The following is a 56333-nucleotide window of genomic DNA, read 5'->3' as shown; positions in this document are numbered from 1 at the left end:
GGCCGGCGTGTATGTGTTCGGAGGCGGCATCAACGGCGCAGTCGCGCCCGTCAGGGTCGCCCCGGACGGCTCGGTCAGCCATGGAACCTATCCCCAGACCCGGGAGCTTGACGGCGGCTTCTGCGTGCTGGAACTTCCCTCGCGCGAGGACGCCCTGCTGTGGTCTGCGAGGATCGCCGCGGCCTGCCGGTGTGCGCAGGAGCTGCGGGAGTTCGGCGACGACCCGGAGAGCTGAGGGCGCAGGGCGGAAGCCGAGCCGCCGGGGGCCCCCTGGCAGGGGTCAGGTCTTGCTACGATGACGCGCACCCATCTTTCTCCTCAGCGGACACCCGGCCTCCGGGCCGCGCCACGCTGACCTTCGGAGAGACCCTGCCAGCGATGCGCGCCCTCCTCCCTATTTGCCTGCTGCCGCTGTCGCTCCCGCTGCAGGCCGCCGAGGTGAGCCTGAAGATTCATACCGAGATGGATGCCTGGGCCTCCTACGACAAGCCCCTGCCCAAGCCCTCGTGGAACAAGGACGGCACGCTGTCGGCCTGGGCCCTGGGGCATGGCACAGGCTCCGAATCGATCGTCGAGACCGGCGCCCGCGTCGTCAGCAGCAAGCAGGCGCTGCACCTCTGCTATGCGACCCGCCAGAGAACCCACGCGCCGGGCGAGCCGATTCCGGCCATTGCCTTCCCGATGGTCCTCGAGTTCCGTGTGCGGGGGCTGCCGCGCGGGGACTATGTCGTTCGAGAGACGGGGGCCTGCCGATAGGCCACCGCCGGGTCGCCGAAGTTTGCGTTCTGTCGCATCGGATTTGCGCTTCGACCGAGTGCCAGGGAGCATGTGAAGACGCCGCCCCATGCCGGCGGAACCTTTGCAACACGGACCCACCTGGAGCAGCTTTGAAGACTCACACCGCCTTCTCGATACTCGCCCTCCTGAGCATCGCCGCCGGCAGCGCCCTGAGCGCGCCCGCGTCCACCGCGCCGGCGCCGGAGGTTTCGGGCCCGCTCTTCGAGCAGATTGCCAAGCTGGATGCCGAGGTGTTCTCCGCCTTCAACACCTGCGCGGCGCCTGGCCAGCTCGACAGGCATGCCGGGTACTTCTCCGAGACCGTGGAGTTCTATCACGACAACGGCGGCGTGACCTGGAACCGCAAGGACATGATCGCCAACACGCAGAAGCATGTCTGCGGCAACTTCCGCCGCGAACTCGTGCCAGGCAGCCTGCGCGTCTACCCCATCAAGGACTTCGGGGCGATCTCCACGGGTGTCCATCAGTTCTGCCAGCTCCAGTCCGGGGCCTGCGAAGGCGCCGCCGACTTCGTCATCATCTGGCACCAGGAGCAGGACCGATGGGTCATCACCCGCGTGCTCAGCTTCGGCCATCGCAGCCTCTGAGGGGCAGGCACCGGCGGGATGGCGGTCTTCCTCCTGCCCGAGAAGCGCGCCGTGGTCGTGATCGCGACGCGCAATGACAAGCAGTGGCAGGCCCACCTCCTGATCTTCAAGCGGCTCACCCGCGACCTGCTGCTGGCGCTCCAGAAGCCTGAGCCCCGCCACGCTGCCTCAAGGAGGACGCTGAAATTCGCGGCGCTGCGGCGGCGCTTTGCGGCGAGGTGGGCCGTGAGGTGGGCGGTGAGGGAGGGTGATGCCCCATCACCCCATTGAGCGCCACCGCCTCCCTCACCCGACGCCCCACGACGGCGCGTTCAAGCGGGGTGTCTGCGTGCAGTTCCAGCGTGGCCATCTCGTACTTGCCGCCCGGCCTGAGCCGGGGCTCGATGGCGCGCAGGCGCTGGCCTCGCCAGAAGCCGAACAGCACGCGTTGCGGCTCGGCGCGGATCAGCAGCACCGGACCGTTGGAGTGATAGACGAGGTGGCCCCACGTGACGGTCTCGGCCAGGGGCGCCGCGGCCAGCGTCTCGGTGCGCACGGCCTGGACGTAGAGGCGCTGCCAGCCGGCGAGTGAGGCCAGGTAGGCGTCGGGATCAAGGGCGGGCGCGGACTTCTGCAGGGGTCTGCGCTCCTCGGTCATGGCCCCGAACGTCCCTCGCGCCCCCCGGGGATCAGGACAGGGCCGCGACCAGCAACTGGCGGCCAGCAACCGGCGGCCAAGGGGCACATGCAGGGCTCCTGCCGGCCTCAGAAGTGGATCCCCCGCATCATCTGCTGCAGCGCGATGGCCTCCGGCGAGAGCTGCGGCTTGCCGCCCTTCTCGCCCTTGGCCGCATCGCTGTCGGGGAACATGCGGAAGCTCGTGTTCATCACGATCTGCGCCACGCGCGGCACCAGCGCGTGCATCAGCTCGCCCGTGATGCCCAGGCGCGTCGCGATGCGCACGGGCTTGGCGATGCAGGCCTGGGCGATCATGTCGGCGGCCTCTTCGGGCGCCAGGGTCGGCACGTTGTTGTAGATCTTGGTGGGCGCGATCATGGGCGTGCGCACCAGGGGCATGTTGATGGTGGTGAAGGTGATGCCGAGGTCGGCGTACTCGCTCGAGGCGCATCGCGTCCAGGCGTCCAGCGCGGCCTTGGAAGCGACATAGGCCGAGAAGCGCGGCGCGTTGGTCAGCACCCCGATCGACGAGATGTTGACCACATGCCCCTTCTTCTTCGCGACCATGCCCGGCAGCAGGCCCATGGTGACGCGCAGGCAGCCGAAGTAGTTCAGCTGCATGGTGCGCTCGTAGTCGTGGAAGCGGTCGTAGCTGGACTCGATGGCGCGACGGATGGAGCGGCCGGCGTTGTTGATGAGGAAGTCGACGCCGCCGAAGTTCTCGTTGATCCAGGCGATCATGCCGGCGCAGCTCTCCTCGCTGGCGATGTCCGCCGAGTAGCTGTGCACCTGCGCGGCCTTGCCGGCGTGATCGCGGATCTCCTTGACGGCCTCCTCGAGCTTGCCCTCGTCACGGGCGCAGATGATGGTGATGGCACCGGCCTCGGCGAACTTCTTCGCGGCCGCCAGGCCGATGCCCGAGGAGCCGCCCGTCACCAGCACGACCTTGCCGGCAGTCGCGCCGCGCAGGCTGCGGTCGATCATCAGGTCCGGATCGAGGTGGCGCTCCCAGTAGTCCCAAAGCCGCCACGCGTAGTCATGCAGATTGGGGCAGGCAATACCTGACCCCTTGAGCGCCTTCTCGGTCTCGCGGCAGTCGAAGCGCGTGGGGTAGTTGATGAAGGTGAACATGTCCTCGGGCAGCCCGAGGTCCTTCATCACGGCGTGGCGGATGCGGCGCACGGGCGCCAGCGCCATCAGGCCCTTCTTGACGCTCTTGGGGATGAAGCCCAGCAGGGCCGCATTCACGAAGAGGTTCATCTTGGGCGCGTGCGCGGCCTTGGAGAAGATGTCCAGCACGTCGCCCACGCGGTAGCCCACGGGGTCGACGAGGTGGAAGCAGCCGCCGCCGCCCTTCACCTGGTGGCTGATGTGGTCCAGCGCGTTGACCACGTAGTCCACCGGCACGATGTTGACGCGGCCGCCCTCCAGGCCGATGGAGGGCATCCACGGCGGCAGGATCTGGCGCAGCCGCTGGATGGGCTTGAAGAAGTAGTAGGGGCCGTCGACCTTGTCCATCTCGCCGGTCTGCGAGTCCCCCACGACCATGGCGGGGCGGTAGACGGTCCAGGGCTTCCGGCAGTCCTTGCGCACGAGCTTCTCGCTCTCGTGCTTGGTGTTGAAGTAGGGGTGGTCGAGGTTTTCCGCTTCGTCAAACATGTCTTCGCGGAACACGCCCTCGTACAGGCCGGCCGCCGCGATGGAGGAGACATGGTGCACGTGCCCGGCGTCGATCGCCGCGGCAAAGTCGATCATGTTCCGCGTGCCCTCGACATTGGTGCGGATCTGGCTTTCCTCGTCGGCCTTGAGGTCGTAGACGGCGGCCAGGTGGTAGAGATGGTCGATCTGGCCCTTGAGGCTCTTGATGTCCTCGCTGCTCACGCCCAGCTTCTTGCCGGTGAGGTCGCCGTAGACGGGGATCGCCCGCGTCTTGCTCACGCCCCACCAGGCCAGCAGCTCCGGCAGCTTGTCGCGGCTCTCCTCGCGCATCAGGAAGTACACCGTGCTCCCGCGCCGGGCCAGGAGTTTCCTGACCAGCCGTTTGCCGATGAAGCCCGTGGCGCCCGTGACGAAGTACTGCATCGTGTCTCTCCTGTGTTCTTGGTTGGCCTCTGGAGGCGAAGCTGCGCGACGATTCTTGTCCAAACCCCGGGTTTCACCGCTGCGCGCTTTCCCCAGGGCCGACTCTAGAGCATAGAGACCGCACACTAGGATTGGATGAGCGGCACCGTCCCCCCGGGCCTATAGTGGTTCCATCCCTGCTGGAGGGCCTGCGCCGGCGCCACAATGCCGCGTGGAAAAGTTCAGCGACTCTCGCGTAGTTCCACCTCAAGAAAAGGACTCAACAATGGTCAAGAAGCTGCAGAAAATGGCTGCCAAGAACAAGGCCGCCTCCAACAGCGCTTTCGGTGGTGCACTGCCCGCCGGCCTGCTGGACAACCAGGTTGCCCAGACGATCAAGGATTCCGCCCAGCAGATCTGGGCCGCCGGCCTGGGTGCCTTCTCCAAGGCCCAGGGCGAAGGTGGCAAGGTCTTCGAGACCCTGGTGAAGGAAGGCATGAAGCTTCAGAAGAAGACCCAGTCCGCCGCCGAGGAAAAGATCGGTGCCGTGGCCAACAAGATGAGCGGCATGGCCGGTGAAGTCGGTGCCAAGGCCGGCCAGCACTGGGACAAGCTCGAGACCATCTTCGAGGAACGCGTCGCCCGCGCCCTGAACCGCCTGGGCGTGCCCAGCAGCAAGGACGTCGAGCAGCTGATCGCCCGCATCGATGCGCTGAGCGCCGCCGTGGGCATCGCCCCGGCCAAGAAGCCGGCCAAGAAGGCTGCGGCCGCCAAGCCTGCCGCCAAGGCCGCGCCCAAGAAGGCCGTGAAGGCCGTCGCCAAGCCTGCTGCCAAGCCCGCTGCCAAGAAGGCCGCGGCCAAGCCGGCAGCCAAGGCGTCGAAGCCTGCGGCCAAGCCCGCCGCCAAGCCGGCTGCCAAGACGGCCGTGTTCAAGCCCGCTGCGAAGCCCGCCGCCCGCAAGGCCGCCGCCAAGCCGGCCGCTCCGGCGGCTGCAGCCCCGGCCGCCGAAGCCGCGCAGGCCTGAGCCTGACGCACGAGGCCCTGCCTGAGCGGGGCCCGCAAGGCGCCGCCAGAGCGCCCGTGACCTGCCGCCTCGCGCCAGTCCCGTTCCGTCGGGGCGAGGCTCACCGAGGCGGCGTGTCCGTTTCTTGAGCGAGACAAACAGGATCCGCCATCGCATGAACGCCAGCTCCCGCCCCCGCTCCCCGTCGCGCGCCCGGCCCTCGGCCCCGGCCGCCACCGCAGCACCGAGGCGGCGGCGTGCCGACCGGCCCAAGGACGGTCCCCGGATCGGCCTGGCCTTGGCCGGCGGCGGCCCGCTGGGCGCCATCTACGAGATCGGCGCCCTGTGCGCGCTCGAGGAATCCATCGACGGCCTGGACCTGCGCAACTGCAGCAGCTACATCGGCGTCAGCGCCGGCGGCTTCATCGCGGCCGGCCTCATCAACGGCCTCTCGCCGCGCGACCTCTCCGAAGCCTTCATCGAGAACAGCGCCCGCTCGGCCGACAGCTTCGACCCCTCGGTGCTGCTGCACCCCGCCTGGGACGAGTACTGGCGCCGCCTGCGCACCGTGCCCGGCCTCGTCGGGACGGCGCTGTGGCAGACGCTGGTCCAGGGTCGCTCCGTGCTCGGCGCCTTCGAGCGTCTCGGCCGCGCCCTGCCGGCCGGTCTGCTGTCCGGCGAGGCCCTCGCCGAGCAGCTGCACGCGCAGTTCAGCCGCCCGGGCCGCAGCGACGACTTCCGCAAGCTGCGCCACCGCCTCGTGCTGGTCGCGACGGACCTCGACAGCGGCGAGGCCGTGCCCTTCGGCCTGCCCGGCTGGGACCACGTCCCCGTGTCCAAGGCCGTGCAGGCCAGCGCCGCGTTGCCGGGCCTCTTCCCGCCGGTCGAGATCGACGGCCGCTTCTACGTCGACGGCGCGCTGAAGAAGACCATCCACGCCTCCGTGCTGCTGCAGGAAGGGCTGGACCTGCTGCTGTGCCTGAACCCGCTGGTGCCGTACGAAGGCGAGCCCGGCGTGCAGGAGCACGAGCCGCACCGCAGCAGCCGGCCGAAGGGGCAGCGCATCCCGCGCCTGGTCGACGGCGGACTGCCGGTCGTGCTGTCGCAGACCCTGCGCTCGCTGATCCATTCGCGGCTGGAGCTGGGCATGAAGGGCTACGCCCGCAGCCACCCCGACACCGACATCCTGCTGTTCGAGCCGAACAAGCGCGACGCCGAGCTGTTCATGGCCAACACCTTCAGCTATTCACAGCGCCGGCACCTGGCCGAGCATGCCTACCAGGCCACGCGGCGCCAGCTGCTGGAGCGTGCGCAAGACCTGGCCCCCACCCTGGCGCGCCACGGCCTGACGCTGCGTCTGGACCGCCTGTGCGACAGCAAGCGCGAGCTGGTGCCGGGCGCCCTCAAGACGCCAAGCCGTGCCGCCATCGCCATGGCCCGGCTGGATCAGGCCCTGAGCCTGCTCGAGGCGCGCCATGGCGTGCACGCGCCCTGAGCGCGGGCCCGGCGCACCGCCCCTCGGGCGCGCCTTCAGCCTGAAACGCAGGCAAGCGTGACGGGCGTCACACCCCGCAAGGCCTGACCCCACCGCATGAGGGGGTCCCTCCCGCGGGGCCTCCCTGAACAATTCAACCATCGCACCGCCGGTGCATTTTCAGCCGTTCGCATCGTGTCCAAGAAGTTCCTCCTCGCCCTCGGCCTCGGCGCCGCCTCCCTCCTGGCCCAGGCCGCTCCGATCAACCTCGTCAAGAACGGCAGCTTCGAATCCGACGTCCAGGGCGGCAATTCCTGGAGCATCTACGGCAGCCTGACGAACTGGGCCGCCGGCCCCTTCGGCATCGAAGTGCGCAACAACGTGGCGGGCAAGGCCTTCGACGGCCTGAACTTCGTCGAGCTGGACACCACCAAGAACAGCTGGATCTCGCAGAGCTTCACGACCATCGTCGGCGCCACCTACCACCTGAGCTTCGTCTGGGCCAACCGCACGGACAGCCAGGGCGCCAACAGCAACGGCCTGAACTGGTCCGTCGACGCCCTGAGCGGCGTGGTCGGCCAGGACCTCACCACCGCCTGGACCCGCTTCGAGCAGGACTTCGTCGCCACGGGCACCAGCACCACGCTGCGCTTCGGCGGCGTGGGCAAGTCGGACGGCTTCGGCACCTCGCTGGATGCCGTGTCCGTGACGCAGGTGGCGAACGCCGCCGCCAAGAGCACCGTGCCGGAACCCGGCAGCCTGGCCCTGCTGGCCGGCGCCGCCGCGGCCCTGTTCATGGCACGCCGCCGCAAGGCCTGACCCTCACAGGGTCCGCAAGAGACGTCGTTGAAAAAACGGCGCGGGCACGTACCCGCACCGCGCAGCCGCCGAGCTGCTGTTCCAGAAGAAGAAAACGAGAAGAGGCCCCGCGGGGCCTCTTCTTGTTGGTGCAGCCTCCCGCCGTCGCCGGCGGGCCGCGCCCGGGGCCTCAGCCCAGGTAGCGGGCGCGCAGATGGGCCTGGAAGTGCGCCGGGTTCAGCGCCTCGCCGCTGGCGCGGCGCACCAGCTCCGGCGTCTCCCAGCGGCTGCCTTCGTTCCAGATGCGGCTGCGCAGCCAGTCGAACACCGACGCCAGGTCACCGGCCGCGATGCGGGCATCGAGGTCCGGCGTCTCGCGGCGCATGGCGGCGAAGAACTGCGCCGCATACATCGCGCCCAGCGTGTAGCAGGGGAAGTAGCCGAAGAGGCCGGCGCCCCAGTGCACGTCCTGCATCGGGCCGTCGCTGAAGTTGCCGCGGGTGTCCAGGCCCAGCAGCTCCTGCATCTTGGCGTCCCACAGCGCCGGGATGTCCTCCACCTCGATCTGCCCTTCGATCAGCGGCCGCTCGATCTCATAGCGCAGGATCACGTGGGCCGGGTAGGTGACCTCGTCGGCATCGACGCGGATGTAGCCCGGCTTCACGCGGGTCAGCAGGCGGTTCAGATTGCCCACCTCGAAGGCCGGCTGGTCGCCCAGATGGCGGACCACCAGCGGTCGCAGCAGCCCCGCGAAGCCGGGGTGGCTGCCCAGCTGCATCTCGAAGGACAGGCTCTGGCTCTCGTGCAGGCCCATCGAGCGCGCATTGGCGATGGGCAGGCCCAGCCAGTCGCGGCGCAGGTTCTGCTCGTAGCGGCCGTGGCCCGTCTCGTGGATGGTGCCCATGAGGCTCGGCAGGAAGTCGTCCTCGCGGTAGCGCGTGGTCATGCGCACGTCCTCGGGCACGCCGCCGCAGAAGGGATGCGCGCTCTCGTCGAGGCGGCCGGCCTCGAAGTCGAAGCCCATCAGCTGCATGGCGTCATGGCCGAGCGCCTTCTGCGCCGCCTGCGCGAAGGGCGGCACCGGGCGGAGGACCGTCTCGCGCGACTGCTTCTCCAGCACGTCGCGGATCAGCCCCGGCAGCCACTGGCGCAGATCACCGAAGACGCGGTCGACCTCGGCCGAGCGCATGCCGGGCTCGTACTGGTCCATGAGGGCGTCGTAAGGGGCAAGACCTGTCACCGCCGAGAGGCAGCGCGCTTCCTCGCGGGCGAGGCGCACGACCTCGCGCAGGTTCTCGACATAGCCCGACCAGTCGTTGGCCGGACGCTGGCTGCGCCAGGCATGCTCGCAGCGCGAGTTGGCCAGGCTCTTGGCCTCGACCAGCGACTGCGGCAGGGCATTGCTGGCGCGCCAGGCCCGCTGCATCTCGCGCAGGTTGGCGCGCTCAACGTCATCGAGGTCTTCCTGTGCCGCCGCGTCCAGCAGGCCCTTGAGCTCGGCCTCAGTCGCCAGCTGGTGCAGCAGGCCGCCCATCTCGGCGAGGGCCAGCGAGCGCGCCTCGTTGCCCTTGGCGGGCATGTTGGCGGACTGGTCCCAGGACGCGATGGAGTGCAGGTGGGAGAGGCGGTACATGCGCACATGGCGGGCGCACAGCGCGGAGTAGGCGGTCTTGCTCATGGGGATTCTCTTGGCGGTTCGGCCCGTGCCCGGGCCTTTTCATGAAAGGGCGTTTCCTCGACGCCCGGCGTCCGGCAGGCGGGCAGCCCGCGCCGCATGGCAGGGATTGTGGCCGGCTTTGCGCTGGATCAAGCCCCCCACTGGCCCGGGAAAACCCAGAGCAGCAGCGCGGTCATGCAGAGGTAGCGCAGGAATTTGCCGATCAGCATATAGAGCATGCAGGGCCAGAACGGCAGCTTGAGCCAGCCCGCCACGGCACACAGCGGGTCGCCCACGACGGGCAGCCAGCTCAGGAGGCAGGCCTTCGGGCCGAAGCGCTCCAGCCAGCGCAGGGCGCGGTTGCCGGGGCTGTGGTGCGTGCGCCCTTCGTAGACGCGCTCCGCCCCGTAACCCATGGCCCAGGTGATGCCGCCCCCGACCGTGTTGCCTGCCGTGGCCACCAGCACCGCCGGCCAGAACAGCGTCGGCTCCAGCTTGACCAGCGCCAGCACCGCCGGCTCCGAGCCCAGCGGCAGCAGCGTGGCCGAGAAAAGGGCGATCAAGAACAGCGCCGGCAGGCCGACCTGCGGCAGCGAGAAGAAGGCCAGCAGCGTGGCCAGCGCGTCCATCAGCGATTGCTCCATGCGGGCCATTATGCGAGGGACGCCACAGTCCCTTGCGCCGGCGGGTTGCAGCCATGACGGAAGGCATGCACACTCATTGATTCAGGGAACGCACAAGCAGGACCGGCGCGGCACAGAATCCGCAGGCCGGTCCGACCGTCGACAGTGCGCGACGGGGCGCACGGCCAAGAGGTCACTGGCATGCTGAACATCTCAAGAACCGGAGTCGTCTGTCTGGCCTTGCTGGGTCCGGCGCTGGGCTTGGTCCGTCCGGCCTTTGCCGACGAGGCCTGCCGGCACCTGCTGGCCTCCGGCAATCCGCAGTACCCGCCCTATCTCTGGCGCTCGCCGGAGGACGACAACCGCCTCATCGGCGCGAACGCCGAGATGATGCAGTGGCTGTCCAAGGAGATCGGCATTCCGATCGAGGTGCGCTACGTCGGCCCCTGGGGTCGCGTCCAGGAAGAGGTGCGCGCCGGCAAGGTGGACCTCATCGCCGGGGCCTTCTTCACCGTGCCGCGCACCGAGTACATGGACTACTTCCACCCCTCGTTCCGCGACACCCGCTCGGCGGTCTGGACCAAGGAAGGCAGCAAGCTGAAGTACCGCCGCTGGGGCGACCTGCAGGGCCGCCAGGGCGTCACGGTGATCAACAACAGCTTCGGCGAGGACTTCGACCGCTACGCGCGCGAGAACCTCAAGATCACGCAGGTGGCGAGCCTGGAGCAGGCCATCCAGATCCTGCAGAAGGGCCGCGCCGACTACCTGGTCTACGAGGACGGCCCCGGCGATGCCTTCCTGGCCAAGATGGGCATCACGGACGTTCGCCAGCTCGAGGGCGCCGTGGCGAAGGAGCCGCTGCACCTGACGCTGTCCCACAAGTCCGCCTGCAACACGCCGGAGTTGCGCGGCAAGCTGGCCCGCGCGGTCTACAAGCTCGCCAAGACCCCGCTGATGAACGACTGGATCAGCCAGTCGATCCAGCTCTGGCGCAAGCAGACCGTGCAGCCGACCCAGCCCTGACGCCGGACGCCGCATGACCCCCGCGGGCTACTCCGGCACGCCGCTGGCCCGCAAGCTGGGGCTTGAGGACGGGCAGCGACTGCTCCTCCTCGGGGCCCCACCCGGCTACCTCGACACGACGCTCGTCCCGCGGCCGCCGGCGCTGACCTTTGTCGAGACGGCCTCGCCGGCGGTCGACATCGCCCATGCCTTCCTGAGTGACGCCGAGTCGCTCGCCGCCCTGCTGCGGGACTGGCGCCGGACCCTGCGCCCGGACGCCGTCGTCTGGATCTCCTGGCCGAAGAAAGCGTCCCGCGTGCCGACCACGATCACCGAGGACGTCATCCGCGAGCAGGCCCTGCCGCTGGGCTGGGTGGACGTGAAGGTTTGCGCGGTCGACGCCGTCTGGTCGGGCCTGAAGCTGGTCGTGCGCCAGGCCCTGCGCTGAGTGCGGGGGGCGGGGCGGTATAATCTTGCCTCTTTTTTGAGCAGCCGCCCACCCCCTCCCATGTCCTCCCACCTGCCCTCACCGCTGGCCACGCCGCTGCGGATAGGCGCCCATGCGCTGCCGAACCGGCTGTTCGTGGCGCCCATGGCCGGGGTGACGGACCGCCCCTTCCGCATGCTTTGCAAGCGGCTCGGCGCGGGCTATGCGGTCTCCGAGATGGTCACCTCGCGCAAGGACCTCTGGAACAGCCTCAAGACCTCGCGCCGTGCCAACCATGAGGGCGAGACCGCCCCCATCGCCGTGCAGATCGCGGGCACGGAGGCGCAGATGATGGCCGAGGCGGCCGTCTACAACATCCAGCGCGGCGCCCAGATCATCGACATCAACATGGGCTGCCCGGCCAAGAAGGTCTGCAACAAGTGGGCCGGCTCCGCGCTGATGCAGAACGAGCCGCTGGCCGAGGAGATCGTCCGAGCGGTGGTCGAGGCCTGCCGCCCCTTCGACGTGCCCGTCACGCTCAAGATGCGCACCGGCTGGAGCGCCGAGGCGCGCAACGCGCTGGCGCTCGCCCGCATGGCCGAGGAGGCCGGCATTGCGATGCTGACCATCCACGGCCGCACCCGCGAGCAGGGCTACAAGGGCCTGGCCGAGCACGACACCCTGCGCGCCGTGAAGGCTGCGGTGGGCATCCCGGTCGTGGCCAACGGCGACATCGACAGCCCGGAGCGCGCGCTGCAGGTGCTGCAGCACACCGGTGCCGATGCCCTGATGATCGGCCGCGCGGCGCAGGGCCGGCCGTGGATCTTCCGTGAGATCGCGCACTTCCTCGCCACCGGCGAGCACCTGCCCGCCCCGCGCGTGCTCGAGGCCCGCGACTGGCTGCTCGAGCATCTGCAAGACCACTACAGCCTCTACGGCAGCGACAGCGGCATGCGCAGCGCGCGCAAGCACATCGCCTGGGCCGTGAAGGCGCTGCCCGGCGGAGAGGATTTCCGCCAGGCCATGAACCGGCTGGACAGCTGCGAGGCGCAGGTCCGGGCCCTCTCCGACTGGTTTGCCGCCCTGGCCGACCAGCACGAGCGCCTGCCCTATCTCCCGCCCGCCCTGGACGCGGCCAACGACGACGACGCAGAAGAACAAAGGCTATCGGCATGACGCCCAAACCCATCGACCAGTGCATCCGCGAGAACCTCGAGGCCTATTTCCGGGACCTCGAAGGCGAGGTGCCCCATTCCATGCATGACATGGTGATCAAGCTGGTCGAGAAGCCGCTGCTGGAAGTCGTGATGGCCAAGGCCGACGGCAACCAGAGCAAGGCCGCCGAATGGCTGGGCATCAACCGCAACACCCTGCGCCGCAAGCTCAGCGACCACGAGCTGCTCTGAGCGCGACGGCCCGCGCCGCCCGCCCCCGAATCCCCACCATCCCGAGTCCACCATGACGCAACTGACTGCCCTGATCTCCGTGTCCGACAAGACCGGCATCGTCGACTTCGCCCAGGCCCTGCATGCGCTGAACGTGCGCCTGCTGTCCACCGGCGGCACCGCCAAGCTGCTGGCCGACGCCGGCCTGCCGGTGACCGAGGTCGCCGACCACACCGGCTTCCCCGAGATGCTGGACGGTCGCGTCAAGACCCTGCACCCGAAGATCCACGGCGGCCTGCTGGCCCGTCGTGACCTGCCCGAGCACATGAAGGCGCTGGCCGATCACGGCATCGCCACCATCGACATCCTGGCCGTCAACCTCTACCCGTTCGAGGCCACCGTCGCCAAGCCCGGCTGCACGCTGGAAGACGCCATCGAGAACATCGACATCGGCGGTCCGGCCATGGTGCGCAGCGCCGCCAAGAACTGGAAGGACGTCACCGTGCTGACCGACGCCGGCCAGTACGCCGGCGTGCTGGAGGAGCTCAAGGCCCACGGCAAGACCAGCGACAAGACCCGCTTTGCCTGCAGCGTGGCCGCCTTCAACCGCATCGCCCAGTACGACGCCGCGATCAGCAACTACCTGAGCGCCCGCCAGGACGACGGCAGCCTGGCCGCCTACCCGGCCCAGATGAACAGCACCTTCGTGAAGGTGCAGGACCTGCGCTACGGCGAGAACAGCCACCAGACGGCCGCGCTGTACCGCGACCTCTTCCCCGCCCCCGGCTCGATCGTCACGGGCAAGCAGCTGCAGGGCAAGGAGCTGTCCTACAACAACATCGCCGATGCCGACGCCGCCTGGGAGTGCGTCAAGTCCTTCAGCGCGCCGGCCTGCGTGATCGTCAAGCACGCCAACCCCTGCGGCGTGGCCGTGGCCGCCACGCCGGCCGAGGCCTATGCCAAGGCCTTCAAGACCGACCCGACCAGCGCCTTCGGCGGCATCATCGCCTTCAACCGCGAGGTGGACGGCGCCGCGGCCGAGCTGGTGTCCAAGCAGTTCGTCGAGGTGCTGATGGCCCCCGGCTTCAGCGCCGAGGCCCGCGAGATCTTCAAGAGCAAGGTCAACGTCCGCCTGATGGAAATCGCCCTGCCCCCGGGCGGCGACACGCCGTGGCTGCAGGGCCGCAACCTGGGCGACAGCAAGCGCATCGGCTCCGGCCTGCTGCTGCAAAGCGCCGACAACCACTTCCTGAAGGCGTCTGACCTGAAGGTGGTCACCACCCTGCAGCCCTCGGCCCAGCAGCTGGAAGACCTGATGTTCGCCTGGACCGTGGCCCAGTACGTCAAGAGCAATGCCATCGTCTTCTGCGGCGGCGGCATGACCCTGGGCGTGGGTGCCGGCCAGATGAGCCGCGTGGACTCCACCAAGATCGCCGCCATCAAGGCCGCCAACGCCAGCCTGGACCTCAAGGGCTCCGTGGTGGCGAGCGACGCCTTCTTCCCGTTCCGTGACGGCCTGGACGTGCTGGCCGACGCCGGCGCGAGCTGCGTGATCCAGCCGGGCGGCTCGATGCGCGACGAGGAAGTGATCGCCGCCGCCAACGAGCGCGGCGTGGCGATGGTCTTCACCGGCGTGCGCCACTTTAGGCATTGACTGGACCACCCCCTACGGCCTGACGGCCGCCCCCTCAAGGGGGCACGACCGACTGCCCGGCAGAGCCGGATCAGCGGTCGTCGCTGGGGGCGAGCGCCGGCTGTGCCGAGCGCTCTTGATGCGGTCCTGTGGATGGCGTTGACACCTCCAGCGCGGCGCCAGACTGAACGAAGCCCACCGGGTTGCACCGGTGGGCTTCTTTGTTCTTGGGGCTCAGGGCTTCCACCTTCGGTGCAGCGCCACAGTCATCGGGTCAGGACTCCATCGTGCCCGAGCCGGGATGCGGGGGGCGGGATTGCGCAGGTAAAGGAGGAGCCGGCGCCGCAGGCGACGGCGGGGGACACGGAGCAATCCCGCCCCCCGCGTCCCGGCGATGCGCCAGCCAATGCAGGCGGGATCGGCACAGCCGCCGGTGTCACCTCCGCGACTAGACGAGCTTCTCTAGCCGAGGGTCGCCACGCTTGGTGGCACCGCAGTTTGGGCTTAGCCTCGCGGCAGGAGACACACCGCCATGGAACATTCGACCCAGGAAGCCCTGCAGCTGGCCTTCGAGAGCCAGCGCGCCGCCTATGCCCGCGAGCCGATGCCGAGCCTGGCCGTCCGCAAGGACCGCCTCAAGCGCCTCATCGAGATGACGCGCAAGAATGAGCAGGCGCTGTGCGAGGCCATCGCCCAGGACTTCGGGCACCGCGCCCACCAGGAGACGATGCTCGCCGAGGTCTTCACCAGCATCACCGGCGCCGAGCACGCCCTCAAGCACCTGCGCAGCTGGATGAAGACCCGCCGCATGCCGACGGCCCTGCACTTCATGCCCGGCAGCAACGCGCTCATGCCCCAGCCACTCGGCGTGGTGGGCATCATCGCGCCCTGGAACTACCCCTACTACCTCACCACCGGCCCCGCCCTCGCCGCCCTCGCGGCCGGCAACCGCGTGATGATCAAGCCCTCCGAGCTGACGCCCGCGACCTCCGCCCTCATGGCCCGCATGGTCGCCGAGCACTTCAGCCCCGAGGAGATGACGGTCGTGAACGGCGACGCCGACCTCGCTCGCGCCTTCTCGGCCCTGCCCTTCGACCACCTCTTCTTCACCGGCTCGACCGCCGTCGGCCGCCACGTGGCCCAGGCCGCCGCGAAGAACCTCACCCCGGTCACGCTGGAGCTGGGCGGCAAGTCCCCCGCGATCTTCGACCGCAGCTGCCATCTGGAGCTGAGCGCCTCGCGCCTCGCCTACGGCAAGCTCCTCAACGCGGGCCAGACCTGCGTCGCGCCCGACTACGTGCTCGCCCCGCGCGACATGGTCCGCCCCCTGGCCGAGGCCGTGCTGCGCCACTGGCAGCGCATGGTGCCCACCGTGCATGCCAACCCCGACTACACCAGCATCGCCACGCCCCGCCACCGCGCCCGGCTGCAGCAGCTGCTGGACGACGCCCAGGCCCAGGGCGCCGAGCTCCTGCCCAGCCACCCGCAGGAGCTGGATCCCGGCGCCGGCCGCAAGCTCGTGCCGCATGTCGTGCTGAACCCCAGCGCCGACATGCAGCTGATGCGCGAGGAGATCTTCGGCCCCATCCTGCCCATCGTCCCCTACGACAGCCTCGAGCAGGCCATCGCCCAGGTGAACGCCGGCGACCGCCCGCTCGCGCTGTACTTCTTCGGCGAGGACCGCCGCGCCCGCGAGCAGGTGCTGGCCCGCACCCACGCCGGCGGCGTCACCATCAACGACTGCATCTGGCACCTCGGCCAGGAGTCCCAGCCCTTCGGCGGCGTGGGCGCCAGCGGCATGGGCGCCTACCACGGCGAATGGGGCTTCGACACCTTCAGCAAGTTGAAGCCGGTGTTCGTCCAGTCCCGCTTCGCCGGCACGCACCTGTTCCAGCCGCCCTACGGCGACACCTTCAAGACCATCTTCGGACTGCTGCGCAAGATCGTCTGAGCCCTGCCCGGCCCGCGCCGGGCAAGACCTGACCCCAGTCGCCAGCAAACGCACGAGAAGGACCGAGCGGCATGATCTTCGACCAGAGCCATGACTACGTGATCGTCGGCGGCGGCTCCGCCGGCTGCGCGCTCGCTGCGCGCCTCAGCGAGGACCCGTCGGTCGACGTGCTGCTCATCGAGGCCGGCGGCCGGGGGGACGGCTGGGTCGTGAACACGCCCACCGCGGGCGTCTTCCAGATCCCCACCACGCTCAACAACTGGGCCTTCGAGACCGTGCCCCAGGCCGGGCTCGACGGCCGCCGGGGCTACCAGCCGCGCGGCCGCACACTGGGTGGCTCCTCGGCCATCAACGCCATGGTCTACGTCCGCGGTCACCGCGCCGACTACGACCACTGGGCCGCGCTCGGCAACCCCGGCTGGGCCTTCGACGACCTCCTGCCCCTGTTCATCCGCAACGAGGCCAACGAGCGCCTCGGCGGCCCCTGGCACGGCCAGGACGGTCCGCTGAAGGTGAGCGACCTGCGCACCGACAGCCCCCTGCACCAGGCCTGGCTCGACGCCGGCCGCGCCATGGGCCTGAAGATCACCGACGACTTCAACGGGCCCGACCAGGAAGGCATCGGCGTCTACCAGGTCACGCAGCACCAGGGCGAGCGCTGGAGTGCCGCGCGGGCCTACATCGAGCCGAACCGCCAGCGTCCCAACCTGCGTGTCATCACCGGCGCGCAGGTGGAGCGCGTGCTGCTCGAGGGCCGGCGCGCCGTGGGCGTGCAGATGCGCCTCGGCGGCCCGCGCGTGCAGATCGAGGCCCGCCGCGAAGTCGTGCTCAGCGCCGGCGCGCTGCAGACGCCGCAGCTGCTGATGCTTTCCGGCATCGGCCCGGGCGCGCATCTGCAGGACCTCGGCATCCCCGTGCAGCACCATCTGCCCGGCGTGGGCGAGAACCTGCAGGACCACCCCGACTTCGTTCACGGCTACCTCAGCGAGAGCCTCGACACCGTGGGCATCTCGCTCAAGGGCGGCGTGCGCCTGGCGCAGAACATCGCCCGCTACCGGCGCGAGCGCCGGGGCATGATCAGCTCCAACTTCGCCGAGTGCGGCGGCTTCCTCAAGACGCGTCCCGAGCTGGCCCTGCCCAATGTGCAGCTGCACTTCGTCATCGCGCTCGTGAACGACCACGCCCGGGAGCTGGGCCTCGGCCACGGGCTCTCCTGCCACGTCTGCCTGCTGCGCCCCAGCAGTCGCGGCAGCGTGCGCCTGGGCGGCCCGCGCGTCGAGGACACCCCGCTCATCGACCCCGCCTTCCTCGCCGATCCGGCCGATGTCGACGAGCTCATGGAAGGCTTCAAGCTGAGCCGCGAGCTGATGCGCCAGCCCTCGCTGCGCGCCTTCTGGACCCGCGAGCTGTGGCAGGCCCAGGCAAACACCGACGACGAGATCCGCGCGCTGCTGCGCCGCCGCGTCGACACCGTCTACCACCCCGTCGGCAGCTGCCGCATGGGCCGCGACCCCATGGCCGTTGTCGATGCCGAGTTGCGCGTGCATGGCCTTGAGCGCCTGCGCGTGGTGGATGCCTCCATCATGCCGACGCTGATCGGTGGCAACACGAACGCGCCGAGCATGGTGATCGGCGAGAAGGCCGCGCTGATGATGCGCGCGGCCGGCTGACCGGGCGCCGCGCCCTCAGTACCCGGGCGGCCGCTCCTCCGCCAGGGGCTTGCGGGCACGGGCCTCGATGGACGTCGCGAGCTTCACCGGGCCGCCGGCCCCGCCGACCTGCACGGCCTGCGGCGCCCCGTCCACCAGCTGGTCCACATGCCAGACACGCACCCGTGCGGGACCGTCGGGCACACCGGCGAGCACGACCTGACCCTTGTCGTCGCTGACCGCCGCCCAGGGGGTGTCACTGACGTAGACATGGCCCCGCATGGAGCCGTGCAGATGGCAGCCCAGCAGGTAGGGTCCGGGCTGGCTCAGCTGCTGCGTCGCGGTGGCCAGGGGCTGGCCTTCCCGCCGGGCGGACAGCTTGAAGCTGAAGCCCTGCGTCGGGTCCAGGTAGACGCCCCCCGGCCCGCTCAGGCCGCCCCGCACGTGGTGGTTCCACTTGTCCAGGTTCGTGAAGACGACCCGGGCGCCGGGCGACACCACGCTCACCTGCGGCTGGAAGCGCATCTGCTGCTGGGTGATCGTCTGCTCCAGCTGCGGCGCCGGGCGCGGGCCGGGCTGCTGGGTGTCCAGCAGCACCACGGCCTCGGGCAAGGGCTTGCCGCTGCGGTCCAGCACCTGGATCTGCACATCCGCCGCCCACAGGGCCGTCGGCACCGCCACGATGCCCGCCAGCAGCAGGGGCCTGAACAACGAGGGAAGTCGATGCATCACCGGGGTCTCCTTGGGTCGATGGGCGCGCCGACGGGCGCCCTACTCTGGGGTTTCCTCTCCATCCTAGGGCCGCCGGGCCGTGCGCCGGCCCCCTAGAATCCCGCCCATCATGTCCATTGCCGACTCCACCGGCCTTTTCCTGGCCTTCCTGGCCCGCCTGATCACGGGCGCCCAGGGCCACTGGAAAGGCTGCCCGCCCATGGCGGAGCAGCGCATCTACTTCGCCAACCACCAGAGCCATTTCGACTGGGTGCTGATCTGGGCCTCGCTGCCGCGCGAACTGCGCGCCGCGACCCGGCCCATCGCCGCGCGCGACTACTGGACCTCCAGCCCGCTCAAGACCTGGCTCACCTCCAATGTCTTCAATGCCATCTACGTCAGCCGCACCCGCAGCACGCCGGACGAAGACCCCCTGGAGCCGCTCGTCGAGGCCCTGTCCAAGGGCGACTCGCTGGTGATCTTCCCGGAAGGCACCCGCTCCAACAAGGGCGAGCCGCAGACCTTCAAGGCCGGCCTCTACCACCTCGCCGAGCAGTTCCCGCACGTGAAGCTCATTCCCACCTGGATCGACAACGTGCAGCGCGTCATGCCCAAGGGTGAAGTCGTGCCGGTGCCCATCCTGTGCACCGTCACCTTCGGCGCCCCCATGCAGATCAAGGACGGCGAGGACAAGCGCGCCTTCCTCGAGCGCGCCCGTGCCGAAGTCATGGCCCTCAAACCCGGCGGGTGGCGCGAATGAGCGGGCTGCGCTGGGTCAAGTCCCTCAACTCCAGCGAGCAGGTCGCCTTCCTGTTCGTGATGCTCTTCGGCGCGCTGATGCTCACCAGCATCGGCAGCTTCCTCTTCTCGCTCAAGAAGCGGGCCGATGACGAGGACGACAGCGACTGGCACCGCGGCTGGAGCCGCTTCCGCCACGAACTGAACATGCTGTGGCTCTTCGCGAGCCTGTTCTGGGCCGCCTGGATCTCGGGCCCGGTGGGCGCGACCCTGCTCTTCGGCGTGTTCAGCTTCCTCGCGCTGCGCGAGTTCATCACGCTGATGCACACGCGCCGCGGCGACCACCGCAGCCTCCTCCTCGCCTTCTTCGTGATCCTGCCGCTGCAGTACGTGCTGGTGGGCACGCGGCAGTTCGACATCTTCTCGGTGCTGATCCCCGTCTACGCCTTCCTGGCCATCCCGGTGGCCAGCGCGCTGGCGGACGACCCGCGCCGCTTCCTGGAGCGCAACGCCAAGATCCAGTGGGGCATCATGGTCTGCGTCTACGGGCTCTCGCACGCGCCGGCCCTGCTGCTGCTGGACTTCCCCAGCTACCCCGAGTACCAGGGCCGCGGCGCCTTCCTGCTCTTCTTCCTGGTGATCGTCTCGGCCTGCGGGCAGATCGCGCAGTACCTGGCCGCCAAGCGCCTGCGCCGCCGGCCGCTGGCCCGCCGCATCAGCCGCAGCTTCTCGATGCGCGCCTGGTGGGTGGGCACGCTCACCGCGGCCGTGGTGGGCACGCTGCTGTACTGGATCACGCCCTTCAAGGCCGGGCAGGCGCTGGTGATGTCCTTCATCGCGGCCGGCGCGGGCAGCTTCGGCGCGCTCGTGATGAAGGCGCTGAAGAAGGACGCGGGCGTCGAGTACTGGGGCAACCGCAGCAACATCACCGGCGCCGTGGGCCTGCTGGACCGCATCGCCGTGCTGTGCTTTGCCGCGCCGGTGTTCTTCCATTCGGTGCGCTGGTACTTCAGGCTGCCCCTGTGATGACGGCCCCCGAACCTGTCACTTCGTGCCAGGCCCCCCGAGGGGGTCAGCGATGAGGATATTGGGCATCGACCCCGGCCTGCAGACGACCGGCTTCGGCGTGATCGACGCGGACGGCCCGCGCCTGGCCTACGTGGCCAGCGGCACGATCAAGACCTCGGGCGTGCCCACGGGCGATCTGCCGGGTCGCATCAAGATCCTCTACGACGGCATCCGCGAGGTGCAGCAGCGCTACGAGGCGCAGTGCGCGGCGATCGAGATCATCTTCGTGAACGTGAACCCGCAGTCCACGCTGCTGCTCGGGCAGGCCCGCGGGGCCGCGATCACGGCGCTCGTCTCCTGCGAGCTGCCGGTGGCGGAGTACACCGCCGTGCAGATGAAGAAGGCCATCGCCGGCCATGGGCAGGCCGCCAAGGAGCAGATCCAGCTCATGGTCCAGCGCCTGCTGAACCTGCCAGGCGTGCCGGGCAAGGACGCGGCCGACGCGCTGGGCATCGCCATCATGCATGCCCACGCCCGCGTGACCTTCGAGGCCATGGAACGGCACACGACGCTGCAGCGCAAGCAGCATGCGCAGTTCAAGGGCGGGCGGACGTACTGAGCGCGCCCGGCGCAAGCCCCGCGCCAGCCTGACGCCCTAGCATCGAGGCTCCCCCGACCAGGAGCCGTTCATGCTGGGCATCGCCGACTACCCCGCCTTCGTCATCGCCGTGCTGGTGTTCCTCGCCATCCCCGGCCCGGGCAACCTGGCGCTCATCAGCGCCACCGCCCAGGGCGGCGTGCGCGGCGGCCTGGCGGCCACGCTGGGCGTGATCCTGGGAGACCAGGTGCTGATGTGGGCCGCCGTCGCGGGCGTGGCGGCCTTGCTCGCGGCCTCGCCCACGGCCTTCAGCGTCGTGCAGTGGGGCGGTGCGCTCTACCTCGGCTGGCTGGGCTGGCAGATGCTGCGGGCGAAGCCGGGCGAGGCCGCCGCCCTGCAGCTCAAGCCCGGGCATTTCCTTCGCCAGGCGATGCTCATCACGCTGCTGAACCCCAAGGCCATCGTCTTCTACATGGCCTTCTTCCCGCTCTTCGTGGACCCGGCGAAGCATCGCGGCCTGCTGACCTTCGCCGTGATGGCCGCCACCATCGCCGCCCTCACCTTCGCCTACGGCCTCGTGGCCGTGCTGCTGGCGCATCGACTGGGCGAGCGGGTGCGCGGCAGCCCGCGCATGAGCCAATGGCTGCGGCGCGTGGCGGGGGTCTGCCTGATCGGGTTCGGGGTGCGGCTGCTGAGCCGCTGAAGGCCCGGCCCGGTCAACGGCGGCCGAAGGGGTCGCCCGCCAGCGCTTCGGTGGGCAGCGCGCAGGTCCTGGGCCGCGCCTCCGCTGCGGCACAATGCGCGCGCCCTCGCCGATCGGCGGTCGGGGGCGCACCCTGCCCGGGCGGTGAACGGCCCGGGCGCGAGGCATCATGGCGTCCCACATTGCATTCATCGACGGCGTCGGCGGCAAGCGCTTCATGCGCGGGCGCCTGGTCCGCTACTTCCAGGACCGGGGCCTGCAGGTCCACTGCTTCGACTACGCCGCGTCCCGCCAGTCGCTGGACGAGATCCGGGCCCGGCTGCGCGACTTCCTGCGCCAGCGGGCCGCCCAGGGCGAGTTCCACGCCGTCGGCTATTCCTTCGGCGGCGTGCTGCTGCGCCTGGCCCTGGCGGACCTGCGGGCCGAGGGCCTCCAGCCCGCGAAGGTGGCCCTGCTGGCCTCGCCGCTGACGGCCCTGCGCCTGAGCATGCGCCTGCGGCACTGGCGGATCTACCGCTGGACCTGCGGCGAATGCGGGCAGTTCGCGGCCCGGCCGGAGCTCATGGCGCAGGTGCCGATGCCTGCCGTGCCGACGGCCTGCCTCTACGGCACCTGGCCCTGGCTGGGCGCGTTCCGCTGGCTCTGCGACCCCCACGTCGGCAACGACGGCATGGTGGCCGTGGACGAGGCCCACCCGCCCCAGCATGGCCATCTGCCGGCCATGCCCATCCCGGCCAGCCATGCCTTCATCCCGGCCCATCCCGTGGCACTCGACGCCCTCCGGGCCTGGTTTGACGGGGCCGGCGGCTGAACGAGACGCCTCCGCCAGGGCGCCCGTGACTTGCTGACGTCCGGGGGCTGCGCCTGCGGCGCCCGGATGACCGACAATCACGCATGACCCGCAGCACCCCCAGCAGCCCGACGGCTGCCGCCTCCCCCAGCGCTCCCGGCGCTTCCGCCTCCTTCGCCGCTCTGCCCCTGCCGCCCCACATGCAGGCGAACCTGCAGCAGCTGGGCTACCTCACGATGACGCCCATCCAGGCGGCGAGCCTGCCGCTGACGCTGGCCGGCAAGGACCTCATCGCCCAGGCCAAGACGGGCAGCGGCAAGACCGCCGCCTTCACGCTGCCGCTGCTCATGAACCTGAACCCGCGGCGTTTCGCGGTGCAGGCGCTGGTGCTGTGCCCCACGCGCGAGCTGGCCGATCAGGTGACGCAGGAGATCCGCCGCCTCGCCCGCGCCGAGGACAACATCAAGACGCTGACGCTGTGCGGCGGCGTGCCGGTGCGCAACCAGCTCGCCAGCCTGGCGCACGGCGCGCACATCATCGTGGGCACGCCCGGGCGCATCCTCGACCACCTGCAGCGCGAGACGCTGGACCTCTCGGCGCTCAACACGCTGGTGCTCGACGAAGCCGACCGCATGCTGGACATGGGCTTCGCGGAGGACATCGCCCAGGTGATCGCCTGCGCGCCCAAGGCCCGCCAGACCCTGCTGTTCTCGGCCACCTACCCGGACGGCGTGAGCAGCATGGCCGCGCGCTTCATGCGCGAGCCGCAGGAGGTGCGGCTCAAGGAGGTCCACGCGGCCACCAAGATCCGCCAGCGCTTCTACGAGGTCACCGAGGCCGAGCGCCTGCACGCCGTCGGCCTGCTGCTGAACCACTTCCGCCCGGCCAGCACGCTGGCCTTCTGCAACACCAAGCAGCAGTGCCGCGACCTCGTCGCCGTGCTGGACGCCCAGGGCATCTCCGCGCTGGAGCTGCATGGCGACCTGGACCAGCGCGACCGCGACCAGGTGCTGGTGCAGTTCGCCAACCGCAGTTGCAGCGTGCTCGTGGCGACCGACGTGGCCGCCCGCGGCCTGGACATCGCGCAGCTCGAGGCCGTGATCAACGTCGACATCACGCCCGACGCCGAGGTGCACACGCACCGCGTGGGCCGCACGGGCCGCGCCGACGGCGAAGGCTGGGCCTTCAGCCTCGCGAGCCTCGACGAGATGGGCCCCGTCGGCCGCATCGAGCATGCGCACGGCACGCCCTTCACCTGGTATCCGCTCGCCGAGCTGACACCCGCCGGCAGCGGCACGCTGCAGGCGCCCATGGCCACGATCCAGATCCTCGGCGGCCGCAAGGAGAAGATCCGCGCCGGCGACGTGCTGGGCGCGCTCACCAAGGACATGGGCTTCCCCGGCGCCAAGATCGGCAAGATCAACGTCAACGAGTTCTCGACCTACGTCGCCGTGGAGCGGGACATCGCGGCCCAGGTGCTGCGCGCGCTCAACGCCGGCAAGGTCAAGGGCAAGTCCGTGAAGGCCCGCACGCTGTGAGCGACACGTCCGCCACCTTCGCTTCGCTGGGCCTCTCGCCCGCCCTGCAGCGCGCCGCGCGCGAGCTCGGTTTCGAGGCCCCGACGCCCGTGCAGGCCGCCGCCATCCCGGCCGCGCTGGCAGGGCACGACGTGCTGGCCTCGGCCGAGACGGGCTCGGGCAAGACCGCCGCCTTCGCCTTCCCCCTCCTGCAGCAGGTCGAGTCCCGGAATGCCCGCGCGGCGGCCGGTGCCGCGCGCGCGCCGCAGGTGCTCGTGCTCGTGCCCACGCGTGAGCTGGCCGCGCAGGCCGGGGCGCTGCTGCGGGCCGCGGCGCGCTGCCTGTCCGTGTCGGTGAAGGTGTCCATCCTCTACGGCGGCGTGTCCATCAACCCGCAGCTCATGGCGCTGCGGGGCGGCGCGGACATCGTCGTCGCCACGCCCGGCCGCCTGCTCGATGTGGTCGAGCACAACGGCCTCACCCTTGCCGACCTGCGCTGCCTGGTGCTGGACGAGGCCGATCGCCTGCTCGACGCCGGCTTCGCCGAGGAGCTCCAGCGCGTGCTGGGCCTGCTGCCGACGCAACGCCAGCACCTGCTCTTCTCTGCGACCTTCCCGGCCTCGGTGCAGGCGCTGTCGGACACGCTGCTGCGCGACCCGGTGCGCGTGACGCTCACTCAGGCGCTCACACAGGACACGGACCTCGCCGACCGCAGGCTCACCGAGCGCGCCATCACGGTGGACGCCGCCCGGCGCACGCCCCTGCTGCGTCACCTGATCGAGCAGGAAGGCTGGACGCGCGTGCTGGTCTTCGTGGCCACGCGCTACGCCTGCGATCACGTCGCGGACAAGCTGTGCCGTGCAGGCCTCGCCGCCGCCGCGTTCCACGGCGACGCCAGCCAGGGCGCGCGCACGCGCGTGCTGGAGGACTTCAAGTCCGGCGCGCTGCGCGTGCTGGTCGCCACGGACCTCGGCGGGCGCGGCATCGACATCGCCGGGCTGCCGGTGGTGCTGAACTACGACCTGCCCCGCGCCGCCGCGGACTATGTGCACCGCATCGGCCGCACCGCCCGTGCCGGGGCCGAAGGTCTGGCCGTGAGCTTCGTCAGCGCGGCCACCGAAGGCCATTTCCGGCTGATCGAGAAGCGGCAGGCCCGCCGCGTGCCCCGCGAGCAGATCGCCGGTTTCGAGCCCACCGACGCCGCGCCGGAGGGCGCGGCCACGGGCGGCGTGAAGGGCCGGCGCCCGAGCAAGAAGGACAAGCTGCGGGCCGCCGCCGCACGCGCGGGATCCTGATCCGAGGGGATCCCCGCCCCTGTCGGCTTATTTGACAGCACACGGCCCCGACCCGGGGTTCGAAGACACGGCGACCGATGCCCACGGACCTGGGCGGTCAGGGCACGATTCTTGCAACCGGTTACCGCTGTTTCTGGGTCACCCCTGGCGGCCCGTCACGTTTGTCTTCAACTCTCGGGAGCTTTCATGCATTTGCTGACCAAGGCCATCAGTGCCATCGCGCTTGCCGGCGCCTCGTTTGCTGCCGCGGCGGCGCCGGTCACGCTGACCTTCGAAGGGTCCGCCAACACGGCCTACGATTCGCCGATCCTGCGCTCGGGCTTCCTCCTGGGCAATCCCGCCGGGCAGGAACAGCACTTCCATGAGGTGGACAGCCAGCTCCTCGGCCCGGTGGGCAACGGGACGGGCGTCCTCGTGAACGACCGTGACACGCAGATCTTCGTGAAGCGCAGCGACGGCGGCATCTTCAGCGGGCTGAGCGTCGACGTCGGCTCCTCCGGCTCGCTCAACCTCGGCAGCAACCTCGGCATGGACATCGAGGCCTTCCTGGGTCTGACCTCGGTCGGCCTGCTGCACGTCGACTTCGACACCATCACGCCGCTCCAGACCATCAGCCTGCTGGGCCTTGGCAGCTTCGATCGCCTGGTCTTCGACGGCATCCGCGGCGGCTTCACCCTGGACAACCTGTCCCTGGACGATGCCCGCAACGCGGTGCCGCTGCCTTCCAGCCTGGCCCTGGCCGGCCTGGGCCTGGGCGTGCTGGGCAGCTTCGGTCGCCGCCGCAAGGCCTGACCCGCCGGCAGGGCGGCGGCGCTCCCGCGCTCAGGCCCTGCCCCACCGCAGGTGCTTCACTCGCCGGGGCGGCAGTACACCCAATCGCCCTCGTCGTACGTGGACAGCGCCGGCATCACGGGCGGTTCGGCACGGACATAGCCGGCCCGCGCCAGCAGCGCCTGGCAATGGCGGTGCTCCGGCACCGTCGTGGCCCAGCAGGCGACGCCCGGGCTCACGCGCCCAAGCGTCTCATGCAGCCACCGCAGCCCCTCGGCGGCAAGGCCCCGGCCCCAGTGCGCCGGCGCCAGCAGGAAGGCCACTTCGGCGATGCCCTCATGCAGCGTAGCCTGCAGCAGGCCCACGATCTCGCCGCCGTCTGCCAGGCGCATGACGTAGTTGAGCCACTGCTCGGGCGGCTGGTCGGGGCGCGGTCCGGCCAGCGTGCCATGCAGCCACGCCGCCACCGCCGAGGACGCCGCCGGCAGGCCGCCGAGGTGGCGGTAGACCGCCTCGTGCCACAGCCGCTCCGCCAGCGGCTCGACATCGGCCGCGGTCAGCGGCGCGATGGCCAGGCGCCCGGTGGTGCCTGCCTCTTCGGGGTCAGGTCTTGCGTCGCCACGCCCGCAGGGTGTGATTCTTTCGATGAGCATGGCGCGCATGCTAACCCTCACACAGCACGCGCTGCGATCCCAAAAAAAAGCCCCGCACAAGGCGGGGCATGAAGACGCCGACACGCAGGCACCGGCGCCGAAGAGCTACTGATGCAACCATCAGCAGAGACAAGCGTCGCGGCGCTCAGCGCAGCGTGTAGCGGGCGGCGAGCTGGACCGTCGGGCCGTAGCGGTCGTCATAGAAGCCGCCGTAGCCGGTGGAGAAGCGCGGCTTGATGTCGAAGACATTGAGCACCGTGAGGTTCAGCTTCAGGTTGCGCCAGCCCGTGTAGCCCACGGACAGGTCCCACACCGTGCGGCTGGGCATGCGGCCGGGGTCCACGCCGGGCTGCAGCGAGGCCGGGCTGCTGACGTTGAGCACGCCGGCATACGTCAGGCCGTTGAGCTGCACCCGCCAGGCGCCCTGCTCGCCGCCCACGCGCAGGGTGTTGCGCCACTTCTCCTGGCTGTAGCCGCCCACGCGGTCCAGCAGGTCGCCGTCGGGCGTGTAGGCGGACTTGTAGCGCAGGATGGCGTTGTACTCGTTCTCCAGCCAGAAGCGGATGCCCGCCCATTCCTGCTCCAGGCGCATCGTCCAGTCCACGCCGCCGGTCTCGATGCCGCCGACGTTCTTGTAGGGCAGCGTCAGGTACTTGAGGCGGCCGTCCTTGAGGCCGGGGTAGCGCGCCTCGAGGGCGGGATTGCGCGGATCGCGGGTGATCAGCTCGGCGAAGCCGGGGGTATCGAACTCGTGGTCGATGAGGTACTGGCCGTCCAGCAGGTTGATGGAGTCCTTCTGCTTCAGGTAGTAGAGGTCGACCGTGGTGTTGAGCGCCTTCGACGGATTGAAGGCGACGCCGGCACTCCAGATCGAGCTGCGCTCGGGCTTGAGCGCGGGGTTGGGCACATAGGTCAGGCGCGGGTAGTAGGCGCACTGGTCGTAGTTCAGGCCCATCGGGCGGCAGCGGACCCAGTCACGGATGCCCTCGCCCGGGTAGGCGTTGGTCGAGCCCATGTGCATCTGCGGCAGCGACGGCGCCTTGAAGGCCGTCGTGTAGCCCGCGCGCAGCAGCCAGTCGCCGCTCGGGCGGAAGGCCACGGCGAGCTTGGGGTTCGTGGTGGTGCCGAAGTCGCTGTAGTGATCGCTGCGCAGCGCCAGCTGGATCTCGGTGGCGGGATTGGGCTGGAGGTTGAACTCCACGAAGCCCGAGGCCACCCGGCGGCTGCCGTCCGAGGAGGTGCCGCTCCAGTTCTCGATGTTCTTGGCTGCCACCTGCGGATCGGCCACCTCCTGCATGCGCTCGCGCATGAACTGCACGCCGGCAGCGACGCCCAGCGGGCCGCCCAGGACGCGCGTCAGCTCGGGGTTGCTGACCTTGGCATCGACCGTGCTGAGCGTGGACGTGGCCTGCTTGACGACGTCCGTCATGAGCGCCTCGGCCGAGGCCCGCGTGTTCACGGGCACGAAGGGGTTGTAGCCGCCCTTGTCCAGCGCGTTCAGCACGGCGTCGCGCTTGAGCATGTTGTATTCGGTCTGGTCGCCGTGGCTGCGGCTGAACATGGCCGCCAGCTCCCAGTCCCAGCCCCCATACACGCCGCGCACGCCGGCCAGCGCGCGGCGGTTGCTCACCAGGGAGCGCGTGGCGCGCTCGCCGGCTTCGTCCACCGAGCGGAAGGCCAGGATCGGGCTGCCCTCGTGCGCCACGCCCTTGTCGTCCACCCAGCGGCCGAGCGCCGGCACATAGGCGGCCATGCCGGGATAGACGCGGTGGTCGGTGCCCGACTCCAGCGAGGGGTAGCCGCCCCGCCAGTCCGTGCGGTTCTGGCCGAGCACGAGCTCGCCGAAGAGCGCGGTGTTGGCATCCAGCGCCTTCGTGCCCATCACCGCGGCGTTCAGGCGCTGCAGCGTCGGACCCAGCTCGGTGCCGGGCGCCAGGTCCGTGCGGCAGTATTCGTCGCCGATCGTGTCCGTCTCGACCTGCGACGCCGGGCAGGCGGGGTGCGCCTTGCGGTAGCCCTCGTCGATGCGCAGGATCGAGCCCGGGCTGCGGGTGGTGTCGCGCAGGTCCAGGCCGCCGTAGGGGCGCAGGTCGCTGCTGCGGGCCAGCGCGTGCTTGCCGGCCAGCGCAGGCTCGCGGCGCGAGGCGGCCAGCATCGCGAGCAGGTTGTAGCCGTCACGCGCGAGGTCGCCGTGGCCGCTCGTCACGCTGAACTCGCCGCGGCGCTGGTCGCCCGCCGTGCGCTGGCCCAGCTTGCCGGCCACTTCCAGGCCCTGGTAGTCCGTCTTGGTCACGAAGTTCATCACGCCGGCCACGGCATCGGAGCCGTACAGCGCCGAGGCCCCGTCACGCAGGATCTCCACGCGCTCCACCGCGGCGAGCGGGATGGTGTTGAGGTCGACGAAGGGCGTGTCGGTGCCGGCCGCGAAGGCGTAGTTGGCCAGGCGACGGCCATTGAGCAGCACCAGCACGTTCTGCGCGCCCATGTTGCGCAGGCTGGCGCTGGTGGCGCCCGCGGAGAAGGAGTTGGCGTTGTTGCCGTCGTCGTAGGCCGTGACCGCCGCCATCTTGGACAGCAGCTCCACGGTCGACGAGGCCCCGGTGGCCTCGATGTCGCTGCGCTTGTAGATGGCGATGGGGCTGGGGCCTTCCGCGCGGATGCGCTTGATGCTGGAGCCCACGATCTCGACCCGCTGCAGGGTCTGGGGCGCCGGCTCGGGGGCGGGCTCGGCGCTCTGGGCGCGGGCCTGCGCCGCCAGCACCAGCAGGGCGCCGGCCAGCAGGCTCAGGCGTGCCGGAAGCGGGCACGGCAGGGCAGACAGGGGCGAACGGTTCATGGAGTCTCCTCGTTGTTTCTGTGGCGTCTTGCGGGCGTCGGGCGGGCGATCGCCGCTCGAGCGCAAAGGATCGTCTTCACATATCCTTTGCGAATAATTCTGGCATTTCGTGAATATATTTATCTTAGGACTTGCCCGCATCCGGGTCAGACCGTTGCGCCAACACGAGGCGCTCCCCTTTTTTTTCAGGCGCAGGGAATACTGGCGACCGCCCGCGTGTTCTACGTTCATCCCCACTGGAGATGCCCATGAAGCACCTTGCACTCGCCCTCTCGATCCCCGCCCTGCTCCTGGCCGCCTGCGCCAGCGCGCCGCCCGCCCCGGCCCGCGCGCAGGACGGCGCCCTCGTCGGCGCCAACGGCATGACGCTCTACACCTTCGACAAGGACGCCGGCGGCAAGAGCGCCTGCAACGGCCCCTGCGCCATGAACTGGCCCCCGCTGATGGCCGGCGCCGATGCCAAGGCCTCGGGCGACTGGTCCGTCATCACCCGCGACGACGGCAGCCGCCAGTGGGCCTACAAGAGCAAGCCGCTGTACTACTGGGTGAAGGACCAGAAGCCCGGCGAGCGCAGCGGAGACGGCGTCAACAAGGTCTGGCACACCGCCACGCCGTGACGCTGGACGACGCGCTCCCCCACCTGCCCCGGCTGCGCCGTCATGCGCGGCTGCTGACCGGCGATGCCAGCCGCGCGGACGACCTGCTGCAGGACACCCTGGAGCACGCCGCCCGCAAGGCGCATCTCTGGCAGGCGCCGGTGGCGGAGCGTGTGCCCGGCGCGGCCCTGCGCGCCTGGCTGCTGACCGTGATGCACCGGCGCTACCTCAACCAGTGGCGCGATGAACAGGCCGCCCGCCTGGAACCCCTGGACGAGCGCCACGAGGCGCAGGAGCAGCACCGCCCGCACGAGCAGCTCCACCTGCGTCTGGACCTGGAGCGCGGTCTCGCCGCCCTGCCCTCGGCCGCGCGCGAGGTGCTGCTGCTCGTGTGCGTGGAGGAGCTCAGCTACGAGGCCACCGCGCGGGTGCTGGACATCCCCGTCGGCACCGTGATGTCCCGCCTCTCGCGCGCCCGCGAACGCCTGCGGGTGCTCATGAGCGAGCCGGCCCGCCCCACCCCCGGCACCGCCCCCGCCGCCTTGCGAGTCGTCAAATGACACCGGCCCCGATCCCTTCTTCCGAGGACCCCGCATGAGTGCCCCGCACGAGCCCGGCGACGACGCACGCGCGCCGGCCCCGCCCTCCCCGCCCGACGAGACGAGCCTGCATGCGCTCGTCGATGGCGAGCTGACGCCGGCCGAGGCCCAGGCGCTGCGGCGGCGGCTCGACGAGTGGCCCGAACTCGCCGCCCGGGTGCAGGCCTGGCAGGCCCAGCGCCAGGCACTGCAGGGTCTGCAGGCCGAGTGTCTCGATGAGCCCCTGCCGGATGCGGTGCTGGCACCGCTGCGCGGGCTGAGCGCCTCGCCGCCCGCACCGCCCCCGCAGGCGCCCCTGCCCTGGTGGGCGCAGCGCCAGGCCGCGATGTGGCTGCTGATCGGCACCGTGGCCGTGTCCGGCGCGGCAGGCACGGGCCTGGGCTGGCTCCTGGGGCGGCCGAACGGTTCCCTGCTGCAGGCCCGCTCAGCCCCCGCCTTCGTGCGGGACGCGGCCATTGCTCACGCCGTCTACCAGGTCGAGCGCCGCCATCCCGTGGAGGTGGCCGCCGCGGACCAGGACCACCTGCTGCAGTGGCTCTCCAAGCGCCTCGGCCAGCCCCTGCGCGCGCCGGACCTGCAGGCCGAGGGCTTCCGGCTCATGGGCGGGCGGCTGCTGCCAGCGGGCGAGGCCGTGCCCGCCGGCGCGGGGGCCTCGCTGGCGCGTGCCCAGCTCATGTACGAGAACGCCGAGGGGCAACGCCTGACCCTCTACATCGCCGTCGACGGCAGCCCCGCCGGCCGCCAGGGCGGCACCGCCTTCCAGCGCAGCGAGCAGCGCCAGGGCGAGCTCCTCACCCGCAGCATCTACTGGCGGGACGGGCCGCTGGCCTACGCGGTGAGCGCCGCGGTGGACGCCACGCTGCTGGAGCGGTTGAGTGAGCGGGTGTATCGGGCGTTGCAGGGCTAAGCGGCACCGATGGCCTTCGGCGTGTCCGGCTCGCACCAGAGGGCCGCCATCCCCAAAAAAAGGGCGCCGCATGCGGCGCCCTCCGGTGTCAGGCCGGACTCGATCAGCCCTGGCGGCGGCGAGCGAAGGCCACGCCCCCCAGCGCCAGCAGGCTCAGCGCCAGGCTGGCCGGCTCCGGCACGGCCGAGGCCGCGTCCTTCACCACGTAGGCGCCGCTGCTCTCCACGCCGCCCGTGACGCTGTAGTGCAGGTAGGCATCGCTGCTGTCGAAGGAGCCGGAGGTGAAGCTGAGGCTCCAGTCCGGCGTGCCGTCGACGTAGCTCAGGCCGAGGAAGATCCCGTCCTGGAAGTCGGCCGTGGCGGTGGCGTTGAGGCCGTGGCTGGCGCCGAGGAAGTCCAGGCCGAAGGTGCTCAGCGCGACGGACTCGAAGCCGCTGAAGGTGAGCGCGGCGTCGTCGTAGCTGAAGAAGCCGGTGAAGGTCTCGTTCAGCAGCGGGCCGGCATCGATCAGGCCTTCGAAGGTCTGGCTGACGGGCGCCGCCTGGGCGCCGAGGCTCAGGCCGGCCGTCAGCAGCGCGGCGGCCAGGAGGGAACGGGTCTTGTTCATGGCGATCTCTCTCTCGGATTCAGAACTTGAAGATGGACGGGGTCACGGCGCTGCAGCTCAGGCCCTTGAGCAGCACCACCGGGCGGGACTTGGCCACGCCGACGGCGCCGTCCGGGTCATAGCCGATCAGCGCGCCGCCGGTCTGCGGCGTGCAGGTCACGAAGCCCTGGCCCAGCGGGTCGGCGCTGCTGATGCCCACGTTCTTCAGCAGCTCGGTGAAGACCAGCAGGTCCTCGCCAGGCGTGAAGTCGGCGATGGTGTCCAGGCCGTCGGCGCCGGTGCGGTAGACAAACTGGTCGCGGCCCTTGCCGCCGGTCAGCATGTCGCGGCCCAGGCCGCCCTCGATGACGTCGTCGCCGTCCGTGCCCACGATCGTGTCATTGCCGGTGGTGCCATTGATGCGCTTCGTCAGGTCCAGGCCCATCACCATCGGGTCATGGTCCGAGCTCTTGAACGCCGAGGGCGTGTAGAGGTCGGGGCTGCAGGTCGCGCAGGCGGGCTGCTTGAACTCGAGGTTGTAGTCCAGCAGCGTGGGCTCATCGGCATTGATGTGCCAGGACGTCGCGTACACCACCTTCGGGCTCAGCTCGGCCGTGCTGAAGCCATGGTCCAGGCGGCCGGCCGTGGCGTCGAACACGTAGGAGTAGTCCGCGGGATCGAAGCGGCCGACCTGGTCGACGATGCTGCCGTCGCTGGTCAGCGCCAGGATCGGGTCTTCCTTGGCGTAGGCGTTGAAGTCGCCCAGCAGCACCACCTGCGGCGTGCCGTAGCTGCTCTTCACCGTGCCCAGGAAGGTCTTCAGGCGCTGGGCCTGCGCCACGCGGGTGGCGGTCCAGCAGCCCTGCAGGCCGTCGTCGGCGTCGGGACCGGAATTCGGGCAGCTGCCCTTGGACTTCAGGTGGTTGACGATCACCGAGAACTTCTCGCCATTGGGCAGCAGGAAGCCCTGGGCCAGCGGCGGGCGGTTGTTGACGTCGTCCGGATCGGAGATCGACACCCCGTTGAGCGTCAGCTTGCCCGGCTTGTAGATCATGGCCACACGGATGGCGTCGTCGCCCGTGCCCTGCGCCGGGGTCGGCACGAGGGCATAGGTGCCCGCGCCGACCTGCGCGTTGAGCGAGTCCACCAGGTGCTGCAGCGCGGTGTTGCCGTTGTTCTGGATCTCCATCAGGCCCACCACGTCTGCGTTCAGACCGGCCAGGTTGGCCACGATCTTCGCGCGCTGGCGCTGGAACTCGGTCAGGTTGTCCGCCCCGCGGCAGTTGCCCGCGGACACGGAACCGCCCAGCGCGCAGCCCTGGCCGCTCTTGCCGTCGAAGGTCTGGCCGTTGGTGAAGGTGGTGAAGAAGTTCAGCACGTTGGCGCTGGCGATGCGCACATTGCCGCCCGACACCTGCGGCGTGGCGACGCGGGGATTGGTGCGCGCGAAGTCCGGTGCGGCCAGCGGATGGATCTTGTACGAGCCGGCGCCGCTGCTGCTGCTGGTGGCCAGGCCGTAGTCGATCACCCCGGTCAGCGAGGCCAGGGTGTCCCCGGCGCGCACGGTGTTGTCGGCGCCGATGAAGGGCGTCGGGTTGACGTTCTGCAGCGAGGTGCCGTCGTCCAGGATGATCGAGCGGCGCTGGTTGTCCGCCTTCATCGCCAGCGCATCCGGGCCCGCGGGCATGACGTTCGTCGGGGCCAGCAGGCGGCCGCCCGCGGCGAGGGTCAGCTGCCCGAAGCGCTGGAGGAAGTAGTTCTGCTGCACGGTCAGCGGGCCGCGCAGGGTCACGACCATGCCCTCATACGCTTCCAGGCCGTCGGCAGGAAGCGTCGCGAGGTCCACCTCGACAGGCGTCACCACGTAGCCGCTGCCCTGCACGGCGATGCCGGTGGGCGAGGTCAGCTGCGTCAGCGGGCGCGCCAGCGTGGCGGCATTGCCGGCCGAGCCGGTGTTGAACTCGGTCACCTTGCCGCTGAGCTGGATGAGCTGGCCCACGCTGACCGTCGGCGCCGTGCTGGTGAACACGAAGATGGCGTCGGAGGTGGTCGGGTCGCCATCGCCCACGGGGTCCTGCAGGAAGAAGCCGTTGCTGTTGAGCTTGGTCACCACGCCGCGGGTGCTCACGGTCTGGCCCTCGTAGGGGCTCTTGGCGCCGCTGCCCTGCAGCTTGTAGATGGGCAGGGGGCCGCTGACGTTGACCTTGAAGGTGCAGCTGGCGTGCTGACCGCCGTCGTTGCTCCAGTCCAGGCCCAGGCTGTACAGGCCGGGCGTGACGCTGCCGGCCACGCTCACCTGCTGGCTGGCCGTGCCGCCCACGCCGGGCGCGCTGCTGAAGCCGCCGAGGGTGAAGCCGGCCGGCCAGGTGCCCACGATGGCGGCGGCGTTGACGATGCTGTCGGCATCGCTGGCGCTCACGGCGAAGCTGGCGCTGGTGCCGGCGGTGGCGCTGGCATCCGGGCAGCTGGGGATGATGGGCTGGGCCGTGGACGATCCGCCGCAGGACTTCAGCGCGCTGGCGCTGTTGCGGGGCAGCGGCGCGGCGAGGCTGAAGTCGGCGCTGTTGCTGTTGGTGTCCGTGCAGCCGTCGGCGGCGCGGAAGGCGGCGTTCGAGGCGCCCAGCGTCGGCGTGGGCGAGCCCTCGGTGGGCGTGGAGGCCGTGCCGAAGCTGACGATGTCCTCGACACCCGCCGGGTTCGTGCCGCTCAGCGCGGTCGTGCTGCGGACCAGGGCGACCTTGCCGGCCGTGGCCGACATCGGGATGTTGCCGTTCACGTCACCGACGACATCCACCGTGCCACCCGCTCCCGCCTGCTGGCGGATCAGCAGGTACTGGCCGGCCTTGAGCTGCGTGCCGCCGGGAATGCCGGTCACCTGCCAGCTGCTGCCCGCCGACGAGGCGTACTGGACCGACCAGCCGCCAATGTCCACCGCGACGGCACCGGCGTTGAAGATCTCGATGTAGTCGTTCTTGTACGTGGCGCCGTTGTTGCCGCCGGCGCCATAGATCTGGCTGATCACGACGCCGCTGGGCGAGGCCAGCACGGCCGGCGCGGCGAAGGCCGCGGCCAGCAAGATTGCCAAGGGTTTGAGCTTCATGGATTGCATCTCGACTGCTGCATTGGAAGGAGTGACGGTCGTGCGCGACGGCTCGGGCCGATCGCCCCGGACCCTCGCGACGGGCAGGGCCGGAGATGCGGGGCGCGACGCGGATCCGGGCGATGGGGCGAAGGCGCAAAGGTTTGCGCTTCACCACTCGTCCGATCTCCTGGTCACGCGCGCTGCGCGCCTCCTGCCTCTTGCTCCCTCGCGGGCGTCCGTGGCGGCATGAGCGGGCTCGGCGCCGCGGCACGGGGTGCGTCCGGCCCACGACCTCTGCCACGACGCTTGCGCATGCTATCGGCGACTTGTGACAAATTCACGCGCCGATCCATGGGGGTCAGGTCATGCCCCCGTCGCCCCGCCCGGCCGCCTGCCTCACGCTGGTGCAGTCCCGCCCGGACTGCGGCGCCTGCCCATGGGAGGGGCGCCCGCCAGGCCTCGGGCCGCGCCCCATCGGCGGGCAGTGGCACCGCGCCCGAGCCTCGGGCAAACCATGTGGATGCCAGACAACAGCGCCGCCGTTCGCCTGCCGCCCGCGGGAGGCCTGTCACCTTTGGATGCTTCCTGGCCCCGCTTGGCACAATGAGCGGCCCCGCCCGGCGCCCGAAGCGCTTAAGCTCCGCCCCCCATGACACTCACCCGCCTCCTCTCGGCCTTCGTGGCCCGCCACTGGCGCGCCTATGCCTCGGCCGCCGTGATGCTGGCCACCATTGCCGTGCTGACCGTCTGGATTCCGCGCCAGGTGGGGCATCTGGTCGATGGCCTGGCCCAGGGCCGGCTGCAGGGTCCGGACCTCTGGATGCAGCTGGGCCTGCTCCTGGGGGCCGGCCTGTCCATCTACCTGCTGCGCGTGGGCTGGCGGCTGCAGCTGTTCGCAGCCGCCTACCGTCTGGGCCGCGAGCTGCGCACCCGCCTCTATGAACGCATGACCCTGCAGGGCCCGGCCTTCTTCCAGGCCCAGCGCAGCGGCGACCTCATGGCCCTCGCCACGAACGACATCGACGCCGTCGAGATGGCCGCCGGCGAGGCCCTGCTCGCGGCCTTCGACGGCAGCCTCACGCTGATCCTCGTGCTGAGCATGATGACCCTGGGCGTGGACTGGCGCCTGGGCCTCGCCGCGCTCGTGCCCTTCCCGCTGATGGCGCTGGCCTTCTGGTTCATCTCCAACCACGTGCACCTCGCCTGGAAGGACTCGCTGGCGCGCTTCTCCAGCCTCAACCAGCACGCCCAGGAGAGCCTGGCCGGCGTGCGCACGCTGCGCGCGCTGGGCCTGATCCCGCGCGCGGGCCGGCAGTTCCACGAGCTGGCCGACCACGCCGGCGAGGCCGCCTTCCGCGCCCAGCGCTGGGAAGCGGCCTACGAGCCCGCCGTCGGCATGGCGCTGACGGCAGCCACCGTGATCGCGCTGGGCCTGGGCGGCTGGCTGGTCGCCCGGCAGGAGCTGAGCATCGGCCAGCTGACCAGCTTCACCATGTACCTGGGCCAGCTGATCTGGCCGATGTTCGCGGCCGGCTGGGTGCTGTCCCTGCTGGAGCGCGGCCGCGCTGCCTGGAGCCGCCTGCAGCCGGTGCTGGACGCACCGCTGAGCCTGCAGGACGGTGGCCGCCTCGCGCTGCCGACCGACGTGCCGCTGCACCTGCAGGACCTCGGCTTCAGCTATCCGGGCAGCGAGCGGGCGGCGCTCGGCGGCATCGACCTGAGCCTGTCGCCCGGGCGCACGCTGGGCATCGTGGGCCCGACGGGCGCCGGCAAGTCCACGCTGATCAAGCTGCTGCTGCGCCAGTTCGAACCCACGGAGGGTCAGGTCTTGCTGGGCCAGCTCCCGCTGGTCGAGGTGCGGCTGGAGGCCCTGCGCCGCGGCCTTGCCTGGGTGCCGCAGGAGCCCTTCCTCTTCTCCGCCTCGATCGCCGAGAACATCGCGCTGGCCCGCCCCGATGCCTCGCGCGAGGCCATCGAGCAGGTCGCACGACTGGCCGCCGTGCACGAGGACATCGCCGCCCTGCCCCTGGGCTACGAGACGCTGGTCGGCGAGCGCGGCGTGACGCTCTCCGGCGGCCAGCGCCAGCGCGTGGCCATCGCCCGCGCCCTGCTCAGCGAGGCGCCGCTGCTGATGCTGGACGATGCGCTCTCCGCCGTGGACACCGGCACCGAGACGCAGATCCTGGCTCATCTGCGTGAACTGCGCGAGGCCCACCCCGAACGCGGCCTCGTGGTGGTGAGCCACCGGCTCAGCGCCGTCATGGAGGCGGACGAGATCGTCGTGCTCAAGGCGGGCCGCATCGTGGAGCGCGGCACGCACGACACGCTGCTGGCGGCCGGCGGCTGGTATGCCGCCCAGTGGCGCTATCAACAACTGGAGGCCTCGCTCGATGCAGCCTGAGGACAAGAACAAGCCGGCGCCCAGCCCCTGGCAGGCCGTGGGCCTGCTGCTGGAAGCCGCCCGGCCCGAGAAGCGGCGCCTGCGATGGGGCGCCCTGTGGCTGCTCGTCGCGGCCGGACTCGAGGCCCTGGGCCCCGCGCTGGGCAAGCGCTTCATCGACGAGCACCTGCTCCCGCGCCAGTTCGAGCTGCCGGCCATGGCGGCCTTGCTGGCCGGCCTGCTGGCCTGCGGCTGGATCGCCTCCTGGGTGCGCTACGCCCAGCTCACACGCATGGCCGGCGTGGCCCGGCGCTCGGTGCTGCGCCTGCGCGACCGCGTCTTCGCCCACGTCATGGGCCTGCCCATGGCCTTCTTCGACCGCTCGATCTCCGGCCAGCTGCTGAGCCGCGTCACGAACGACACGGAAGCCGTCAACCAGCTCTACCGCCAGGTGCTGTACGTGATGCTGGATTCCGGCCTCGTCATCCTCGGCGCGCTGGCCGCCATGGCCTGGCTGGACTGGCGGCTGATGCTGATCGTGCTGGCCCTGGTGCCGGCCAGCGTGCTGATCATCTGGCTCTACCAGCGCTGGAGCGCCCCGGCGGTGCAGCGGGCCCGCGAGCTGCGTTCCGACATCAATGCCCAGATGGCCGAGAGCCTGGCCGGCATGGCCGTGTTGCAGGCCACCGGCGCGGCGGGCCGCTTCGCCCAGCGCTTCGAGCAGACCAACGGCCGGCACTGGGAGGCGCGCGTCTCCGAGCTGCGCGCCAATGCCTGGCTGCTGCGCCCCGCGCTGGACCTGCTCAACGTGCTGCTGATCATCACGCTCATCTATGGCTTCGGGCAGCGCGAGGCCCTGCACGTGGCAGGCCTCGGGCAGGCGATGGAGGTCGGCCTGCTGTATGCCTTCCTGAGCTACATCTCGCGGGTCGTCGAACCGCTGATCCAGATCACCATGCAGTTCGGCCAGCTGCAGCAGTCGATGGTGGCGGCCTCGCGGGTCCGCACGCTGCTGCAGGAAAGCGCCGAGCCCAGCGAACAGCGGGCCGAGGCCCGCATCGCGCGGGGCGAGCTGCACGTGGAGCGGCTGCGCTTCGCCTACAAGGACCGGCCCGACGGCCAGCCGCAGTGGGTGCTCCAGGACCTGGACCTGCACTTCCCCGCCGGCAGCTTCACCGGCATCGTCGGTCACACGGGCTCGGGCAAGAGCACGCTGCTGGCGCTGCTGCTGCGCTTCTACCAGGCGCAGCAGGGGCGCATCCTGGTGGACGGCCAGCCGCTGGCCCACATCCCCGATGCGGCCTTCCGCGATGCCGTGGGCCTCGTGCCGCAGGAGCCCTACCTGATGGCCGCCTCGGCGCGCGAGAACATCACGATGGGCCGGGACATCTCCGAGGAGGCCATGGTCCGCGCGGCCCGCCAGGCCCGGATCCACGAGCACATCATGGCGCTGCCGCAGGGCTACGACACGCTGCTGGGCGAAGGCGGGGCCCGCGTGTCCACCGGCCAGAAGCAGCTGATCGCGATGGCGCGGGCGCTGGCGGGGTCGCCGCGTCTGCTGTTCCTCGACGAGGCGACCGCCAGCATCGACAGCGCGACCGAGGCCCTCATCTCCGAGGCCCTGCGCGAGCTGCACGGGCAGGTCAGCGTGATCGCCATCGCGCACCGGCTCTCGACGATCCGCGAGGCGGACCAGATCCTGGTGCTCAACCATGGCCGCCTGGCGGAACGCGGCACGCACGAGGCGCTGATGGCCCTCGACGGCGGGATCTACCAGCGGCTCGTGCAGCTGCAGGCGCTGGAGGAGTGAGGGCCGCAGCCCCGCACCGGCGTCAGAGGATCACCGCGAGACGCTCCAGCAGCAGCACGCCGAAGAAGCCGAAGGCGGCGAGGATCGTCCACTTGACGAGCAGCTGCCCGCGACGCCGCCACAGCGGCTGGCGGGTGCCGATGTAGAGCGCGAAGCACAGCAGCGCGCCCAGCAGAAGCAGGCCGAAGACAAGGCGAAAGAGCATCATGGCGGGCGCTCCTGCGTTCACCAGGCCGGCGCCAGCACGGCAAAGCCCTGCGGCGCCTCGCGCTCGTCCTCGAAGCTCACGATCTCGTAGTTGGCCTCGTCGGCCAGCAGGGCGCGCAGCAGCTGGTTGTTCAGCGCGTGGCCGCCCTTGAACGAGGTGTAGGCGCCGAGCATCGGGTGGCCGGCGACGTGCATGTCGCCGATGGCGTCGAGGATCTTGTGCTTCACGAACTCGTCGTCGTAGCGCAGGCCGTCGGCATTGAGCACGCGGTAGTCGTCCACGACGATGGCGTTGTCCATGGCGCCGCCCAGCGTCAGGCCGCGAGAGCGCATCAGCTCGATGTCCTTGGTCATGCCGAAGGTGCGGGCGCGGGCGATCTCCTTCTTGTACAGGCCGGAGCCCATGTCGAAGGTGAACTGCTGGCCCGTGGCGGCGACGGCGGGGTTGTCGAACTCGATCTGGAAGGACAGCGTGTAGCCATGGAAGGGCTCGAGGCGCGCCCACATGAGGCGCTTGCCCTCGCCCTGGCGCACTTCCACCGTCTTCTTCACGCGCAGGAAGCGCTTGGGCGCGTCCTGGAGCTGGATGCCGGCGCTCTGCAGCAGGAAGACATAGCTGGCGGCCGAGCCGTCGAGGATGGGCACCTCGTCCGCGTTGATGTCGACATACAGGTTGTCCAGGCCGAGCCCGGCACAGGCGGAGAGCAGGTGCTCGATGGTCTGCACGCGCGGAGCGCCCGGGTCGCCGCCGGGGCTGACGGTCGTGGCCATGCGGGTGTCGCAGACGGTGCTGGCGCGCACGGGGATGTCCACCGGCGTGTTCAGGTCGATGCGGCGAAAGACGATGCCGGTGTCCGGCGCGGCGGGCCTCAGGGTCATCTCGACCTTCTGGCCGCTGTGGATGCCCACGCCGACGGCGCGGGTCAGCGACTTCAGGGTTCTTTGCTTGAGCATCCCCCGATTGTCGGCGATCAGGCGATTCCCTGCCCGCCCGGGGCCAGCGTGACAGGCCCCGCATCGGCCGGCAGCGAGGAATCCTCCCCTAGGGCCGGCGGTTTCGGGCCGGCCGGCGCCGCGGTCGGAGCCTTCTCCGACTCGTCCGGCGCCCCTGCGGCCCCCGTCTCCCACTTCTGCACCGGCAGGCGCAGGCTCAGGCGCGTGCCCATGCGCGGCGCGCTCTCCACATGCAGCGTGCCGCCCAGGCGCTGGGCGCGCTTGACCTGGTTGCGCAGCCCCCGGCCCTTGCGCGCGGTGGCCATGTCGAAGCCCTGGCCGTCGTCCTCGACCCGGATCTCGATGCGGTCGCCCAGGTCCCGCGTGGCGATGCGCACGCGCTGGGCCTCGGCGTGCTTGAGCACGTTGTTGAGCGCCTCCTGCAGCAGACGCAGCACGTGCAGCGCGTCCGGCGGCTCCAGCCAGGTCAACGGCGGCAGGTCCTGCACGTCCCACTCCATCACGAGGCCGGATCCCTGCAGGCGCTTGGCCAGGCGGTAGCGCATGGTCGCCAGCAGGGAGACGAGGTCATGGCCGACGGGCTCGAGGGAGTCGATCACGAGGCGCAGGTCGTCCACGCACTCGCGCAGCACCTCCACGACGGTCGATTGCGCCATGCGCCCCTGCTCCACGGCCACCATCGCCGACAGCAGCGAGGAGCCGAGGCCATCGTGCATGTCCTGCATCAGGCGCTGGCGCTCCAGCAGCAGCGCCTGCTGGCGCTCGGCCTCACGCAGGCGCTCGTGCTGGGCCGAGAGCTGCTCGCTGCGCTCGGCCAGGCGCACGGCCAGCACCTCGTTGGACTGCTCGACCTGGCTCAGCGCGCCGAGGTAGCGGTTGCGCACCGCATACAGGAAGCTCGCGACGATGATGAGCGTGCTGAAGGGCATCAGGTAGATGTGCTCGGGCCAGCCCCAGCCGGCCAGCAAGCCGAGGTCATGCACGCCCAGCACAAGGCCGATCACGAGCGCGATGACGATGGCCCACAGCTCGCGGCTGCGCGCGTCATGGGCCACCTTGAGCATGAAGCCCGTGCCCAGGACGCCGACGATGCCGTTGGCCAGGTGCTGGGCCACGACGGTGTCGTAGTAGCGCGCCCAGGTCGGCAGTGTCAGCAGACCCGTCAGCACGACGAAGGCGACGCCGCAGCGCTCCAGGCGCGGGTAGCGCACCGGCACGATGCGCAGCGCGAAGAGGAAGGTGAGCAGCATCACCCACGACATCGAGGCGTGCGTCATCCACCAGAACCAGTCCAGGGCGCCCAGGCTGCGCGGCATGTCGATGTGGTAGTGCAGGTTCCGGACCAGCCAGCCGAGGCTCGCCAGGGCGAAGAGCAGGTAGGCGGGCTCCTGGCGCCGGCGCCACCACAGCGTGACGGAGAACAGCGCCAGCACCACCAGCGTCAGCCCCGTGGCCTGCGGCACGCCGATCTGCACCGCCCAGCGGCGCTCGTACAGGGACTCGAGGTCCTCGCGCGCGCCGAGCCAGACCGTCGTGACCGTGTGGAAGCCCTTGCGGTGCACGGGCACGGCCAGGACGAGCTCCATGTCCTGGCCATCGTGCAGGGCCGACAGCGCCCCGGGGATCAGGGCCCACAGCGGCCGCACCCATTGCTCGCGGCCACCGGCCTGGTTGTCGTAGATGGGGCGCCAGCCCTCCTCGGTACGGACGAGCACGGCCGTCGGCAGGCCCACGACGCGGGGGCTGTAGAGCGCCACGCTGGTGGGCCAGCGGTCGTCCGGCGCGCGGTAGCGGAAGCGGTACCAGCGCATCTGGTAGTCGGCCGGGCCGGAGAAGTCGGTGCCGATGGCGCGCTGACGCACGTCGGGCAGGCTCACCTGCCGCCAGGCCTGGGCATCCTCCGGCGGGAGCAGCACCGCCGGCACCGCCGCATTGCTGCCGTCGATGCGGCGCAGCGCGGCCCACCAGGCACGGAGCTCGTCCCGGGTGAGCGATGTGACCGCCAGCTCGGCACTCACGGCCTGCTCGCCGGCCCGGATGGCCGGCAGTTCGGGGTGCAGGCGGGGCGGCACCTGGGCGCCGGCCGGCCCGCAGCCAGCCCCGATCAGGCCGGCAAGCAGCCACGGCCACAGGCCCGTGCGCAGCGCGCGGCACAGGACATCCAGCAAACGGTAGCGCCCAACAACTGCCATGTGTTCTTGATCTGTGGCGGCAGGCCTGCCGCGAAGCGGCGCCAGTCTGCGCCTCGCGCCCGCTGCTGCCAAGGTGGAGTTCCCGCGCAGGCGCGGGGGAGCGTCGCGTAAATACGAAGCGACCGCCGCACTGCTTACAAACAAAAACACCCGTCCGCGCCTGAAGGAGGTAAGGCGCGACGGGTGAAGTCAGCAAGGCCCACCGGCGGGCACAGGACGCCGGGGGCGGCGGGCCGCGAAGGCCCGCGGGAGATCAGTCTGCCTGCTTGCGCAGGAAGGCCGGGATCTCGATCTCGTCCATGCCGTTGGACGACAGGGCCTCGACCTTGGCGGCGGCCGTGCGGCCGTGGCGCCAGACGCTCGGCACGCTCATGCCACCGAAGTCCTGGGCCACCGATTGCGCGGTGGGCACCGGGGCGCCCATGGCGGGGTTGCCCATCATCACGGGGTTGGTCAGCACGGGCATGTTGTCGGTGCCGGTGCGCAGCTGCGTCTGCTGCTGCACGACCTGCAGCGGCTGCTGCAGGGCGGCGCGGCGCGACAGGCCGGTGGCGATCACCGTGACGCGCATGGCGTCGCCCAGGCTTTCGTCGTAGGCCGTGCCGTAGATGATGTGCGCGTCTTCCGCGGCGTAGCGCTTGATGGTGTTCATCGCGTTGCGGGACTCGCTGAGCTTGAAGTTGCTCTTGCCCGCGGCGATCAGCACCAGCACGCCCCGCGCGCCGGAGAGGTCGATGCCCTCCAGCAGCGGGCAGGCCACGGCGGCTTCGGCGGCCTTGGCGGCGCGGTCCGGGCCGGTGGCTTGCGCCGTGCCCATCATGGCCTTGCCGGGCTCGCTCATCACGGTCTTGACGTCTTCGAAGTCGACGTTCACGAGGCCCGGGATGTGGATGATGTCCGAGATGCCGCCCACGGCGTTCTTCAGCACGTCATTGGCGTGCGCGAAGGCCTGGTCCTGGGTGACGTCCTCGCCCAGCACGTCCAGCAGCTTCTCGTTCAGCACGACGATCAGCGAATCGACGTTGGCTTCCAGCTCGGCCAGGCCGCTGTCCGCGGCCTTGATGCGACGCGAGCCTTCGAACTCGAAGGGCTTGGTCACGACGCCGACGGTCAGGATGCCCATTTCCTTGGCCACGCGTGCGATCACGGGGGCCGCGCCGGTGCCGGTACCACCACCCATGCCGGCGGTGATGAAGAGCATGTTGGCGCCCGTGATGGCTTCGCGGATGCGGGCCTCGGCCTCTTCCGCGGCGGCCTTGCCGGCCTCGGGCTTGGCGCCGGCGCCCAGACCCGTGGTGCCCAGCTGCAGCAGCTGGTCGGCCTTGGAACGGTTCAGTGCCTGTGCATCGGTATTGGCGCAGATGAATTCCACGCCTTGCACGCCCTGATCAATCATGTGATCGACCGCGTTGCCGCCGCCGCCACCGACACCAATCACCTTGATTTGGGTGCCCTGATCAAACTCTTCGATCATCTCGATCGCCATAACATACCTCCTTCAGCAATTGTGCAGTTGCCAGCAGAAAAAAACGAGAGGGATCTACCCTTTTTTATGGGTCTCCCCCTTGTTTTTTGGGGGTTTGTATCCCTTTACACCACATTCCCGGTGCCCCGCGGGCTCATCCCGGTCCCATATTCACCAACGCGTCCTCATCGGTCCGCTTCAAACCCGGCCCAAACCCCTTACCCGCGGGCCGGCCGGGCCGCTTCAGAAATTCCCCAGAAACCAATCCTTGGCCCGGCCGAACAGGGTTTTCACCGAGCCCGCCTGCTGCGCCGCCTTCAAACCGCGGGTGCGGGACAGGCGGGCGTCCTCCAGCAGCCCCATCACCGTGGCGGAGCGCGGGTTGGCGACCATGTCGAACAGGGCGCCGCTATAGGTCGGATTTCCCCGGCGGACGGGTTTGAGGAAAATGTCCTCGGCCAGTTCCACCATACCCGGCATGACCGCCGAGCCGCCGGTCAACACAATCCCGGAGGACAGCAGTTCCTCATACCCGGATTCCCGGATGACCTGCTGCACCAGCGAGAAGATTTCCTCGACTCGGGGTTCAATAACGCCCGCAAGTGCTTGTTTTGAAAGCATCCGGGGCGCGCGATCGCCCAATCCCGGCACCTCGACCTGGTCCGACGGGTCGGCCAGCAATTGCTTGGCGACGCCGTGTTCGACCTTGATTTCCTCGGCGTCCTTGGTCGGGGTGCGCAAGGCCATCGCAATATCGCTGGTGATCAAATCCCCGGCGATGGGAATCACGGCGGTATGGCGGATCGAGCCGCCGGTGAAGATGGCCACGTCTGTCGTGCCGGCGCCGATATCCACCAGCGCCACGCCCAGATCCCGCTCGTCCGAGGTCAGGGCGGCCAGGCTGGACGCGCTCGGGTTGAGCACCAGCTGGTCCACTTCCAGGCCGCAGCGGCGCACGCACTTCACGATGTTCTCGGCGGCACTTTGAGCGCCGGTCACGATGTGGACCTTGACCTCCAGGCGCCCGCCGCTCATGCCGATCGGCTCCTTGACCTCGTGACCGTCGATCACGAATTCCTGCGGCTCGACCAGCAGCAGGCGCTGGTCGTTGGGGATGTTGATCGCCTTGGCGGTCTCGACCACGCGGGCCACGTCCACCGGCGTCACCTCCTTGTCCCGCACGATGACCATGCCGGTGGAGTTCTGACCGCGGATGTGGCTGCCGGTGATGCCGGTGAAGACGCGGCTGATCTTGCAGTCCGCCATCATCTCGGCCTCTTTCAGGGCCTGCTGGATGGACTGCACCGTGGCGTCGATGTTCACGACCACGCCGCGCTTGAGCCCGTGCGAGGGCGCCACGCCCAGGCCCGCGATGCGCAGCTCGCCATTGCCCATGACCTCGGCCACGACGGCCATGATCTTGGCGGTACCGATGTCCAAGCCGACGACCAGATCCTTGTATTCCTTGGCCATGTCAGTCCTTTAGTTTTTCTTTGCGCCAGGCTTGCCCGGCGTCGTCGTGGAGGTCGAGATGCCGCGCAACCGGACCGCGTAGCCATCGACATGGCGCAGGTCCGCGCTGAGCACGGCGGTATGGAAGCGGGCGCTGACCTGCGTGATGCTGGTCACGTACTGCGTGTAGCGGGCCAGCACCTCGGCGTCCGTGCCACGGCCCAGTTCGATGACCGTGCCCTTCTCCAGCGTGGCGCGCCAGGAGCCGCGGCCGGAGAGGTCGAGGCGGCTGATGCTGTCCTCGAGGTGCGCCGTCTGCGCCTGGAGCTGCCGCCACAGCTGCAGCATGTGGGCCGAGCTCTTCTCGGGGCCCGACAGCAGCGGCAGTTCCTCGTCCTCGACGTCGCCCAGATTGGCCTGGAAGACCTCGCCGTGGTCGTTGACCAGCAGACGCTCCACCGTGGCATCGCTCTCGGCGTCGGCGCCCTCGGGCTTGGTCTCCCAGTAGGCCGCCGGCTGGTGCTCCTCCAGCGTCACCTGCAGCCGCGCCGGCCACAGGCGCTGCACGGTGGCGTGGCGCACCCAGGGCACGGCCTCGAAGGCGGCGCGGGTCTGCTGCAGGTTCATGCTGAGGAAGCTGCCGCTCATGCGCGGCAGCGCGTTCGCGCGCAGCGAGGCGGCGCTGTTGCGGTTGACGTCGCCATCGACCGTGATCGAGCGGATCGAGAACACCGGCTGGCGCACCACCCATTGCAGGCCCAGGCCCACGGCGGCCAGCAGCACGCCCAGCACCAGCAACGCCGACACGCCGTTCATCAGGCGAATGTCCGGCGGCATCGGGGTGTCGAGGGTGGGCGAACGCATGGCGTGTCGGGCGGTGGTGGAGGCGGCGGCCGGGGGTCAGACCTTGCCCGCGGGCGGCCGGCGGTCCGTCCGCGCCTGGGCGAGCAGCCACAGGCACAGCTGCGGGTAGTCGATGCCCACGGCCTTGGCGGCCTTGGGCACCAGCGAGTGCGAGGTCATGCCCGGGCTGGTGTTCATCTCCAGCAGGAAGGGCTTCATGTCCGCCTTGCGCAGCATCAGGTCGGCGCGGCCCCAGCCGCGGCAGCCCAGCAGGCGGTAGGCCGTGAGCACCATCTGCTGGATCTCGGCTTCCAGCGCGGGCGGCAGCGTGCCGAAGCAGTACTGCGTGGTGTTGGTGACGTACTTGTTCTCGAAGTTGTAGTCGCCGTCCTCGGCGCGGATCTCGACGACCGGCAGCACGACGGCATCGGCGCCCTGCCCCAGCACGGCGCAGGTCAGCTCGGGCCCTTCGATGCATTCCTCGAACAGCAGCTCGTCGTCGAAGCCCAGGGCCAGCTCGACGGCCTCCTGCATCGACGAGTAGCCGACGGCCTTGGTGATGCCGATGCTGCTGCCCTCGTGCGGCGGCTTCACCACGACGGGCAGGCCCAGCTCATCGGGGATGGTGCGGATGCGCTCGCGGGTCAGCTCGTCACGGGTCAGGGCGAGGTACTTCGGCGTGGTCAGGCCCTCGGCGGCCCACACGCGCTTGGTCATGGTCTTGTCCATCGCAACGCCGGAGGCCGTCACGCCCGAGCCGGTGTAGGGGATGCCGAGCCACTCGAGCGCGCCCTGCAGCGTGCCGTCCTCGCCACCGCGGCCGTGCAGGGCGATGAAGGCGCGGTCGAAGCCCTCGTCCTGGAGGGCCTGGAGCGGGCGCTCGGCCGGGTCGAAGGCATGGGCATCGACGCCCACGGACTTCAGGGCCTCCAGCACGCCGTTGCCGCTCATCAGCGAGACGGCCCGCTCGGCGCTGTGGCCGCCGAACAGCACGGCCACCTTGCCCAGGGCCTTCGGATCGATGTTCAGGTCCAGGCTCATGCGGCGGACTCCTTCAGCAGTTCAACGGTGCGGGCCGGCACGGCGCCGATGGAGCCCGCACCCATCACGATGAGCACGTCGCCGTCGCAGCTCTCGCTGGCGATGGTGGCCGGCAGCAGGCTGACGTCGGGCACGAAGACGGGCGTGCCGCCGGCGGCCTCGATCGCCGCGGCGAGCGCCTGACCATCGGCGCCGGCAATGGGCGCCTCGCCAGCGGCGTAGACCTCCGTCAGCAGCACGGCATCGGCCTGCCCGATCACGCGGACGAAGTCGGTGAAGCAGTCCCGGGTGCGCGTGTAGCGGTGCGGCTGGAAGGCCAGCACGAGGCGGCGGCCGGGGAAGGCGCCCCGCGCGGCGGACAGCACGGCGGCCATCTCGACGGGGTGGTGGCCGTAGTCATCGATCAGCGTGAAGCGGCCGCCGTCACCGGCCGGCAGTTCGCCGTAGCGCTGGAAGCGCCGGCCGACGCCGCCGAACTTGGCCAGGGCCGCCACGATGGGTGCGTCCGGCAGTTCCAGCTCGGTGGCCACGGCGATGGCGGCGAGCGCGTTGAGCACGTTGTGCTGGCCGGCGAGGTTCAGCGTGATGTCCAGGTCGGGCAGCGAGGCGCCGTCGAAGCGGCGCTGCACCGTGAAGCGCATCTGGCCGCCGGCCAGGGCCTGCACGTCCACCGCACGCACCGCGTTGTGCTCGCCCAGGCCGTAGCTGACGATGGGGCGCGACACCAGCGGCATGATGGAGCGCACGCCCTCGTCGTCGCCGCACAGGATGGCCGCGCCGTAGAAGGGCATCTTGTGCAGGAAGTCCACGAAGGCCTGCTTCAGCCGCGCGAAGTCGTGGCCGTAGGTGTCCATGTGGTCGGCGTCGATGTTGGTCACGACGGCCATCACGGGCAGCAGGTTCAGGAAGGAGGCGTCCGACTCGTCGGCCTCGACCACGATGTAGTCGCCCTGCCCCAGCGCGGAGTTCGCCCCCGCCGAGTTCAGCTTGCCGCCGATCACGAAGGTCGGGTCCACGCCGGCCTCGGCCAGCACGGTGGTGACGAGCGAGGTCGTCGTCGTCTTGCCGTGCGTGCCGGCGATCGCGATGCCCTGCTTCAGGCGCATCAGCTCGGCCAGCATCACCGCGCGCTGCACCACGGGGATGCGGGCGGCACGGGCGGCCAGCACCTCGGGGTTGTCCGCCTTCACGGCCGTCGAGGTGACGATCACCTGCGCGCCGGCGATGTGCGCCGCGGCATGGCCGATGTGCACCTGCAGGCCCAGCTGCGCGAGGCGCTGCGTGGTGGCGCTCTCGCCCTGGTCCGAACCCGAGACCGTGTAGCCCAGGTTGTGCAGGATCTCGGCGATGCCGCTCATGCCGGCACCACCGATGCCGACGAAGTGGATGTGCTTGATGGCGTGTCTCATGCGTGTCTCACGGCTTCGCGAGCCTCTCGATTTCGTCGGCCACACGCGAGGCCGCCTGGGGTCGGGCCAGAGCCCGGGCATTCGTGGCGAGCTGCAGCAGGCGCTCGCGGCTGAGCGTGGCCAGCAGCTGCTGCAGACGCTCGGGTGTCAGCTCGCCCTGCGGCAGGTGCAGCGCAGCGTTCTTGTCGGCCATGTAGGCGGCGTTGTCGCGCTGGTGCGAGGTCGTCTTGACGACCAGCGGCACGAGGATGGACGGCACGCCGGCCGCACACAGCTCGCTGACCGTCACCGCGCCGGCGCGGCACAGGATCAGGTCGCAGGCCGACAGCTCCTGTGCCATGTCGTCAATGAAGGGGCGCACGTCGGCCTCGACGCCCGCCGCCTTGTACGCCGCCTGCACCTGGGCCTGCTGGCCTTGGCCGGTCTGGTGCACGACGACCGGACGCTGGTCCAGCGGCAGTCGGGAGATGGCCTGCGGCAGCACGTCGTTGAGGGCCTTGGCGCCCAGCGAACCGCCGACCACCAGCAGGCGCAGCGGACCGTCGCGGCCGGCGTAGCGCTCGGCCGGGGCCGGCAGGGCCTCGATGGCGGCACGCACCGGATTGCCGCAGACCAGGGCCCGATCGCCCAGCGCCTTCGCCGCCTCGCCGTCGAAGCCGAAGGCGATGCGCTGCGCGAAGGGCTTGAGCAGACGGTTGGACATCAGCGGCGCGGCATCGGCATTGACCAGCACCAGCGGCTTGCGCATCAGCCAGGCCATGAAGCCTCCGGGCACGCAGACGTATCCGCCCATGCCCAGCACGGCATCGGCATCGCGGGTGACATAGACCATGCGCGACTGCACAAAGGCCTTCACCAGCGTGTAGAGCCCCGTGACGGCGTGCTTCAGGCCCTTGCCGCGCAGGCCGGCGAAGGCCAGGCGGTCCAGCGGAATGCCGGTGGGGGGCACGAGGCGGTTCTCCATGCCCGTCTCGGTGCCGATCCAGCTGACGCTCCAGCCGCGGCGCTTCATCTCCTCGGCCACGGCCAGGCCCGGGATGATGTGGCCGCCGGTGCCGGCCGCCATGATGACGAGGTGGCGTGTGCTCATGCCCGCCCTCCTCGCATGAGCTGCCGGTTCTCGATGTCAATGCGAAGCACGACCGCCAGCGCCACGCAGTTCATGAGAATCGCCGAGCCGCCGAAGCTCAGCAGCGGCAGCGTCAGGCCCTTGGTCGGCAGCGCGCCGAGGTTCACGCCCATGTTGATGAAGGACTGCGCGCCCATCCAGATGCCGATGCCCTGCGCGTAGAGGCCGGCGAAGACGCGGTCCAGCGCGATGGCCTGGCGGCCGATGTGGAAGATGCGGCGGGTCATCCAGAAGAAGCCGAAGATCACGACGGCCACGCCCACGAAGCCCAGCTCCTCGCCGATCACGGCCAGCAGGAAGTCGGTGTGGGCCTCGGGCAGGTAGTGCAGCTTCTCGAGGCTGCCGCCCAGGCCCTGGCCGAAGAACTCGCCGCGGCCGAAGGCGATCAGCGAGTGCGTGAGCTGGTAGGCCTTGCCCTGGGCGTACTTCTCGTCCCAGGGGTTGAGGTAGGCGAAGATGCGCTCACGGCGGAATTCGCTGAAGGTGATCATCAGCACGAAGGCGCCGATCAGCACCGCGACGATCAGGAAGAACATCCGCCCGTTGACGCCGCCCAGGAACAGGATGCCCATGGCGATGGCCGCGATCACCATGAATGCGCCCATGTCCGGCTCGGCCAGCAGCAGCACGCCGACCACAGCCAGCGACACGGCCATGGGCCAGACGGCCTGGAAGAAGTTCTCCTTCACGTCCATCTTGCGGACCATGTAGCTCGCCGCGTACATCGCGATGCCCAGCTTGGCCAGCTCGGACGGCTGGAAGTTCATCACCCCGAGCGGCAGCCAGCGCCGCGCGCCGTTCACGCCCTTGCCCACGTGCGGGATCAGCACGGCGACCAGCAGCACCAGCGCCGTCACGAAGAGCCAGGGCGCGACCTTCTCCCAGGTGCTCACCGGCAGCTGCACCGTGATGAGCCCAGCCACGAGGCCGAAGCAGATGGCCACGATGTGCCGGGTCAGGAAGTGCGTGGGCAGGTACTTGGCGAAGCGGGGGTTGTCCGGCATCGCGATGGAGGCCGAGTAGACCATCAGCAGGCCGAGGGCCATCATGGCCAGCACGACCCACAGCAGCGTGATGTCGAAACCCTGCAGCCGCGTGGGCTGGCCGGCGGACGTGGAGACCCAGTCGCGCACCGGCACGGCCTCGGCACCGCCGGCATCGCGGCCACCTCGTGCACCACGTGCAAACAGGCCCCGGAGCTTGTCGCCCAGGTTCAGGAGCGCATCGGCGGACATCAGGCCAGGCCCTCCTCGTTCGCGAGGGACTCGACCGTGGCCACGAAGACCTCGGCGCGGTGCGCGTAGTTGCGGAACATGTCGAGCGAGGCGCAGGCCGGGCTCAGCAGCACGCTGTCACCGCTCTGCGCCTGCTCGAGGCACCAGCGCGTGGCGGCCTCCAGGGTGTCCAGGGTCTGGACGGGCACCTCGAGCGCGTCCAGCGTCGCGGCCAGCGCGGGCGCGTCCCGGCCGATCAGGGCGACGGCACGGGCATGCCGGGCCAGGCCCTCGCGCAAGGGCGAGAAGTCCTGCCCCTTGCCATCGCCGCCGAGGATCATGACCAGCTTGGCAGGCGCGCGGTCGGCGCCCAGGCCCAGGATGGCGGCCACGGTGGCACCGACATTGGTGCCCTTGGAATCGTCATAGAAATCGACGCCGCGCACGGTGGCAACGTACTCGACGCGATGCGGCTCGCCGCGGTACTCGCGCAGGCCGTGCAGCATGGGCGCCAGCGCGCAGCCCGCGGCCGAGGCCAGGGCCAGCGCGGCCAGGGCGTTCGCCGCGTTGTGACGGCCGCGCACGCGCAGGGCGTCGGCGGGCATCAGGCGCTGGAGCAGGATCTCTTCCGGCTCGTCCTTGCGGCGCTTGACCGTGTCATCCGACTCGCGGGCGCGCACCAGCCAGGCCATGCCGCCCTCGACCACCAGGCCGTAGTCACCGGGGTGAGTGGGCGCATTCAGGCCGAAGCGCACGACCTCGCGGGACACCAGCTTCGTCGGCCGGCCGCGGCCCTGCTTGACGGGCACCGGCGCGGGCACCATGGCCTCGACCTCGGCGTCGTCGCGGTTGATGATCATCAGCGCCTGCTGGCCGAAGATGCGGGCCTTGGCGCGCGCGTAGGCCGCCATGTCGCCGTGCCAGTCCAGGTGGTCCTGCGTCAGGTTCAGCACGGCAGCGGCGGTGGGCTCGAAACCCACGACCGTGTCGAGCTGGAAGCTGGACAGCTCCAGCACCCAGACCTCGGGCAGGTGCTCGAAGACCGGCGGCTTCGGGGGCGGCGGATTGATGGGCAGGGGCTGCTCGTCCAGCAGGGCGGCCACGGCCTCGAGCGCGGAAGGTTCGTCGGCGGCCGCGGCCTCGATCACCGGCGCCGTCTCTTCGTCGAGCGCCGCCTCGAGGGGCGCCTCGGCCTCCTCCGCCACCGGCAGCGCCTCGGCATCGGGCGCCTCGGGGGGCAGCTCGCCGGCGGCTTCCAGCGGCAGCGTGTCTTCGGCAACGGGCTCCGTGGGCGCCTCAGCCTCAGCCCCAGCCTCAGCTCCAGCCACCGCGTCAGCATCCAGCGCAGCCAGGGCCTGTGCCGGCTCCAGGTCCATCGCCGCCCCCAGCAGGCCCAGCATGCTCGGACCGATATTGCCGGCCACGGCCACGCGCTTGCCCGCGCGCTCGGCCAGCAGCGCGGTCATGCAGGTGGTGGTCGTCTTGCCATTGGTGCCGGTGATGGCCAGCACGGCGGGTTCGTAGCGACGCTCGGCCTTCAGATCGGCCAGGGCGCGGGCGAAGAGGTCCAGCTCGCCCTGCACCGGAATGCCGGTGGCCTTGGCGAGCGACAGCAGCGGCACCAGGCGGCCATCCAGCGGCGACAGCCCCGGGCTCTTCAGCACGAGGTGCACGCCCGACAGCGCCGACTCCGGCAGCTCGCCATGGAAGAACTCGGCTGCCGGCAGCTGTTCGCGCAGCGTCGCCAGCTGCGGCGGCTGCTCGCGCGAGTCCCAGACCTGCAGGCGCGCCGCGCCATGCTTCGCGCCCCAGGCGGCCATGGCCAGCCCGGAGTCTCCCAGACCCAGGATCAGCAGGCTCAGGTCCTTGAGGTGTCGCATGGGCTTATCTGAGCTTCAGGCTGGACAGGCCGATCAGGCACAGCAGCATGGTGATGATCCAGAAGCGCACGACGACCTGCGTCTCCTTCCAGCCCGACTTCTCGAAGTGGTGGTGCAGCGGCGCCATCTTGAAGATGCGGCGGCCCTCGCCGAACTTCTTCTTCGTGTACTTGAACCACGTCACTTGCAGCATCACCGAGAGCACCTCGGCCACGAAGACGCCGCCCATGATGCCGAGCACGATCTCCTGGCGCGTGATCACGGCCAGCGTGCCAAGACCACCGCCCAGCGCGAGCGCACCGACGTCGCCCATGAAGACCTGGGCCGGGTGGGTGTTGAACCACAGGAAGGCAAGACCTGCCCCCGCCAGCGCGCCGCAGAAGATCAGCAGCTCGCCGGCCCCGGGGATGTAGGGCAGCAGCAGGTACTTGGCGTAGACCGTCGAGCCCGTCAGGTAGGCGAAGATGCCCAGCGCGGAGCCCACCAGCACCACCGGCATGATGGCCAGGCCGTCGAGGCCGTCGGTGAAGTTCACGGCGTTGCTCGTGCCCACGATGACGAAGTAGGACAGGCCGATGAAGCCGAAGACGCCCAGCGGGTAGCTCACCGTCTTGAAGAAGGGCACCATCAGGTCGGCCCGCGGCGGCAGCTCGGTCGAGAAGCCGCTCGAGATCCAGCGGAAGAAGAGCTGCACCACGCCGAGGAAGCTGGTCTCGGACACCGAGAACGCCAGGTAGAGCGCGGCGAAGAGCCCGATCAGCGACTGCCAGAAGAACTTCTCGCGGCTCTTCATGCCCTCGGGGTCCTTGTTGACCACCTTGCGCCAGTCATCGACCCAGCCGATGGCGCCGAAGCCCATGGTCACGAGCATCACCACCCACACGAAGCGGTTGGACCAGTCGAACCACAGCAGCGTCGAGATGCCGATGCCGATCAGGATCAGCACGCCGCCCATCGTGGGGGTGCCGCTCTTGGCCAGGTGCTGCTGCACGCCGTACTCGCGGATCGGCTGGCCGATCTTCATGGCGGTCAGGCGGCGGATCACCCAGGGGCCGAAGGCCAGGCCGATCAGCAGCGCCGTCATGGCGGACATCACCGCGCGGAAGGTGATGTAGTTGAAGAGCCGCAGGAAGCCCCACTCGGGGAACATTCCCGCCAGCCACTGCGCCAGACTAAGCAGCATGTGCGCCTCCTTGGTCTTGGGTCCCGGCCAGGGCGGCCACCACTCGTTCCATGCGCATGAATCTCGATCCCTTGACGAGCACGTTCTTGACTTCCGGTGCGGCGCCCAGCGCCGCGATGAGCTCGTCCACCGTCGCGAAGGCGCGGCATGCCGTGCGGCCGCCCTCGCCTCCCGACGCCTCGAAGGCCGCCGCCGCATGGGCGGCCGCCGGCCCGGCGCACCACAGCGCAGCCAGGCCGCGCTCGGCCGCATAGGCCCCCACCTCGCGGTGGAATTCCGGGCCCTGGTCACCGACCTCGCCCATGTCGCCCAGCACCAGCCAGCTGCTGCCGGGCAGGTCCGCCAGGACCTCGATGCCGGCCCGCACGCTGTCCGGGTTGGCGTTGTAGCTGTCGTCGATCAGGGTCAGGTCTTGCCCGGCCCGCTGGATCCGGCGCAGGGCCGAGCGGCCCTTGACCGGGCGGAAGGCTTCCAGCCCCTGGACGATGGCGGCCAGCGGTACGCCGGCCGCGAGGCCGCAGGCGGCCGCGGCCAGGGCATTGCGCACGTTGTGCAGGCCCGCGACGGACAGCACCACCGGCGCATCGCCGGCCGGTGTGTGCAGCTCCAGCGCCCAATGGCCGGCATCGACCCACTGCGCACGGCCGGTCACGTCGGCCGGGCCCTGCAGCGCGAAACTCAGCTGGGCGCGATCGCCGGCCAGCGCATGCCAGATCGGCGCGCAGGCGTCCTCGGCCGGGTACACGGCCACGCCGTTGGCCGGCAGTGCACAGATCACCTCGCCGTTCTCGCGGGCCGAGGCCTCGACCGTGCCCATGTATTCCTGGTGCTCGCGCTGGGCGTTGTTGACCAGCGCCACGGTGGGCTGGGCGATGGCCGCCAGCGGGGCGATCTCGCCCGGGTGGTTCATGCCCAGCTCGATCACGGCGGCGCGGTGGACGCGGGTCTCGTCCTGGCGCAGGCGCAGCGCGGTGAGCGGCACGCCGATCTCGTTGTTCAGGTTGCCCTGCGTGGCCAGCGCGTCGTCGCCCAGCCAGGCGGTGAGGATGCTGGCGATCATCTGGGTGACCGTTGTCTTGCCGTTGCTGCCGGTCACGGCGATCACGGGCAGCTGCAGGCGCGCACGCCAGGCCTGGGCAAGCAGGCCCAGCGCCACCTTGGCGTCGGGCACCTCGATGCCCGGCAGGCCGGCGGCCTCGAGCCCGCGCTCGGCCAGGGCCGCGGCGGCGCCGGCCTCACGGGCCTGCGCCAGGAAGTCGTTGGCATCGAATCGCTCGCCGCGCAGCGCCACGAACAGGTCCCCGGGCTGGAGGCTGCGGGTGTCGGTGTGCACGCGCTGCAGCAGCGTGGCGCCGTCCCCGACGAGCCGCGCCTGCGGCAGCAGGGGCTGCAGCAGGGCCAGGGCCTCGGCGAGGGTCATCAGGCGGGCAGCGCTCACAGGCCGGCCCTTTCGATCAGTGCGGTGCGGGCTTCCTCGACATCCGAGAAGGCATGGCGCTGCCCCTGGATCTCCTGGTAGTCCTCATGCCCCTTGCCGGCCACCAGGATCACATCGGCCGGCGTCGCGGCCAGCACCGCCTCGCGGATCGCCACGCGGCGGTCCACCAGCGCCGTGTGCGGCGCGCCGGCGGGCAGGCCCGCGACGATGTCGGCCAGGATCTGCGCCGGGTCCTCGGTGCGCGGGTTGTCGCTCGTCACGACCACCTGCCCCGCGAGCCGCGCGGCGATGGCGCCCATCAGCGGGCGCTTGCTGCGGTCGCGATCGCCGCCGCAGCCGAACACGCACACGAGCTTCCCGCCGCGTGCGGCCGCCAGCGGGGCCAGCGCGGCCAGCGCCTTCTCCAGGGCGTCCGGCGTGTGGGCGTAGTCGACGACCAGCTGCGGCAGCTCACGGCCATTGCCCACGCGCTGCATGCGGCCGGGCACGGGCGTCACCAGGCCGGCCACCGGCACGATCGCCGCCAGCGTGTGGCCCAGCGCGCGCAGGCCGCCGATCACGGCCAGCAGGTTGGCGACGTTGTACTCGCCGATCAGGCCGGTTTCGACGAGCTGGTCCGCCGCGCCCTGCTCCTTCAGCGT

The 56333-nt window shown here is 70.3% G+C and carries 49 protein-coding genes (2 of these 49 only partly in view); 26 read left to right on the top strand and 23 right to left on the bottom strand.

Features of this window, described 5'->3' with window-relative positions; genetic code table 11:
• The 3 genes from QRD43_RS08065 to QRD43_RS08055 all read left to right on the top strand — a co-directional run.
• Positions 1-235: the 3' portion of a YciI family protein gene (locus QRD43_RS08065; protein ID WP_285981973.1), read on the top strand. It extends 107 nt beyond the left edge of the window; 235 of the gene's 342 nt are visible here — the last part of the coding sequence; its start codon lies beyond the left edge, outside the window; the stop codon is at positions 233-235.
• 143 nt (positions 236-378) lie between these two features.
• Positions 379-756, top strand: coding sequence for a hypothetical protein (locus tag QRD43_RS08060; protein WP_285981972.1), 378 nt, complete (start codon positions 379-381; stop codon positions 754-756).
• A gap of 131 nt (positions 757-887) precedes the next feature.
• A complete protein-coding gene (locus tag QRD43_RS08055; protein WP_285981971.1) occupies positions 888-1385 on the top strand; it encodes a DUF4440 domain-containing protein in 498 nt (165 codons plus the stop codon).
• A gap of 115 nt (positions 1386-1500) precedes the next feature.
• Here the strand turns inward: QRD43_RS08055 and QRD43_RS08050 are convergent, their stop codons facing one another.
• Together QRD43_RS08050 and QRD43_RS08045 are read right to left on the bottom strand one after the other, a co-directional pair.
• Positions 1501-2022, bottom strand: coding sequence for a DUF1801 domain-containing protein (locus QRD43_RS08050; protein WP_285981970.1), 522 nt, complete (start codon positions 2020-2022; stop codon positions 1501-1503).
• Between the two features lie 107 nt (positions 2023-2129).
• Complete coding sequence (locus QRD43_RS08045; RefSeq protein ID WP_285981969.1) at positions 2130-4124, bottom strand: SDR family oxidoreductase; 1995 nt, start codon at positions 4122-4124, stop codon at positions 2130-2132.
• Positions 4125-4410: 286 nt separating this feature from the next.
• Here QRD43_RS08045 and QRD43_RS08040 point away from each other — a divergent pair, with 286 nt between their 5' ends.
• The 3 genes from QRD43_RS08040 (at position 4411) to QRD43_RS08030 (ending at position 7399) form a co-directional block, all read left to right on the top strand.
• Positions 4411-5127 carry a phasin family protein gene (locus tag QRD43_RS08040; RefSeq protein WP_342399034.1) on the top strand — a complete coding sequence of 239 codons (717 nt, stop codon included), beginning with the start codon at positions 4411-4413 and terminating at the stop codon, positions 5125-5127.
• Between the two features lie 154 nt (positions 5128-5281).
• Positions 5282-6601: a patatin-like phospholipase family protein gene (locus QRD43_RS08035; protein WP_285981967.1), complete on the top strand. Its 1320-nt coding sequence runs from the start codon at positions 5282-5284 to the stop codon at positions 6599-6601.
• A 174-nt stretch (positions 6602-6775) separates the two neighbouring features.
• Positions 6776-7399, top strand: a complete 624-nt coding sequence (locus tag QRD43_RS08030) for a DUF642 domain-containing protein (RefSeq protein WP_285981966.1) — start codon at positions 6776-6778, stop codon at positions 7397-7399.
• A gap of 169 nt (positions 7400-7568) precedes the next feature.
• Here QRD43_RS08030 and QRD43_RS08025 read toward each other — a convergent pair whose 3' ends face one another.
• Together QRD43_RS08025 and QRD43_RS08020 are read right to left on the bottom strand one after the other, a co-directional pair.
• Entirely contained in the window at positions 7569-9056 is a 1488-nt protein-coding gene (locus QRD43_RS08025; protein ID WP_285981965.1) for a carboxypeptidase M32, read from the bottom strand.
• Positions 9057-9184: 128 nt separating this feature from the next.
• Entirely contained in the window at positions 9185-9679 is a 495-nt protein-coding gene (locus tag QRD43_RS08020; protein ID WP_285981964.1) for a YqaA family protein, read from the bottom strand.
• 180 nt (positions 9680-9859) lie between these two features.
• On the opposite strand from QRD43_RS08020, the gene QRD43_RS08015 reads away from it, so the two are divergent.
• From QRD43_RS08015 to QRD43_RS07985, 7 genes are all read left to right on the top strand, one after another.
• Positions 9860-10681, top strand: a complete 822-nt coding sequence (locus tag QRD43_RS08015) for a substrate-binding periplasmic protein (protein WP_285981963.1) — start codon at positions 9860-9862, stop codon at positions 10679-10681.
• Between the two features lie 13 nt (positions 10682-10694).
• The gene (locus QRD43_RS08010; RefSeq protein ID WP_285981962.1) at positions 10695-11108 is read left to right on the top strand and encodes a DUF3052 domain-containing protein; all 414 of its coding nucleotides are present in this window, start codon (positions 10695-10697) and stop codon (positions 11106-11108) included.
• 60 nt (positions 11109-11168) lie between these two features.
• Positions 11169-12263 (top strand): tRNA dihydrouridine synthase DusB, encoded by a 1095-nt coding sequence (gene dusB, locus QRD43_RS08005; protein ID WP_285981961.1) that lies wholly within the window; start codon positions 11169-11171, stop codon positions 12261-12263.
• Positions 12260-12493, top strand: coding sequence for a Fis family transcriptional regulator (locus tag QRD43_RS08000; protein WP_285981960.1), 234 nt, complete (start codon positions 12260-12262; stop codon positions 12491-12493). Before dusB ends, QRD43_RS08000 begins: the two co-directional genes overlap by 4 nt.
• 52 nt (positions 12494-12545) lie before the next feature.
• Positions 12546-14126: a bifunctional phosphoribosylaminoimidazolecarboxamide formyltransferase/IMP cyclohydrolase gene (gene purH, locus QRD43_RS07995; RefSeq protein ID WP_285981959.1), complete on the top strand. Its 1581-nt coding sequence runs from the start codon at positions 12546-12548 to the stop codon at positions 14124-14126.
• A 511-nt stretch (positions 14127-14637) separates the two neighbouring features.
• Positions 14638-16056: a coniferyl aldehyde dehydrogenase gene (locus tag QRD43_RS07990; RefSeq protein WP_285981958.1), complete on the top strand. Its 1419-nt coding sequence runs from the start codon at positions 14638-14640 to the stop codon at positions 16054-16056.
• 71 nt (positions 16057-16127) lie between these two features.
• Complete coding sequence (locus QRD43_RS07985) at positions 16128-17726, top strand: GMC family oxidoreductase (protein WP_285981957.1); 1599 nt, start codon at positions 16128-16130, stop codon at positions 17724-17726.
• 15 nt (positions 17727-17741) lie between these two features.
• Here the strand turns inward: QRD43_RS07985 and QRD43_RS07980 are convergent, their stop codons facing one another.
• Positions 17742-18434, bottom strand: a complete 693-nt coding sequence (locus QRD43_RS07980; RefSeq protein ID WP_285981956.1) for a cupredoxin domain-containing protein — start codon at positions 18432-18434, stop codon at positions 17742-17744.
• 112 nt (positions 18435-18546) lie between these two features.
• On the opposite strand from QRD43_RS07980, the gene QRD43_RS07975 reads away from it, so the two are divergent.
• From QRD43_RS07975 to QRD43_RS07940, 8 genes are all read left to right on the top strand, one after another.
• On the top strand, positions 18547-19176 hold the full coding sequence (locus QRD43_RS07975) for a lysophospholipid acyltransferase family protein (protein WP_285981955.1): 630 nt from the start codon (positions 18547-18549) through the stop codon (positions 19174-19176).
• The gene (locus QRD43_RS07970; protein WP_285981954.1) at positions 19173-20180 is read left to right on the top strand and encodes a phosphatidate cytidylyltransferase; all 1008 of its coding nucleotides are present in this window, start codon (positions 19173-19175) and stop codon (positions 20178-20180) included. The genes QRD43_RS07975 and QRD43_RS07970 overlap by 4 nt, the downstream gene beginning before the upstream one ends.
• 52 nt (positions 20181-20232) lie before the next feature.
• Positions 20233-20781 (top strand): crossover junction endodeoxyribonuclease RuvC, encoded by a 549-nt coding sequence (gene ruvC, locus QRD43_RS07965; protein ID WP_285981953.1) that lies wholly within the window; start codon positions 20233-20235, stop codon positions 20779-20781.
• Positions 20782-20851: 70 nt separating this feature from the next.
• A complete protein-coding gene (locus QRD43_RS07960; protein WP_285981952.1) occupies positions 20852-21463 on the top strand; it encodes a LysE family translocator in 612 nt (203 codons plus the stop codon).
• A 169-nt stretch (positions 21464-21632) separates the two neighbouring features.
• Positions 21633-22274 carry a lipase family protein gene (locus QRD43_RS07955; protein ID WP_285981951.1) on the top strand — a complete coding sequence of 214 codons (642 nt, stop codon included), beginning with the start codon at positions 21633-21635 and terminating at the stop codon, positions 22272-22274.
• A gap of 179 nt (positions 22275-22453) precedes the next feature.
• Positions 22454-23791 carry an ATP-dependent RNA helicase DbpA gene (dbpA, locus tag QRD43_RS07950; RefSeq protein ID WP_285982499.1) on the top strand — a complete coding sequence of 446 codons (1338 nt, stop codon included), beginning with the start codon at positions 22454-22456 and terminating at the stop codon, positions 23789-23791.
• Complete coding sequence (locus QRD43_RS07945) at positions 23788-25065, top strand: DEAD/DEAH box helicase (RefSeq protein WP_285981950.1); 1278 nt, start codon at positions 23788-23790, stop codon at positions 25063-25065. Before dbpA ends, QRD43_RS07945 begins: the two co-directional genes overlap by 4 nt.
• Positions 25066-25251: 186 nt before the next feature.
• Positions 25252-25857 (top strand): PEP-CTERM sorting domain-containing protein, encoded by a 606-nt coding sequence (locus QRD43_RS07940; RefSeq protein ID WP_285981949.1) that lies wholly within the window; start codon positions 25252-25254, stop codon positions 25855-25857.
• Between the two features lie 56 nt (positions 25858-25913).
• Here the strand turns inward: QRD43_RS07940 and QRD43_RS07935 are convergent, their stop codons facing one another.
• Together QRD43_RS07935 and QRD43_RS07930 are read right to left on the bottom strand one after the other, a co-directional pair.
• Entirely contained in the window at positions 25914-26489 is a 576-nt protein-coding gene (locus tag QRD43_RS07935) for a GNAT family N-acetyltransferase (protein WP_285981948.1), read from the bottom strand.
• 145 nt (positions 26490-26634) lie between these two features.
• Complete coding sequence (locus QRD43_RS07930; protein ID WP_285981947.1) at positions 26635-29325, bottom strand: TonB-dependent receptor plug domain-containing protein; 2691 nt, start codon at positions 29323-29325, stop codon at positions 26635-26637.
• Positions 29326-29573: 248 nt separating this feature from the next.
• Here QRD43_RS07930 and QRD43_RS07925 point away from each other — a divergent pair, with 248 nt between their 5' ends.
• The 3 genes from QRD43_RS07925 to QRD43_RS07915 are packed head-to-tail and all read left to right on the top strand — an operon-like array spanning position 29574 to position 31427.
• On the top strand, positions 29574-29942 hold the full coding sequence (locus QRD43_RS07925) for a COG4315 family predicted lipoprotein (protein ID WP_285981946.1): 369 nt from the start codon (positions 29574-29576) through the stop codon (positions 29940-29942).
• Positions 29939-30481, top strand: coding sequence for an RNA polymerase sigma factor (locus QRD43_RS07920; RefSeq protein WP_285981945.1), 543 nt, complete (start codon positions 29939-29941; stop codon positions 30479-30481). Before QRD43_RS07925 ends, QRD43_RS07920 begins: the two co-directional genes overlap by 4 nt.
• Positions 30482-30515: 34 nt before the next feature.
• Positions 30516-31427, top strand: a complete 912-nt coding sequence (locus tag QRD43_RS07915) for an anti-sigma factor family protein (RefSeq protein ID WP_285981944.1) — start codon at positions 30516-30518, stop codon at positions 31425-31427.
• 103 nt (positions 31428-31530) lie between these two features.
• Here QRD43_RS07915 and QRD43_RS07910 read toward each other — a convergent pair whose 3' ends face one another.
• Both QRD43_RS07910 and QRD43_RS07905 read right to left on the bottom strand, forming a co-directional pair.
• Positions 31531-32034: a PEP-CTERM sorting domain-containing protein gene (locus QRD43_RS07910; protein WP_285981943.1), complete on the bottom strand. Its 504-nt coding sequence runs from the start codon at positions 32032-32034 to the stop codon at positions 31531-31533.
• 19 nt (positions 32035-32053) lie between these two features.
• On the bottom strand, positions 32054-35113 hold the full coding sequence (locus QRD43_RS07905) for an ExeM/NucH family extracellular endonuclease (RefSeq protein WP_285981942.1): 3060 nt from the start codon (positions 35111-35113) through the stop codon (positions 32054-32056).
• A gap of 631 nt (positions 35114-35744) precedes the next feature.
• On the opposite strand from QRD43_RS07905, the gene QRD43_RS07900 reads away from it, so the two are divergent.
• Both QRD43_RS07900 and QRD43_RS07895 read left to right on the top strand, forming a co-directional pair.
• Positions 35745-37496, top strand: a complete 1752-nt coding sequence (locus QRD43_RS07900) for an ABC transporter ATP-binding protein (protein WP_285981941.1) — start codon at positions 35745-35747, stop codon at positions 37494-37496.
• The gene (locus QRD43_RS07895; RefSeq protein WP_285981940.1) at positions 37486-39285 is read left to right on the top strand and encodes an ABC transporter ATP-binding protein; all 1800 of its coding nucleotides are present in this window, start codon (positions 37486-37488) and stop codon (positions 39283-39285) included. Before QRD43_RS07900 ends, QRD43_RS07895 begins: the two co-directional genes overlap by 11 nt.
• Positions 39286-39307: 22 nt before the next feature.
• On the opposite strand, the gene QRD43_RS07890 is transcribed toward QRD43_RS07895, so the two are convergent.
• The 14 genes from QRD43_RS07890 to QRD43_RS07825 form a co-directional block, all read right to left on the bottom strand.
• On the bottom strand, positions 39308-39493 hold the full coding sequence (locus QRD43_RS07890) for a hypothetical protein (protein WP_285981939.1): 186 nt from the start codon (positions 39491-39493) through the stop codon (positions 39308-39310).
• A gap of 17 nt (positions 39494-39510) precedes the next feature.
• Positions 39511-40446 carry a UDP-3-O-acyl-N-acetylglucosamine deacetylase gene (lpxC, locus tag QRD43_RS07885; RefSeq protein ID WP_285981938.1) on the bottom strand — a complete coding sequence of 312 codons (936 nt, stop codon included), beginning with the start codon at positions 40444-40446 and terminating at the stop codon, positions 39511-39513.
• Between the two features lie 17 nt (positions 40447-40463).
• Positions 40464-42638, bottom strand: a complete 2175-nt coding sequence (locus tag QRD43_RS07880) for a sensor histidine kinase (protein WP_285981937.1) — start codon at positions 42636-42638, stop codon at positions 40464-40466.
• Between the two features lie 253 nt (positions 42639-42891).
• Positions 42892-44124 (bottom strand): cell division protein FtsZ, encoded by a 1233-nt coding sequence (ftsZ, locus tag QRD43_RS07875; RefSeq protein WP_285981936.1) that lies wholly within the window; start codon positions 44122-44124, stop codon positions 42892-42894.
• 222 nt (positions 44125-44346) lie between these two features.
• The gene (gene ftsA / locus QRD43_RS07870; protein ID WP_285981935.1) at positions 44347-45576 is read right to left on the bottom strand and encodes a cell division protein FtsA; all 1230 of its coding nucleotides are present in this window, start codon (positions 45574-45576) and stop codon (positions 44347-44349) included.
• Positions 45577-45585: 9 nt separating this feature from the next.
• Positions 45586-46419, bottom strand: a complete 834-nt coding sequence (locus QRD43_RS07865; protein ID WP_285981934.1) for a cell division protein FtsQ/DivIB — start codon at positions 46417-46419, stop codon at positions 45586-45588.
• A gap of 36 nt (positions 46420-46455) precedes the next feature.
• Complete coding sequence (locus QRD43_RS07860; RefSeq protein WP_285981933.1) at positions 46456-47439, bottom strand: D-alanine--D-alanine ligase; 984 nt, start codon at positions 47437-47439, stop codon at positions 46456-46458.
• Positions 47436-48848 carry a UDP-N-acetylmuramate--L-alanine ligase gene (murC, locus tag QRD43_RS07855; RefSeq protein ID WP_285981932.1) on the bottom strand — a complete coding sequence of 471 codons (1413 nt, stop codon included), beginning with the start codon at positions 48846-48848 and terminating at the stop codon, positions 47436-47438. The genes QRD43_RS07860 and murC overlap by 4 nt, the downstream gene beginning before the upstream one ends.
• 7 nt (positions 48849-48855) lie before the next feature.
• Positions 48856-49938, bottom strand: a complete 1083-nt coding sequence (gene murG, locus QRD43_RS07850; protein ID WP_285981931.1) for an undecaprenyldiphospho-muramoylpentapeptide beta-N-acetylglucosaminyltransferase — start codon at positions 49936-49938, stop codon at positions 48856-48858.
• A complete protein-coding gene (ftsW, locus tag QRD43_RS07845; protein WP_285981930.1) occupies positions 49935-51212 on the bottom strand; it encodes a putative lipid II flippase FtsW in 1278 nt (425 codons plus the stop codon). Before ftsW ends, murG begins: the two co-directional genes overlap by 4 nt.
• Positions 51212-53071 carry a UDP-N-acetylmuramoyl-L-alanine--D-glutamate ligase gene (gene murD / locus QRD43_RS07840; protein ID WP_285981929.1) on the bottom strand — a complete coding sequence of 620 codons (1860 nt, stop codon included), beginning with the start codon at positions 53069-53071 and terminating at the stop codon, positions 51212-51214. The genes ftsW and murD overlap by 1 nt, the downstream gene beginning before the upstream one ends.
• Positions 53072-53075: 4 nt before the next feature.
• Positions 53076-54254 (bottom strand): phospho-N-acetylmuramoyl-pentapeptide-transferase, encoded by a 1179-nt coding sequence (gene mraY, locus QRD43_RS07835; RefSeq protein WP_285981928.1) that lies wholly within the window; start codon positions 54252-54254, stop codon positions 53076-53078.
• Positions 54244-55674: a UDP-N-acetylmuramoyl-tripeptide--D-alanyl-D-alanine ligase gene (locus QRD43_RS07830; protein WP_285982498.1), complete on the bottom strand. Its 1431-nt coding sequence runs from the start codon at positions 55672-55674 to the stop codon at positions 54244-54246. Before QRD43_RS07830 ends, mraY begins: the two co-directional genes overlap by 11 nt.
• 14 nt (positions 55675-55688) lie before the next feature.
• Positions 55689-56333, bottom strand: partial view of a UDP-N-acetylmuramoyl-L-alanyl-D-glutamate--2,6-diaminopimelate ligase gene (locus tag QRD43_RS07825; RefSeq protein ID WP_285981927.1) — the final stretch only. Its footprint extends 867 nt past the window's final position; 645 of the gene's 1512 nt are visible here — the last part of the coding sequence; the start codon falls outside the window, past its right edge; its stop codon occupies positions 55689-55691.

The organism is Roseateles subflavus, from assembly GCF_030285365.1.
GTDB lineage: Bacteria > Pseudomonadota > Gammaproteobacteria > Burkholderiales > Burkholderiaceae_C > Roseateles_B > Roseateles_B subflavus.
This window is presented reverse-complemented; position numbering and strand designations above follow the sequence as displayed.

Bases quoted from the DNA above. Each gene is read 5' to 3' on its own strand.
- QRD43_RS07935 (WP_285981948.1), bottom strand. From the start codon at position 26,489: ATGCTCATCGAAAGAATCACACCCTGCGGGCGTGGCGACGCAAGACCT.
- QRD43_RS07960 (WP_285981952.1), top strand. From the start codon at position 20,852: ATGCTGGGCATCGCCGACTACCCCGCCTTCGTCATCGCCGTGCTGGTG.
- QRD43_RS08050 (WP_285981970.1), bottom strand. From the start codon at position 2,022: ATGACCGAGGAGCGCAGACCCCTGCAGAAGTCCGCGCCCGCCCTTGAT.
- lpxC (WP_285981938.1), bottom strand. From the start codon at position 40,446: ATGCTCAAGCAAAGAACCCTGAAGTCGCTGACCCGCGCCGTCGGCGTG.
- QRD43_RS08060 (WP_285981972.1), top strand. From the start codon at position 379: ATGCGCGCCCTCCTCCCTATTTGCCTGCTGCCGCTGTCGCTCCCGCTG.
- QRD43_RS08040 (WP_342399034.1), top strand. From the start codon at position 4,411: ATGGCTGCCAAGAACAAGGCCGCCTCCAACAGCGCTTTCGGTGGTGCA.
- ftsZ (WP_285981936.1), bottom strand. From the start codon at position 44,124: ATGGCGATCGAGATGATCGAAGAGTTTGATCAGGGCACCCAAATCAAG.
- murC (WP_285981932.1), bottom strand. From the start codon at position 48,848: ATGAGACACGCCATCAAGCACATCCACTTCGTCGGCATCGGTGGTGCC.
- QRD43_RS08045 (WP_285981969.1), bottom strand. From the start codon at position 4,124: ATGCAGTACTTCGTCACGGGCGCCACGGGCTTCATCGGCAAACGGCTG.
- QRD43_RS07910 (WP_285981943.1), bottom strand. From the start codon at position 32,034: ATGAACAAGACCCGTTCCCTCCTGGCCGCCGCGCTGCTGACGGCCGGC.
- QRD43_RS07900 (WP_285981941.1), top strand. From the start codon at position 35,745: ATGACACTCACCCGCCTCCTCTCGGCCTTCGTGGCCCGCCACTGGCGC.
- QRD43_RS08010 (WP_285981962.1), top strand. From the start codon at position 10,695: ATGACCCCCGCGGGCTACTCCGGCACGCCGCTGGCCCGCAAGCTGGGG.
- QRD43_RS07905 (WP_285981942.1), bottom strand. From the start codon at position 35,113: ATGAAGCTCAAACCCTTGGCAATCTTGCTGGCCGCGGCCTTCGCCGCG.
- QRD43_RS07970 (WP_285981954.1), top strand. From the start codon at position 19,173: ATGAGCGGGCTGCGCTGGGTCAAGTCCCTCAACTCCAGCGAGCAGGTC.
- QRD43_RS07880 (WP_285981937.1), bottom strand. From the start codon at position 42,638: ATGGCAGTTGTTGGGCGCTACCGTTTGCTGGATGTCCTGTGCCGCGCG.
- dbpA (WP_285982499.1), top strand. From the start codon at position 22,454: ATGCAGGCGAACCTGCAGCAGCTGGGCTACCTCACGATGACGCCCATC.
- QRD43_RS08000 (WP_285981960.1), top strand. From the start codon at position 12,260: ATGACGCCCAAACCCATCGACCAGTGCATCCGCGAGAACCTCGAGGCC.
- QRD43_RS07940 (WP_285981949.1), top strand. From the start codon at position 25,252: ATGCATTTGCTGACCAAGGCCATCAGTGCCATCGCGCTTGCCGGCGCC.
- murG (WP_285981931.1), bottom strand. From the start codon at position 49,938: ATGAGCACACGCCACCTCGTCATCATGGCGGCCGGCACCGGCGGCCAC.
- ftsA (WP_285981935.1), bottom strand. From the start codon at position 45,576: ATGGCCAAGGAATACAAGGATCTGGTCGTCGGCTTGGACATCGGTACC.
- ftsW (WP_285981930.1), bottom strand. From the start codon at position 51,212: ATGTCCGCCGATGCGCTCCTGAACCTGGGCGACAAGCTCCGGGGCCTG.
- QRD43_RS08015 (WP_285981963.1), top strand. From the start codon at position 9,860: ATGCTGAACATCTCAAGAACCGGAGTCGTCTGTCTGGCCTTGCTGGGT.
- QRD43_RS07990 (WP_285981958.1), top strand. From the start codon at position 14,638: ATGGAACATTCGACCCAGGAAGCCCTGCAGCTGGCCTTCGAGAGCCAG.
- ruvC (WP_285981953.1), top strand. From the start codon at position 20,233: ATGAGGATATTGGGCATCGACCCCGGCCTGCAGACGACCGGCTTCGGC.
- QRD43_RS07830 (WP_285982498.1), bottom strand. From the start codon at position 55,674: ATGACCCTCGCCGAGGCCCTGGCCCTGCTGCAGCCCCTGCTGCCGCAG.
- QRD43_RS07925 (WP_285981946.1), top strand. From the start codon at position 29,574: ATGAAGCACCTTGCACTCGCCCTCTCGATCCCCGCCCTGCTCCTGGCC.
- murD (WP_285981929.1), bottom strand. From the start codon at position 53,071: ATGCGACACCTCAAGGACCTGAGCCTGCTGATCCTGGGTCTGGGAGAC.
- QRD43_RS08020 (WP_285981964.1), bottom strand. From the start codon at position 9,679: ATGGAGCAATCGCTGATGGACGCGCTGGCCACGCTGCTGGCCTTCTTC.
- QRD43_RS08025 (WP_285981965.1), bottom strand. From the start codon at position 9,056: ATGAGCAAGACCGCCTACTCCGCGCTGTGCGCCCGCCATGTGCGCATG.
- QRD43_RS07930 (WP_285981947.1), bottom strand. From the start codon at position 29,325: ATGAACCGTTCGCCCCTGTCTGCCCTGCCGTGCCCGCTTCCGGCACGC.
- QRD43_RS07975 (WP_285981955.1), top strand. From the start codon at position 18,547: ATGTCCATTGCCGACTCCACCGGCCTTTTCCTGGCCTTCCTGGCCCGC.
- QRD43_RS07860 (WP_285981933.1), bottom strand. From the start codon at position 47,439: ATGAGCCTGGACCTGAACATCGATCCGAAGGCCCTGGGCAAGGTGGCC.
- QRD43_RS07955 (WP_285981951.1), top strand. From the start codon at position 21,633: ATGGCGTCCCACATTGCATTCATCGACGGCGTCGGCGGCAAGCGCTTC.
- QRD43_RS07890 (WP_285981939.1), bottom strand. From the start codon at position 39,493: ATGATGCTCTTTCGCCTTGTCTTCGGCCTGCTTCTGCTGGGCGCGCTG.
- QRD43_RS07865 (WP_285981934.1), bottom strand. From the start codon at position 46,419: ATGCGTTCGCCCACCCTCGACACCCCGATGCCGCCGGACATTCGCCTG.
- mraY (WP_285981928.1), bottom strand. From the start codon at position 54,254: ATGCTGCTTAGTCTGGCGCAGTGGCTGGCGGGAATGTTCCCCGAGTGG.
- QRD43_RS07980 (WP_285981956.1), bottom strand. From the start codon at position 18,434: ATGCATCGACTTCCCTCGTTGTTCAGGCCCCTGCTGCTGGCGGGCATC.
- QRD43_RS07915 (WP_285981944.1), top strand. From the start codon at position 30,516: ATGAGTGCCCCGCACGAGCCCGGCGACGACGCACGCGCGCCGGCCCCG.
- QRD43_RS08035 (WP_285981967.1), top strand. From the start codon at position 5,282: ATGAACGCCAGCTCCCGCCCCCGCTCCCCGTCGCGCGCCCGGCCCTCG.
- QRD43_RS07895 (WP_285981940.1), top strand. From the start codon at position 37,486: ATGCAGCCTGAGGACAAGAACAAGCCGGCGCCCAGCCCCTGGCAGGCC.
- dusB (WP_285981961.1), top strand. From the start codon at position 11,169: ATGTCCTCCCACCTGCCCTCACCGCTGGCCACGCCGCTGCGGATAGGC.
- QRD43_RS07985 (WP_285981957.1), top strand. From the start codon at position 16,128: ATGATCTTCGACCAGAGCCATGACTACGTGATCGTCGGCGGCGGCTCC.
- purH (WP_285981959.1), top strand. From the start codon at position 12,546: ATGACGCAACTGACTGCCCTGATCTCCGTGTCCGACAAGACCGGCATC.